The sequence below is a fragment of the Curtobacterium sp. MCSS17_011 genome (genome assembly GCF_003224275.1).
GTDB lineage: Bacteria > Actinomycetota > Actinomycetes > Actinomycetales > Microbacteriaceae > Curtobacterium.
The window spans coordinates 57,672-115,342 of the sequence record NZ_QKLE01000007.1 but is presented as its reverse complement, the minus strand read 5'-3'; the positions used below and the strand labels follow the sequence as shown (position 1 = coordinate 115,342).

The following is a 57,671-nucleotide window of genomic DNA, read 5'->3' as shown; positions in this document are numbered from 1 at the left end:
CGGCAGCGTCGGGTGCCGGGTTCACGTCCGGGTGGAGCTCACGCGCCAGGCGGCGGTAGGCCTTCTTGATGTCGGCATCGGAGGCGTCTCGCTGGACGCCGAGGACGTCGTAGTGGTCTGCCACGTATCCCTCAGTCGGTTGGGTTCGGTCGGTTGGTCAATGTTCGCCCAGGAGCTTGGACAGGTACCGGGCGACGGCCCGGACGGCTGCCATGTTCGTGCCGTAGTCCATGCGGGTCGGTCCGAGGACGCCCAGACGGGCCACCTCGCCTCCGGCCAGGTAGCCGCCGGCGACGATGCTCGTGGCGTCGAGTCCGTACTCGGCGTTCTCGACGCCGATGCTGGCCGCCACCGCGATGTCGTCCACCTGCATCTCCCCGAACAACCGGAGCAGGGTGACTTGTTCCTCGATCGCTTCGAGCACGGGGAAGAGACCGCCGGAGAAGTCCTGCTCGCTCTTCGCCAGGTTCGCCGCGCCGGCCATCAGCAGCCGGTCCTGCCGGTTCGCCGCGACCTGCTCGATGAGCGTGGCGACGACGACCCCACCGAGCGTCTGGGCGTCGGGGCGGAGCTGCTGCGGCACGGCTCGCAGCGCGGTCGGGACGTCCTGCAGCAGGAGCCCCACGGTCGCTCCGTTCACCACGGTGCGGAGTTCGCCCAACGAGCCTTCGTCGAGCGGGACGTCGGTCTCGACCACGCGCTGCTCGACCCGGGCGGTGTCGGTGATGAGCACCACCATCAGCCGGGCATCTCCGAGCCGGACGAGCTCGACGTGCTGCACCCGGGCGCGCACCATCGACGGGTACTGCACCAGGGCGACCTGGTTGGTGAGCTGACTGAGCAGCCGGACGGTGCGCCCCAGCACTTCGTCGAGGTCGTTCGGGGCGCCGAGGAAGGTCTCGATGGCGTGCCGCTGCGCACTGGACAGCGGACGCGCACCGGCGAGGTGGTCCACGAAGACGCGGTACCCCTTGTCGGTCGGGACGCGGCCGGACGAGGTGTGCGGCGCGACGATCAGCTGCTCGTCCTCGAGCAGGGCCATGTCGTTGCGGATCGTCGCGGCGCTGACCCCGAAGGCGTGCCGCTCGACGATGGTCTTCGACCCGACGGGTTCACGCGACGCCACGTAGTCGCGCACGATGGCCTTGAGGACCTCGAGGCTGCGTTCACTGACCACGAGCGCCTCCTTTCCCGATCGACCTGGCACTCGGACGTGTCGACTGCTGATCCTACGCCCGACCGCTGACGGCCCGGGACTTCCGGACGGTCGGCCGATACGCTTCCGCCATGACCTACGGACAGCAGCCCGACGGCCACGGACCCCAGCAGCCCGGCGGCCCCTACGGCCACGGCCCCGGCGGCCCCCAGCAGCCCGGCGGACCGCAGTACCCCGGCGGACCGCAGTACCCCTCCGGGTACACCCCGCCGCAGCCGATGCGTCCCGAGGACCAGCGGCTCTGGGCCACGCTGACGCACATCGGCGGCATCTTCTTCAACTTCATCGCGCCGTTGGTCGCCTACCTGGTCCTCAGGGACCGCGGCGGCTTCGTCCGGGAGCACACCCGGGTCGCGCTGAACTTCCACATCACGATGGGGATCGCCTACGTCGTCGGTTCGCTCACGTCGGTGTTCGGCATCGGGTTCTTGATCATCTTCGCCGCGGGCATCGTGTCGCTGGTCTTCAGCATCATGGCGGCCGTCGCCGCGAACCAGGGCCAGTTCTACCGCTACCCGCTCTCGATCGAGTTCATCAAGCAGTAAGCGGCGAGCACTCCGCAGCAAGCAGGCCCCTCAGCCGAGCAACTCCCGCACCACCGCGTCGGCGAGCAGGCGACCCTGCAGGGTCAGGTCGATCCGTCCCCGCACCGCGGCCGACCCGTCCACGAGTCCGCGTGCGATGAGGCCGGCGACCCGGCCACGGGCCTCCTGGCGGATCTCGCTCGTCGCGAGCTCCCCGCGGACCCGCGCCGCGAGCAGGAGTCGCTCGACGTAGCGCGTCTCGTCGTCGATGGTCTCGCGGCCGGCGGCCGGGGACTCCCCCGACAGCACCCGGTTCGCGTACGCGGCCGGGTGCTTGACGTTCCACCAGCGCGTGCCGGCGACGGCGGAGTGCGCGCCGGGTCCGACGCCCCACCAGTCGTGGCCCTTCCAGTAGGACAGGTTGTGGCGACTCGCGTGCGCGTCGCCGCGCGCCCAGTTCGACACCTCGTACCAGGAGTAGCCGGCGTCACCGAGCACCTGGTCTGCGAGCTCGTACATGTCGGCGGCCAGGTCATCGTCGGGAGCGGGGAGCTCGCCGCGGGCGACCATGCGGCCCATCGCTGTGCCGTCCTCGACGATGAGCGAGTACGCCGACACGTGGTCGGGCTCGCAGGCGATCGCGGCGTCGAGCGAGGTCCGCCAGTCGGCGAGGGACTCCCCCGGGGTCGAGTAGATGAGGTCGAGCGAGACGTCGAGTCCCTGCTGCTTCGCGAGGTCGACGACCACGGGGACCCGGAGCGGATCGTGCGTGCGGTCGAGCGTGGCGAGCACGTGCGGCACGGCGGACTGCATGCCGTAACTGATCCGGTTGAAGCCGCCGGCCCGCAAGGTCTCGAGCGACGCCGCGTCGACGGAGTCCGGGTTCGCCTCGGTGGTGACCTCGGCCCCGGGCAGGATGCCCCAGGTGTCGTCGATCGCACGGAGGATCATCGCCAGGTCGGACGCCGGCAGCATGGTCGGGGTGCCGCCGCCGAAGAAGACGGTCGACACCGGCCGCCGCGGCACACCGGAACGGTCGAGCACGGTCGCGGCCCACTCGATCTCGCGCACGGCGTGCCCGGCGTAGTCGTCGCGACGCACGCCGCGGAGCTCGGACGCCGTGTAGGTGTTGAAGTCGCAGTAGCCGCAGCGCACCCGGCAGAACGGGACGTGCACGTACACGCCGAAGGGCACGTCACCGGCGGCGGGACCAGCCCCCGGCCCGGCAGCGGAGCCCGCTGCCGCCCACGGCGTGATCAGGCCGTCCGCTGGTGCTGGATCGGCGATCGGGAGAGCACTCGGCATGGACTCCATTCTCCGTCATGATGGAGCCATGGAGCACCATCCCGTCCCCACCACGGTCCTGTGGGACATCGACGGCACCCTCGTGATGAACGCGTCGTCCCCGGGCAACCTCTACCACCTCGCCCTCGAGCGGGCGGTGGGCCGCGACCTCACCCTGCGGGTCGGGCACCAGCACGGCCGGACCGACGCCGGGCTCATCGCCGAACACGTGCGGGCCCATGCGTTCGAGGACACCCTGATCCCCACGGTCAGCCGGCACCTGCACGATCTGACGGCCGAACGGCACGCCTCCGGCGACCACCGCAGTCCCGTCCCCGGCGCGAAGGCGCTCCTGACCCGCTTCGCCGACCTCGGGTGGCGCAACGGCCTGCTCACCGGCAACTCCGAGTACCGCGCCCGGGTGAAGCTCACCGGCGCCGGCTTCGACCCCGACGGCTTCGACTGGGAGCACTCGTACTTCGGCGACACCGAGGTCGAGCGGGCCGGGGTCACCCTGCGCGCCGCCGCCGAACTGGTCGGCACCCGGGCGGTCATCGTCGGCGACACCCCGCGCGACGGCGAGGCCGCGGACGCCGCGGGCATCCCCTTCCTGGCCGTGGCGACGGGTGTCTACGACGTCGACGCGCTGCGCCACACGAACGCCGTGACCGTCGCCCGCGACTGCCAGCAGGACGCCGCACTCATCGAAGACGCGATCGCCGCCCTCCCGCCGCTCCGCTGAGGAGCGGGAGCGGGAGCGACGACTAGTCGCCCCGCAGCGCCGCCAGGTACTTCTCCGCCATCACCTTCTGCTGCCGACGCACGAACGGCGCGACGAAGCGCCACTTCGCGCTCGCCGGCTGCGAGAACTGCCGGACCTGCAGCCACACCGAGCCGTCCGGGGTGCGCTCGACGACGAACGACTCCTCGCCGGAGAGCGGGTGCCCCTCGAGCGTGCCGTAGGCGAACCCCTTGCGGTCGTGCTCGTCGATGATCGACACGACGCGCACCGGTGCCAGCACGGTCTGCCCGAACGCATGGATCGTCAGCGTCGCGCTGGTGCCCGCCGTCAGCAGCGGGGTGCCGTCCGGTGCGAACTTCTCGACCCGGGGCGTGCCGATGGACGCCGGGGCGATCGGCACGCCGTCGTCGTCGAAGGTCACCGGGTTGTACCGGACCTCGTCGTCGTCGGGCTGCTCCTCCACGCGCACGCGGACGCCGCTGCGCTCCTGGATCTGCCACGTCAGCGCCTGCACGACGGCGGTCTCGAACCGCTGGTCACCGTGCCCGATCCGCGCCCGCGACTCGGTGGGCGTGAAGCCGTCCGGCGGGTAGGTCATGAGGTCCGACGCCTGGGTCGCCCCCACCGCGCCGTACGTCAGGGCGGTCCGGTAGCTCCCGCGGATGCTCATGCCGACATGCTACTTGGGCGGGCCGCCCAGGATCGAACCGATCCGCGCTCACCTCCGGTGGATCGGCTCGCAACGGTGCGCCCCGAACTGGAGGCCCGACAACCGCCCGCCCCGCGGCTATCGTCAGCAGGTGCCCCGCTCCACCCCCGCCCGAGGGCGGTCCGTCGACCGCCGGACCGCCGTGCTCGCCGTGCTCACGCTCGTCGCGTTCGGCGTGGCGGCGACCGCCCGGGTGCTGGTGGACGTGACCACGTCGGCAGCCGCGTCACCCGCCCGGTACGCCACCGTCGTGCTCGCCCCCGAGGCGTGGAACGGCTTCGACACCGCGAACGTCATCGCCGCCGTCGGGGCGAGCTGTGCCGGCGCCGGGGTGCTGCTGTTCGGCGCCGCACTGGTGTCGGCGGTGCGGCAGCAGCGTGGCCGTCGGCTGCCGCTGGTCCTCGCGGTCGTGACGCTCGCGATGGTCGTCGGCGCCGTGGTCGCCGGGGTGGCCTCCGGCGAGCAGACCGACTTCGACGCAGCCGCGCACTGGGCCATCCTGCGGACCGCGCTGGCGGGACTGGCCGCAGCGAGCCTCCCGGCCCTCTGTCTGGCCGCGCTGCGGGCACGCGCCCGCCGCACCGGCTGACCCGGCGCTACTTCTTCTTCTCTTCGACGTCGCCGGAGAGCGCCGCGATGAAGGCTTCCTGCGGGACCTCGACCCGACCGATGGTCTTCATGCGCTTCTTGCCCTCCTTCTGCTTCTCGAGGAGCTTGCGCTTGCGGGTGATGTCACCGCCGTAGCACTTCGCCAGGACGTCCTTGCGCATCGCGCGGATGCTCTCGCGGGCGATGATGCGGGCGCCGATGGCAGCCTGGATCGGCACCTCGAACTGCTGGCGCGGGATGAGCTTGCGCAGCCGCTCGGTCATGAGCGTGCCGTAGGCGTACGCCTTGTCGCGGTGCACGATGGCGCTGAACGCGTCGACCTGGTCGCCCTGCAGCAGGATGTCGACCTTGACGAGGTCGGCGGCCTGGTCGCCGGTGGGCTCGTAGTCGAGCGACGCGTAGCCCTGGGTCTTGCTCTTCAGCTGGTCGAAGAAGTCGAAGACGATCTCGCCGAGGGGCATCTCGTAGCGGATCTCGACGCGGTCCTCGCCGAGGTACTCCATGCCGAGCAGGGAGCCGCGGCGCTGCTGGCAGAGCTCCATGATCGCGCCGACGTAGTCCTTCGGCGCCAGGATCGCGGCGCGGACCATCGGCTCGCGGACCTCGACGATGCGCCCGGTCGGGAACTCCGAGGGGTTCGTGACCTCGGTCACGGAGTTGTCCTCGGTCGTGACCTCGTAGATGACGCTCGGGGCGGTGGTGATCAGGTCGAGGCCGAACTCGCGGGACAGCCGCTCGGTGATGATCTCGAGGTGCAGCAGCCCGAGGAACCCGCAGCGGAACCCGAAGCCGAGCGCGACCGAGGTCTCCGGCTCGTAGACCAGTGCGGCGTCGGAGAGCTTGAGCTTGTCGAGCGCTTCACGGAGCACCGGGTAGTCGCTGCCGTCGATCGGGTACAGGCCCGAGAACACCATCGGCTTCGGGTCGGTGTAGCCGGGCAGCGCCTGGGTCGCGGGCTTCTGCGCGCTCGTGACGGTGTCGCCGACCTTGGACTGGCGGACGTCCTTCACGCCGGTGATCAGGTAGCCGACCTCGCCGACGGACAACCCCTTCGTGGGCTTCGGCTCCGGGCTCGAGACCCCGATCTCCAGGATCTCGTGCGTCGACTTGGTCGACATCATCTGGACCTTCTCGCGGGGCGAGATGGTGCCGTCGATCATGCGGACGTAGGTGACGACGCCGCGGTAGCTGTCGTAGACCGAGTCGAAGATCATCGCGCGGGGCGCCGCTTCGGCGTCGCCGACGGGGGCCGGCACGCGACGGACGACGAGGTCGAGGAGCTCGGGCACCCCGACGCCGGTCTTGCCGGAGACCCGCAGGACGTCCTCCGGCTTGCCGCCGATGAGCTGCGCGAGCTCGGCGGCGTACTTGTCCGGCTCAGCTGCGGGCAGGTCGATCTTGTTGAGGACCGGGATGATCTCGAGGTCGTTCTCGAGCGCCAGGTACAGGTTCGCGAGCGTCTGCGCCTCGATGCCCTGGGCGGCGTCGACGAGCAGGATCGCGCCCTCGCACGCGGCCAGGGAGCGCGAGACCTCGTACGAGAAGTCGACGTGCCCGGGGGTGTCGATCATGTTCAGCGCGAAGGTCTCACCGTCGAGTTCCCACGGCATGCGCACGGCCTGCGACTTGATCGTGATGCCGCGCTCGCGCTCGATGTCCATGCGGTCGAGGTACTGCGCACGCATTGCGCGGTCCTCGACGATGCCGGTGATCGACAGCATGCGGTCGGCCAGCGTCGACTTGCCGTGGTCGATGTGCGCGATGATGCAGAAGTTGCGGATCGCGTCGGCCGGGGTCGCTGCGGGCTCCAGCGGAGCGGATGCTTGTGGGCTCACGGTTCCTCAGGTGGGTCGGACGGTCGCAACAGTCTCCCACGCTTCACCCGCCCTGGAGGCACGGCGCGCGTCCGCCACGCACGAGACGGACGCGGGGCGTGGGCCCAGGGCCGTGGTCCGGTCGACGAGGCGGGCGACGGCCGCCGGTCAGACGGTCGCGTGCGCCGGAGCCGGCAGGGCGCCGAGACCGCGCCGGAGGTCGTCCGGGCTGGCTGCGAGGCACACGCGGATCCACCCCTCGCCGGTGCGGCCGAAGGCGCTGCCCGGTGCGACGGCGACCCGCTCGCGCTGCAGGAACCCGAGCGCCCACTCCGCGATGTCCCCGTCGGAGGCGTGCGTCATGTCGATCCACAGGTAGAACGCCCCGCGCGGGTCGAGGTACGGGATGCCGGCGTCGTCGAGCGTCTGCTTCGCGACCTCGAGGTTCGCGCGGTAGTGCTCCCGGGCGTCGCGCACCGCGGAGTGGTCCCCGACGATCGCCGCGAGGGCCGCGTACTGGTCGGGCTCGGCGACGCAGCTGATCATGGCCTCCTGCGTGGTCCGCATCGTCGCGCCGAGCCCCTTCGGCGTGACGAGGTACCCGACGCGGACGCCGGTCATCGCGTACGTCTTGCTCAGCGAGAACGCCGAGAACACGCGGTCGTCCTCGTCGAGCGCGGCCAGGCTCACGTGGCGGGTGCCGTAGGTGAAGTACTCGTAGACCTCGTCGCTGATCACCCAGAGGTCGTGCCGCTTCGCGAAGGCGAGGAGCGCACGGAGGGTCGCCTCGCCGAACACCGAGCCGAGCGGGTTCGACGGCGAGTTGACGATCAGTACCCGGGTGCGTTCGGTGACGCTCGCCTCGAGGGCCTGCAGATCGGGCTCGAACCCGTGCTGCGGCTCCAGCCGGTACGGCACCGGTGTCGCCCCGATGATGTGGGCGTTCATCGTGAAGGTCGTGTAGCCGGGGTCCGGCACGAGGACCTCGTCACCCGGGCTGAGGGTCAGGGTCATCGCCTGGAACAGCGCCTGCGTCGCACCGATCGTCATCCAGATCTGCTCGAGGTCGGCCTCGATCCGGTTCTCACGTCGGAGCTTGTCGCGGACGGCCTCACGCAGGGGTGCGATCCCGCCGTTCGGGGTGTACCCGGTGCGGTCCTCGGACCAGGCACGACGGGCCGCCTCGCCGATGTGCGGTGCCACCGGGACGTCCGGCTCGCCGATCACGAGCATCGTGACGTCGGTGCCGCTCGACTGCAGCAGGGCAGCCTGCTCGAAGACCCTCCGGATGCCGGAGGCGGGCACGGTGTCGATCCGAGGTGCGAGGGAGGGCATGTCCGTCACGGTATCCGGTGCGTGTTGCCGTGGGGTTTCGCCGCGGTCGACCGCGGGGATCCGCCGATCCGGCGGTGTTTCGCGCTTTGGTGGCAGCCCGCTTGCCTGGTAGTGTTGGTGGCTGGCTTCCGCGTTCCCCGCCCACGGGTGGAACGCGATGCGACCAAGGGCCCCTCTACCCTGCGGTCGCGCCCACCCGTACGAGACGAGCAGGAGCAATTCATGGCGAACATCAAGTCGCAGATCAAGCGCATCAAGACCAACCTCAAGGCCACCGAGCGCAACAAGGCGTACAAGTCGGAGCTCAAGACGCACATCCGTCGTGCCAACGACGCCGTCGCCGCCGGCGACAAGGACAAGGCCGTCGCTGCCCTGGCCCTCGCGTCGAAGAAGCTCGACAAGGCCGTGAGCAAGGGTGTCATCCACAAGAACCAGGCCGCGAACCGCAAGTCGGCCATCGCGAAGAAGGTCTCGTCGCTCTGACGTCCTGACCCTTCTGGTCCGAAGGCCCCGCACCGTTGGTGCGGGGCCTTCGTCGTGTGTGGGGCGCGAGTGCGCTGCGTTGCGCTGCGTTCGTTTCGTGAGCAGAAACGGTCGGGTCGCGATGGTGCACCCGACCGTTCCTGCTCACGAAGTGCCGGCCGACAGGCGCGGGACGGCCGGGAGGCCCGTCTCGCCTCAGCGGGGCTCGCCGCGTCGGGCGATGGTGCGGACCATGACCTCGAGCGCGTAGTGCGCGTCGCGCGAGCCACCCTTCACCGCGGTGTCCGCCTCGGCGATGCTGATGATCGCGTTCGCCAACCCGGACTCACTCCAGCCGGCGACGTCACGCTGCGCGCGCTGCACCTGCCACGGCGCCATGCCCAGCGCCGAGGCCGCCTGCCCGCTCGGGCCCCGGAAAGCGCTGACCTTCGCCATCGTGCGGATCTTGCTCGCGAACGCGGCGACGATCGGCACGGGTGCCTCGCCCGTGGCCAGGGCATGCCGCAGCTCGACGATCGCCGGTGCCGACCGACCCGCGAGGGCGATGTCGGCGACCTTGAACGCGTTCGTCTCGACCCGACCGCCGTAGTACTTGTCGACGACCTTGTCGGTGATCTCCTCGGCCTCGTCCGCCAGGAGCTGTCGGCACGCGGCGGCGAGTTCGGCGAGGTCGTCGGCGAACGCGGTCACGAGCGTGCGGACGGCGGAGGGCGCGATGCGGCGTCGTGCGGCGCGGAACTCGGCGTTCACGAAGTCGATGCGGTCGGTCTCGCGCTTGAGCTCGTCGCACAGCACCTCGACCCCGCCGCCGACACCGCTGCGGATGGTGTCGAGGAGCTTCTTGCCGCGCACGCCGCCCCCGTGCCGGAGTACCAGGGTGACGTCGTCGGCGGGGGCCTGCAGGTACGAGATCGTCTCGGTGATGAAGGCGTCGGTGCACTTCTCGACGTTCGTGACCTGCACGAGCCGCGGCTCGCCGAACAGCGACGGGCTGGCGAGGGTGGCGAGGAGCCCGGGGGCGTACTGGTCGGCTTCGAGGTCGTGCACCTCGAGCGCGGGGTCCTCGCCCTGCAGCAGGTCCTTCAGCACACCGCGGGCACGGTCGGCGAGGAATGCTTCGGGCCCGGTGATGAGCACGACGGGTGCCGGACGGATCCCCGACCAGGGCACTTGGTCGATCTTCGCTGCGGCGCGCGCGGGCTTCTTGGCGGCCATGTGGTCCTTCCGGTGGTGCCGACCCGGACGGCGCCGGGTCGAGTGGTGCACCGACGATCCTACGGGCGGCCGCCGACGACGAGCGCTCCGTCCACACCCGCACCTCGTCGGTACCGGAGCGGGCGAGCACCACGGTGCCGCGCTCGTCGGTGCGGAGCGGCAGCGTGCCCGCGGCCTCGAGCATGCCGAGCGCGGACGGCGTCGGATGCCCGTAGGTGTTGTCAGCGCCGACCCCGATGAGCCCGACCCGCGCGGCGAGCCCCCGGTAGAGCTGCGGGTCCTGGTCCGCGGAGCCGTGGTGCGCCACCTTCACGACGTCGATCGGCCCCGTCGGCAGACCACCGGCGTTGCGCAGCCGACGTTGCGACGACTCCCCGAGGTCGCCGAGGAAGACCCCGGTCAGGCACGCCGCACATGAGTCTCCGTCCGCCGGCCCCGTGACCAGCACGATGCTCGCGTCGTTGCCGGCGGCACGGTCCTCGCCCGGCGGCCACAGCACGCGCCAGGCGAGCGGCCCGAGGGTGCCGGAGACGCGGTCGTCCGCCGTCCGGACGTCGACACCGGCACGCCGGAGGTCGTCGACCACCCGCTCGTCCGACTCGCGGCCGACGGGTCCGACCAGGGCGGTCGCGACCCTGTCCGCCACCGCTCCGACCGCGCCGACGTGGTCGCGGTCGAAGTGCGTGAGCACCAGCAGCTCGATCCGGGTGATCCCGAGGAGGTCCAGGCAGGCCCGGAGCCGCTCCTCGTCGTCACCGGTGTCCACGAGGGCGACGGCGTCGTCGCCGCGGAGCAGCACGGCGTCCCCTTGCCCGACGTCGCACGCGGCGACCGACCAGTCCCCCGGCACCGATCCCCGGACGACGAGCACCGGGACGGTGACCGCTGCGACACCGACCACGACCAAGACCCCCGCGGCGAGCAGCAACCGGGAGCCGAGCCGCCCCCGGACCAGCACGGCGACCGCGATGCAGCCGCACACCAGCACGGCGGCGGCCACGCCGAGCGCCCCGGCCGGCCAGGGTGCCGAGGCGTAGGGCAGGGCCGCCGCCGCGTGCGCGATGCCCCCGACGGCGGCGGCCGGGACCCACGCGACGGCCGCGAGCCCCTGCGCACCCACCGGCCACACCGGAGCGAGGCTGCACGCGGCGAGCCCGATCACCGTGACGACCGGCGCGAACGGCTCCGCCAGCAGGTTCGCCGGCACCGCGTAGGTCGGGAGCGCCGCCGACAGCGGGATCGTCACCGGCCAGCAGGCCACCTGCGCGGCGACCGGGATCGCGAGTGCGGCGGCGACCGGCGGCCACACACGACGTGCCAGGAGCTCGGTGAGCGGCGGGCCGAGCACCACGATCCCGCTCGTGGCGAGCACGGACAGGGCGAACGCGAACGACCGCGCGAACCACGGGTCGACCACGAGCATGCCGACCGCGGCGAGGGCGATGAGCGGGACGCCCCGCACCGGTCGACCGGCCAGGTGCACGACGAGCACCACGATCGCCATCACCGTGGCCCGGACGATCGAGGGGTCGGGCCGCACGAGCACGACGAACACCAGGAGCACGCCGACGGCCGCCGCGGCCCGGGGCCCTCGCGGGAGACCACAGGCACGGCCGAGGACCACGACGAGCCCGACCACCACCGCGCAGTTCGCCCCGGACACCGCCGTCAGGTGCGTCAGCGCAGAGGTCTCCATCGCCGCCTCGGTCGCCGGGTCGAGTCCGGAGCGGTCCCCGATCGCGAGTCCGCGCAGCAGCGCCGCTCCGGGCTGCGGCAGGCCGGACGTCGCCCGCACGAAGGCCTGTCGCGCAGAGTCGGTGGCCCCGAGCAGCCCGTCGGGCCGCACCGATGACGGCGTCCCGCGCAGGAACGCCACGAAGGCGGTCGCTGATCCGGGGTCGTCCGGCTGCACTGCCGCGGTCCCGGTGACCCGTGCCCCGGCCGCAAGCACGGCGTCGGGGGCACCAGCGTGCAGGTCGGGGACGAGCCGGACCGGCACCCGGAGCCCGTCGAGATCCTCCGCGCGCACCAGCGTCGCGGTGACGGAGCGGTCCCCCGGCACGAGGTCGCGGGTCAGCACCGCCTCGACGTCGACGTGCCCCGCCCCCGGACCGGCGACGAGCGCACGCAGCGGTTCCGGGGCCCGCCGGGACTCCCCCACGAGGACCGACACCGCGAGCAGCGTCGTCAGGGACCCCGCGACGAGCAGCAGTCCGGCGACGACCGGCACGACCCCGGCGCCCCGACGCCACCGGAGCACGCTGCCGCTGACGCCGGTCAGGAGCGCCGCGGCCCCACCGACCACGGGTGCCACGTCGGGCACGCCGACGAGCAGGGCGGTCGCGATCCAGGCGACCGCCACCGGCACCGCGACCCGCAGGTCGATCGCACTCGGTGTGAGCTGCACCGTCGCCCCTCAGACCCGCACGCGATCGCGGAGCTCGGCGAACCGCACGTCGCCGATGCCGCTGACGTCGAGCAGGTCCTCGACCGCGGTGAACCGGCCGTGCTCGTCACGCCAGGCGATGATCCGCCCGGCCAGCCCGGGTCCGATCCCGGGCAGGGTCTCGAGCGCGGATTGGTCGGCGGTGTTCAGGTCGACGACGGTGGACCCCTCGCCCCCGGCGCCCGCAGTGCCACCGCCGCCCCCGGCCCCGGCAGCGGCAGTCGGCCCGGCGGCAGCACCGTCTGCCATCGGCCCGAGCGCCTCGGGCACCTCCTGTTGCCCGAGGCGCGGCACGTACAACCGCTCGCCGTCCGTCAGCACCCGGGCCAGGTTCAGGCGGTCGAGGTCGGCGTCGTCCGTGGCGCCACCGGCACGTTCGAGCGCGTCCCCGACCCGGCTCGATGCCGGCAGCTCGACCACACCGCTCCGCCGCACCGCCCCGAGCACGTGCACCACGACGCGCCCGACAGCAGGAGCGGACGGAACAGCACCGGCAGACGCTGACGCTGCACCCGCTGCACCCGCTGCACCCGCTGCCCCGCTTGCACCGGCCGTCGGCGCGCCACGCACGACGACACCGCCAGTCCCCCCGGCGCCCCCGCCGCCACGCGACGCCAGCGCCCCGACGAGCACCACGACGACGGCGACCGCCACCACGACCGCCGCCAGCACCACGGCGGCCCGCGGTGACAACGCGAGACGGGACCACCAGGGTCCGGGAGACGAAGGGGACGACATGCCCCGAACGCTACGGAGCCCCGCCGATCGGCCGGGCTCCGGAGGTCACACCTGTGGACGGGTGCCGCGATCGCCCCTGCTGTGGAGGGACGATCGCGCGAGCTTGCGCTCCACCTACCCCTTGATGGCGATGTTCACGAGCTTCGGGGCCCGGACGATCACCTTCACGATCTCGCGGTCACCGATGTACCGCTGCACGTTCGCCGACGACCGTGCCAGCTGCTCGAGCTCGTCCGCCTCGATCGACTTCGACACCTCGAACGAGTCACGCACCTTGCCGTTGACCTGCACGACGGCCGTCAGGGTCTCCTGCACGAGCAGCGTCGGGTCGGCCTTCCGCCAGCCGTACGTGGCGACGGTGGCCTCGTAGCCCAGCTTCTCCCACATCTCCTCGCCGGTGTACGGCGCGAAGACGCTCAGGCCGAGCGCGATCGTCTCGACGGCCTCGCGCACGGCGGGATCGTCGGCGCCGGGGCCGCTGTCGATCGCCTTGCGGGTGACGTTGACCAGGTCCATCAGTCGCGCGATGACGACGTTGAACTTGAACGACTCCATCATCCCGGGGGCGTCGGCGAGGAACCGGTGGGTGACCTGGCGGAGTGCCCGGTCGCCGTCGGCCCACACGGCGTCACGTGCGGACGTGACGTCGAGCGCCAGGCGGTACGCCCGCGCCAGGAACCGAGCCGAGGCGGACGGTGAGACGTCCTCCCAGTTGATGTCGTCCTCCGGCGGGCCGGCGAAGCCCATGACCAGGCGGATGGCGTCGACGCCGTTCGCGTCGAGCTCGTCGCCGAGCGAGACGCCGCCCTTCGACTTCGACATCTTCGAGCCGCCGGACAGCACCATGCCCTGGTTGAGCAGCGCCGAGAACGGCTCGGTGAAGTCGAGGTACCCGAGGTCGAACAGCACCTTGGTGACGAAGCGGGCGTAGAGCAGGTGCAGGATCGCGTGCTCGATGCCACCGATGTACTGGTCGACGGGGGCCCAGCGGCGTGCGGCAGCCGGGTCGAACGCCTGGGTGTCGTCCTGTGCCGACAGGAACCGCAGGAAGTACCACGACGAGTCGACGAAGGTGTCCATCGTGTCGGTGTCACGGAGCGCCGGAGTGCCGTCGACGGGGTTCGGGACGTTGACCCAGTCGGTGGCTCCGCCGAGCGGCGAGGTGCCCTTCGGCTTGAGGTCGAGGCCCTCGGTGTCCGGCAGCCGGACCGGCAGCTGGTCGAGCGGCACCGGGTGCTCGCTGCCGTCGGCGCCGTGGATGATCGGGATGGGGGTGCCCCAGAACCGCTGGCGGGAGATGAGCCAGTCGCGCAGACGGTAGGTCTTGGCGGCACGGCCGGTGCCGCGTTCCTCGAGCAGTGCGATGGCCGCGGTGATGGCGTGCTGCTTCGACATGCCGTCGAGTGGCCCGGAGTTGATCATCCGGCCCTGGCCAGTCAGTGCTTCGCCGGTGGCGACCGGGTCGAGCGTCGGCACGTCGAAGTCGTCGAGCGTCGCGCCCTCCGGGATCACCGGGATCGCCCCGGTGACGGCGGCGTTCGTGTCGACGACGACCTTCACCGGCAGGTCGAACGCCCGCGCGAAGTCGAGGTCGCGCTGGTCGTGCGCGGGCACCGCCATCACGGCGCCGTGGCCGTAGTCGGCGAGGACGTAGTCGGCGGCCCAGATCGGCAGGCGTTCCCCCGTGAGCGGGTGGATCGCGAACCGGCCGAGCGGCACGCCGGTCTTCGGGCGGTCGGCGTTCTGCCGGTCGATCTCGGACGTCTTCTGCGTCGCCGTCAGGTACTCAGCAAACGCGGTACGCACGGACTCGTCGGCCGACTCCACGAGCGACGCCGCCAGGTCGGAGTCCGGCGCGACGACCAGGAACGTCGCCCCGTGGATCGTGTCCGGACGCGTGGTGAAGACCGTGACGGGCTCGTCGCGACCCTCGATCACGAAGTCGACGTCGGCGCCGACCGAGCGGCCGATCCAGTTGCGCTGCTGCGCGATGACCTTCGCCGGCCAGCGCCCCTCGAGCTGGTTCAGGTCGTCGAGCAGGCGGTCGGCGTACTCGGTGATCTTGAAGTACCACTGCGTGAGCTTCTTCTTCACGACGACGGCGCCGGAGCGGTCCGAGGTGCCGTCGGGCAGGACCTGCTCGTTCGCGAGCACGGTCTGGTCCACTGGGTCCCAGTTCACCCAGCTGTCCTTGCGGTACGCCAGGCCCTTCTCGTACATCTTCAGGAACAGCCACTGGTTCCACTTGTAGTACTCGGGGTCCGAGGTGTGGATCTCGGTGGTCCAGTCGAACGACGGCGCGTAGCGCTTGAAGGACGCCTTCTGCTGCTCGATGTTCGCGTAGGTCCAGTCCTTCGGGTCGACCCCGCGCTTGATCGCCGCGTTCTCGGCGGGCAGACCGAAGGAGTCCCACCCGATCGGGTGCAGCACGTTGAAGCCCTGCTGGCGCCAGTAGCGCGCGACGAAGTCCCCGAGGGCCCAGTTCTCGGCGTGCCCCATGTGCAGGTCGCCGGACGGGTACGGGAACATCTCGAGGATGTACTTGCGCGGACGGGTGTCGTCGAGGTCGGTGGTGAAGAGCCCGAGCTCTTCCCAGCGGGGCTGCCACTTCTCCTGGATACGACGGAAGTCGTAGGCGTTCGGGTCCTCGGCGTGCTGCTCGGTGGTCACGGTCGTCAACGATACAAGCCGGGAGGCCCGTCCCGCGTCCGTCTGTCGGCTCACCCGGCGAGCAGGCGTCCGTCCCGCATCCACAGGGTGCGGTCGACCAGGTCCGGCGCCACCGGGACGTGCGACACGATGACGACCGTCCGACCCGCTGCGCGGGCCGTGGTGACGAGGTCGCGCAGCACGGTGTCACCGAGGTCCGGATCGACGTCGGCCGTCGGCTCGTCGAGCACCAGCACCGGGAACGCGTGCAGCAGCGCGCGGGCCAGCGCGAGCCGGTGCGCCTGACCGCCGGAAACGAGCACGCCGCGTTCCCCGACCGAGGCGTCCAGCCCGCCCCGCCGCTCGACCCAGTCCCCCAGGCCGACCCGGTCGAGCACGGCGAGCAGCTCGTCGTCGGTCGCGGTCTCGCGGGCGAAGAGCAGGTTCTGCCGCACCGACTGGTCGAACACGAACGGGTCCTGTTCGATCAGGCCGACCCGCGCCCGCACCGCGTCCGGGTGCATCGCCTTCGCCTCGACGCCGTCGAGCGTGTAGGAGCCCTCGTGCTCCACGAACCGGACGAGCGCGTCGACCAGGGTCGACTTGCCGGCGCCGCTCGGCCCCTGGAGCACGACGACCTCGCCGGGCGTGAGCGTGAACGAGACCCCGTCGACCGCGGGCTCGGCAGCCCCCGGCCAACGGACCGTGAGGTCGTGCACGGCGAGCGTGACCGGCCCCTCGACCACGAGCGACGCCGGGTCGGCGTCCTCGTCTGGCTCGGGGACGACGCCGACGGGCACCTCTGCGGGCACGACCTGCTCGACCCGTTCGGCCGCAGCCCGCACCCGGCGGAGCGTCAGGACGGCGAGCGGGACGGTCCCGACGACCTCGAAGAGCGCCAGCGGCACGAAGACCGCCAGTGCCCAGAGCGGACCGTCGAGCGCACCGGACACCACGGCGGGGGCACCGACGGCGAGGATCCCGATCACCGCGCCGCCACCGACCAGACCGACGAGGGCGCCGACGAGCGACTCGACCGTACCGCGACGTCGGACGGCCCGGGTGACACCGGCGTCGAGGCGGGCGATGTGTGCGAGCCGCTCGTCGAAGGTGCCGTAGGCGGCGAAGACGTCGAGCGTCCGGACGGTGTCGAGCACGAGGTCCGCGACGCGACCCCGGTCGGCGGCGGTCTCGCGGTCCGTGCGCTCGGCGATCGACCGGGTGACGATCGTGCCGACCAGGGCCGCCACCACCAGCGCGAGGAGGAGCACGAGCGCCGCCGGCACCGACACGAGCGCCACGGCGACGACCGACAGCAGCGCGGCCACCCCGGCGGAGACGAGCGGACCGACGACTCGGATCGGAAGGTCCTGCAGCCGGTCGGTGTCGGTCACCAGGCGCGTCATGAGGTCACCGCGTCCGGTCCGACCGAGTCCCGCGGGCGCGATCGACGCGAGCCGCCGGTACATCTCCGTCCGCACCACGGCCAGTTGCCGGAAGGACGCGTCGTGCCCGGCGAGCCGGTCGACGTAGCGCAGCACGGCACGCCCCAGCGCGAAGGCGCGCACGCCGACCATCACGAGCGTCAGGTACAGGATCGGCGGGTGCTCGGCTGCACGGGTGATCAGGTAGCCGCTCGCGGCGAGGAGCGCGACGGCGCAGACCGCGCTGAGCGATCCGGCGGCGACCGCCTTCGCCCAACCCGACCCGCGCGGCATCGCGAGCCGCAGGACGGAGCCGCCACGGGCCTCCCGGCTCATGCGCGCACCTCCCTGCGGACCGTCACGGATCCGCCAGCGCGGACGTCCACGCGGACGTCCGCCGCGGCGACGACCGCCGGTCGGTGGCTGGCGACCACGACGACGGCGCCGTCGGCCGCCAGACCACGGGCGGCCGCGATGACCCGTGCCTCGGCCTCCGCGTCCAGCGCGGACGTCGGCTCGTCGAGCAGCACGAGGGGCGTGGCGGCGCGGCGCGCGCGGTACAGCGCGCGGGCGACGGCGACGCGCTGTGCCTGGCCGCCGGACAGTCCGCTGCCACCGGCGCCGACCGGGAGGCCCGGGTCGAGTCCCAGCCCCGCGTCGCCCAGGGCGGTGCGCACGTCGGCTTCGTCGGGGGTCGCGCTGAGCGCGACGTTCTCGGCGATCGTCCCGCGGACGAGGCGCGGCCGCTGGTCGGCCCACGTGGTGCGCTCGGCGACGGAGGCACCGGCCGGGCCGGGCACGGTGACGACACCGAAGTGCGGCAGGACGCCGCGGAGTGCGGCGATGATGCTCGACTTGCCGGAACCGCTCGGGCCGGCGAGCACGACCACGGTGCCGGGCTCGGCGTGCAGGTCGAACGGCCCGATCACGACGTCGGGCCGGCGGATGGTGACCCCTCGGACATCCAGGGCGGTGGCGGGTGCGGCGGGGCCGGTGCCGGTCCGGCTGTGGGTCGTTCTGCCGCTCCTGCCGGTCGCGGACGCGGATGCGGTCTCGTCGTCGGACAGCACGTCGAGCACCGCTGCCGAGGCCTCGACGCCGTCCTGGGCGGCGTGGAAGTCGGCGCCGACCTGGCGGATGGGGGCGAAGGCCTCCGGTGCCAGCACGAGCACGAACATCGCGGCGCCGAGGCCGAGCGAGCCGTCGACCAGGCGGATGCCGATCGAGACGGCGACCAGTGCGACGGACAGGCTCGCCGCGAGTTCGAGCGCGAAGCCGCTCACGAACGACAGCCGGAGCACACCGATCGTGCCGCGGCGGTACTCGTCGGTGACCGTCCCGATGCGACCGACCTGGCGGCGGGCACGGCCGAAGACCTTGAGCGTGGCGAGCCCCTCGACCGCCTCGGTGAAGGCGCCGCCGAGCTTCGCGAGGGCGTCCGACTGCTTCCGCTGCAGCGACTGCGTCGCCAGGCCGATCAGGATCATGAAGACCGGGATCACCGGCAGGGCGAACAGGATGACCAGCCCGCTCGTCAGGTCGGCCAGGCCGATCGCGACCAGGAGCACCGGCGTCGCGATCGCGGTGAGCGCGAGCTGCGGCAGGTACCGGCCGAAGTAGGCGTCGAGTGCGTCGAGTCCGGGGCCGAGGGTGGTGGCGAAGCCGGCGCTCGACCGGCCGGCGAGCCACGACGGACCGCGCTCGGCGGCGCGGGCGAGCACCGTCGTGCGCATCTCGCTCTTCACCTTCACAGCAGCGCGGGCCGCCAGGTCGTCGGTGGCCCACGCGGCCACCGCACGCAGGACGAACGCCCCGCCGAGCAGCGCGAGCGCCTGCCCGAACGCCGCCGGCACCCTGCCGTCGCCCACGGCGTCGACCCCGAGGGTGACGGCCGCGGCGATCCCCCACGCGATCGCGATGGTCGCGAGCGTGCGGAGGACACCGGTGCCGGAGGCGGCGACGATGAAGCCGCGCGCCGTCCGGGACAACCGCAGGAGTCGGGGGTCGAGGGGCTTCATCGTCGTCCGCCTAGTGCGCGGCCGCGGTGACCTGAGCGCGGGAGACGCGCTTGCGGAACACCCAGTAGGTCCACGCCTGGTACGCGAAGACCAGGGGCACGAAGATCAGCGCGACCCAGCTCATCACGGTCAGCGTGTACGACCCGGACGAGGCGTTGTACACGTTCAGGCTGTTCGCGACGTCGTTCGAGGCCGGCATGACGTCGGGGAAGATCGCCGTGAACATCGCGAGCACGATCGCGGCGATGGTGACCGCCATCAGCGTGAAGGCGCGCCCCTCCTTGCCCCAGGCGTTGCAGAGCACGGCGAGCACCAGGGCCAGGGCGGCGACCACGGAGAGCACCAGCGAGGCCGGGGTGGCCCGGACGAAGGCCATCGACACCAGGAACGCGGCGCCGACGACGATCGTGACGATTCCGGCCCGGGTCGCCAGGCGCTTGGCGCGGACGCGGACGTCGCCCTCGGTCTTGAGCGCGACGAAGACGACCCCGTGGGTGAAGAACACCAGCAGCGTCGCGGCACCGGTCAGCAGCGCGAACGGGTTGAGCAGGTCGAAGATCGTGCCGGTGTAGTTGTGCCCGGCGTCCATCGGGATGCCACGGACGACGTTGCCGAACGCGGCGCCCCACAGGAACGACGGCACCGCGCTGCCGACGATGATCATCAGGTCGAAGCGGCGCTTCCACTCGAGGTGCTTGTTCTGGTGCCGGTACTCGAACGACACCCCTCGGGCGATGAGTGCAGCGAGGATGAGCAGCAGCGCCAGGTAGAACCCGGAGAACATCGTGGCGTACCACTCCGGGAACGCCGCGAACAAGCAGGCCCCGGCGACGATGACCCAGGTCTCGTTGAGGTCCCAGACCGGGCCGATGGTGTTGATCAGGACCCGACGGTCGGTGTCGTCCTTGCCGAGGAACGGCAGGGACATACCGACACCGAAGTCGAATCCGTCGAGGACGAAGTAGCCGACGAAGAAGACGCCGACGATCGCGAACCAGAGAACGGGGAGATCCATCAGGCAGCGTCCATTTCTAGTAGACCGTCACTTCGTGCTTGACCTCGCCGGTCTCCTCGTCGACCTCGGCCGGGTCGGCGGGCCCCTCTTGCGCGACCTTCTTGATGAGCTTGAACTCGACGACGGCCAGCGAGCCGTAGATCAGGGTGAAGACCAGCAGCGAGATGAGGACTTCGAGTCCGGTCACGTTCGGCGACACACCGTCCTTCGTCTGGAGCAGCCCGAACACGAGCCACGGCTGGCGACCCATCTCGGTGAAGACCCAACCGACGATCATCGCGGCCATCGGCAGCGGCACCGTCCAGGTGGCGATGCGCCACACCCAGCGCTGCGTCGGGAACCGGCCCTTGCGGGTCAGCCACAGCCCGACCAGCGAGACCATGACCGCGCCGACGCCGAGGGCGATCATCCAGCGGAACGACCAGTAGGTGACCCAGATGATCGGCTTGTAGTCGCCGGGGCCGTACACCTGCGTGTACTGCGCCTGCAGGTCGTTGATGCCCTCGACCGTGCCGTTGAACGTGTGCGTCGACAGGAACGACAGCAGGTACGGCACCCGGATCGAGAACAGCTCGTGCACGCCGTCCGGGGTGCCGAGCGTGAAGATCGAGAACGAGGCGTCCTTGCCGGTCGCGGTGTTGTACAGCGCCTCGGCAGCCGCCATCTTCATCGGCTGCGTGTCGACCATCGTCAGTCCGAGCTGGTCGCCGGTCAGGACGGTCAGCGCGCCGGCCGCGAGCATGGTCCACATGCCGAACTTGAGCGCCGGCATCATCGTCTCGAGGTTCTGGTTGCGGGCCAGGTGGTAGGCCGCGACCGAGATGATGACCGCCGCGGCGACCATGAAGCAGGCGAAGAGCGTGTGCGGGAACGCGGCCAGGGCGACCTTGTTGCCGAGCACCGCCCAGATGTCGGTGAGCTCCGCGCGGCCCTTGGCCTCGTTCATCGCGAAGCCGACCGGGTGCTGCATGAACGCGTTCGCGGCGATGATGAAGTACGCCGACATGATCGTGCCGGCGCTGACGCACCAGATGCTCGCCAGGTGCAGGCCCTTGGGCAGGCGGTCCCAGCCGAAGATCCAGATGCCGATGAACGCAGCCTCGAAGAAGAACGCCAGGATCCCCTCGAGCGCGAGCGGTGCGCCGAAGACGTCACCGACGAAGCGCGAGTAGTTCGACCAGTTCATGCCGAACTGGAACTCCTGCACGATGCCCGTCACGACACCCATCGCGAAGTTGATCAGGAAGATCCGTCCGAAGAACCGCGTCAGCTGCAGGTAGTGCGCGCGGCCGGTCCGGTACCAGGCGGTCTGGAACACGGCCACCACGGCTGCCATGCCGATCGTCAGCGGGACGAAGAGGAAGTGGTACATGGTCGTCAGACCGAACTGCCACCGCGACAGGAGGAGCGGATCGAGGAGGTCGTTCATGCGGCGATTCCGAGACGGGTGGCCGCGCGCTGTTCGTGCACGTCAGTTGCTTCCTGTGGAACGGATACATCAGGTGTCACAGCCCTTGGGACACCTCAACGCTATCGCGGGGCGCACCACTTCGACAACTTGTAGAACCTCCCGTTGCACAAACGTGCACAGCCTCTGCACGGCACAACCGTGCGGCACGGATGTTCGCGCTGTCCCTGGCGCGAACGACGACAGGCGCCGGGTAGATACCCGACGCCTGTCGTTCAACTGCGAGGTGCAGCGGTGGTGCTGTGGCTACAGCAGACCCTCGGCCTTGAGCCAGTCCTCGGCGATGGTGGACGCCTTCTCCTTGTCGGCCGTGCTCTTGGTGTTGAGCTCGATCAGGGCCTCGGTCGTGAGCTTCTCGTTGACCGAGTCGATCGCGTCCGCAGCCTTCTCGTCGACCTTCTTCGAGACGACCGGCACGACGTTCTGCGGCAGGATCAGGTTCTCCGGGTCCTCCAGCGTGACGAAGCCGTTCGCCTTGATGCTCGGGTCGGCCGTGTAGATGTCGGCCAGCTGGACGGTGCCGTCCTTGAGCGCCTTGACGGTCAGGGCACCGCCGCCGTCCTCGATCGCCTTGAAGTCGACGTCGACGCCGTAGACCGACTTGAGCCCCTTCGGGCCGTACGGCCGCGTCTGGTTCTCGGAGTTGGCTCCCACGGTGAGCTTCTCGTCGACGTTCTTCAGGTCGGCCAGGCTCGTGACGTCGTTGTCCTCGGAGAACTTCTTCGTGACGGTGTAGCTGTCCTGGTCGGTCGCGTCGGCCTCGTCGAGGACCCGGAGGCCCTTCGGCAGGGCCGTGTCGAGCCCGTCGTCGATCTGGTCGGCGGTCTTCGCGTCCGAGTCCTTGTCGAAGTACTGCAGCAGGTTGCCGCTGTACTCGGGCATGACGTCGATGGCGCCCTTCTCGAGCTGCGGGATGTAGACCTCACGCTGCCCGATGTTGAAGTTGCGCTTGACGTCGAAGCCGTCCTTCTCGAGGACCTGGGCGTAGAGCTCGGCGATGATCTCGTTCGAGTAGTACTGCTGCGAGCCGACGACGATGGTCTTCGAGTCGGACGATTCGCTGGAGCCGCTGTCGAGCGGGTCGCTCGACGCGCAGCCGGCGAGGGCGGCGACGACGCCCACCGCCATCGCGGCGGCGACGCCGGCGCGGATCTTGGGTGCTGTGATCACGAGGGATTTCCTTCCGGGAGTGGATTGCGGGCTCGCTCACGCGACCCCTGACGCTGTCGGGCCGACGGGTCGGCGGTGCCCTTCGGCACCGCCGCCCGCTGCAGCACGGCGAACACGATCTCGAACGCGATCGCGAGGGCGATCACGAGGATGGAGGCGCCGAGCATCTCGGCGTAGTCCTGGGTCTTCAGTCCGAGGAAGAAGTACCCGCCGAGGCCACCGGCCCCGACGTACGCGGCGAGCGTGGCCGTCGCGACGACCTGCAGCACCGCGGCGCGGATGCCACCGATCAGGAGCGGGAGCCCGAGCGGGATCTCGACCTTCCACAGGATCTGCCAGCCGGTCATGCCCTGGGCCTTCGCGGCGTCGACGACCACCGGGTCGACGGACTCGATGCCGGAGTACGCACCGGCGAGCACCGACGGGATCGCAAGGATGACGAGGGCGAGCAGGGGAGCCTGCAGCCCGATGCCGAGCATCAGCCCGAACAGCGAGAGCACACCGAGTGTCGGGAGTGCCCGCACCCCGCCGGACACCGCGATCGAGAAGCCGCGAGCACGGCGGGTGTGGCCGATCGCGTACCCGACCGGCACGGCGATGACCGCGGCGATGAGCACCGCGAGCAGGGTGATCCAGACGTGTTCCCAGAGGCGCTGGGGGATGCCGTTGTAGCCGCCGTAGTTCGTGGGGTCGAACACCCACGCGAAGGCCTGTCCGATGATCACGAGGAGACCTCCGCTGCTTGCAGGACTCGGCGGGCCTGTCGGCGGGACACCGAGTCCGTCCGTGTCCACGGCATGACCAGGCGCCCGAGCAGCACGAGGAGGCCGTCGAGGGCGAAGGCGAGCACGAGCACCATCACGATGCCGGAGAGGATCTCCTCGTAGATCCCGCGCCCCAGGCCGTCGGTGAACAGCAGGCCCAGGCTCGGGATCCCGAGGACCGCGCCGACCGTGGTCAGCGAGATCGTGGAGACCGAGACCACCCGGAGCCCGGCCAGCAGCACCGGACCGGCGAGCGGGAGCTCCACACGGAAGAACCGCTGCGCCGGCGAGTAGCCCATGGCGGTCGAGGCGGACTTGGTCTCGGAGTCGACCGAGGTCAGCCCGTCGACCGTGGACCGGACCATCAGTGCGAGGCCGTACAGCGTCAGACCGATGACGACGTTGATCGGGCTCTGCAGGCCGGTGCCGATGATGCTCGGCAGCGCGACGAACAGGGCGAGCGACGGGATGGCGTAGAGCAGACCGGCGAGGGTCACGATGCTGCTGCCCACACCCGATGCGAAGCGCGACCCACCGGGGCGCTGCAGCCGGACCACCAGCCACCCGATCGGGATCGACAGCAGGAACGCGACGATGATCGGCGGGATCGCGATCGCGAGGTGGGAGACCGTGTTCTCCCAGATCGTGTCGAGGTTCGCCAGCACCCACTTCACCGGGTGCCCCCACCCTGCGCCGGAGCACCCGGGGCGTCGTGCGACGCTCCGGCCTCTGCTGCTCGGGCGTCGGACTGCGGCACGGCCTCGGCGGCGTCGACGACCCCGACGGGACCCGTCAACACGCCAGCTGCGCGGCCTTCACCGTCGACGACGATCGGACCCGTCGGTGTCTGCTCGACACGGAGTGCGCGGCGCCCGCGGCCGGCGCCGATGAACGTGGCGACGAAGTCGTCGGCGGGCGCGGCGAGGATCTCGGCCGGCGTCCCCTGCTGGGCGATCTCGCCGCCCTTCTTGAGGATGACGACCTGGTCGCCGAGCTTGAACGCCTCGTCGATGTCGTGCGTCACGAACACGACAGTCTTGCCGAGTTCACGCTGCAGGCGGATGAGCTCGTCCTGCAGGTCGTTCCGCACCAGGGGGTCCACCGCACCGAACGGCTCGTCCATGAGCAGGATGTTCGGGTCGACGGCCAGCCCGCGGGCCACACCGACGCGCTGCTGCTGGCCGCCGGAGAGCTGTGACGGGTAGCGGTCGGCGAAGGCACGGTCGAGCCCGACCGTGTCCATGAGCTCGAGGGCGCGCTTGCGCGCGTCGGCCTTGGAGACGCCGGTCAGCAGCGGGACGGTCGCGATGTTGTCGACGACCTTGCGGTGCGGGAGCAGTCCGGAGTTCTGCATGACGTAGCCGATGTGGCGACGGAGCTCGACGGGGTTGATCCCGGCGACGTCCGAACCGTCGATCTCGACGGTTCCGGAGGAGGGGTCGACCATGCGGTTGATCATGCGGAGCAGCGTGGTCTTGCCACAGCCGCTGGATCCGACGAAGACGGTGGTGGTCCGGGACGGGATGACCAGATCGAAGTGCTCGACCGCAGTCGTGCCGTCCGGGTAGGTCTTGCGCACCGAGCGGAACTCGATCATGGGGTGCCCTTCTGTTCGGAGGTAGCCCGACTCCGGATGAGAGTACCCGGGGGTGCCGACATCGGTTCGGTCGCGACGCCGCGTGACGGGTCCGGGCGAACGGATGGTCCGGGACCCACCACCCGTACGGCGCGATCCGACGGGGGACGACGACGCCCGCGCCTCGGTGTTCGGAGGCGCGGGCGGATCGGATCGGTCACCGGCGTGTCGCGCCGGCTGAGTGGGTGGTCAGGACGCGGCGATCACCGATTCCAGGTGCGCACGGTTCATCCGGCGGTACTCCTCGATCAACTCCGTGTCGGGGTGCTCGCGGTCGCGGTGCGCACGCGCCAGCACCGCGTGACCGGACTCGGCGAGGACGACCCAGGCCCGGGCGATGCGCTCGTCGTCCGGCAGGCCGAAGCGGTCCCGCATGATCTGGCCGACGGTCGCCCCGAGCGCGCCCATCCGGTCCTCTGCATCGCCGGTGCCGGTGTCCGCCGGGTCGCCGAACCGGATGGCCCGGAAGCCGGGCTCGGTGCGGTACATCTCGGCGGTCATGTCGATGAGCGCGTCGTTGGCGTCCTGCCAGGTCTCGGCGCCGCTGGCGTCGAGCGCCTCGACGAAGCGGGAGGCGAGCCGCTGTGTGCAGCGGATCGCGAGTGCCTCGACGACGGCGATGCGGTCCGGGAAGTAGCGGTAGACGGTGCCGATGGACGCCCCCGCCCGCTCGGCGACCATGGCGGTCGTCAGCCGCTCGAACCCGATCTCGTCGATCACCGCGGCAGCGGCGTCGAGGAGGCCGGCGAGGCGCGCCGAACTGCGGGCTTGGACCGGCTCGTTCCTGAGCAGTGATGATCCCCCCGGCAGAGCGTTCGTTACCTCGGTGACGAGCACGTGTTCTCCTCTTGCGCTCCAGCGCGGTTCGTTGGTGTGACGGGGACAACTTTCGCAGACGGCGCCTGGAACGTGGCTGCGACTCACCAGTTCCGCTCGGCGCGCGGGTTTCGTCAGGTGCACATGGGATGATGACGACATGCCCGACCCGACGCCCCACGAGCCGTCGTTGGCCGAGCCGCTCCTGCACCGCGCGGCCCGCATCGAGGACGCCGTCCAGGAGTTCCGCGAGCACCGTGCACGCCGGCGCGGCCTGGTGCCCACGGTGGTCCCGTACACCGGCTACGGCGCGCCCGGCTGGGTGCGCATCCTCTGCCGTGTGCTGCTGACGCGCCGTGGCCTCGCCTCCGACGTCTCCTACGCGGGCGTCCGCGGCTGGAAGAGCTTCACGAGCGTCGCGGTCGACCACGCCGAGGTCACCGTCACCGCCGGCGGGGTCTCCCACGTGGTCCAGACCGACCGTGGCGGCGTCGTCGACACCATCGTCCCGATCGACCTCGAGCCCGGCTGGCGCACCGTGCGGCTGTCGGCGGGCGGCGGGCGCGACGTCGAGGCCGACGTGTTCGTCGTGCACCCCGACGCCCGGTTCGGGCTGCTGTCCGACATCGACGACACCGTGATGGTGACCTCGCTCCCCCGCCCGATGCTCGCCGCCTGGAACTCGTTCGTGCTGACGGAGCACGCTCGACGCCCCGTGCCCGGCATGTCCGTGCTGTACGAGCGGATCCTCGCGCAGCACCCCGGATCTCCGACGGTCTACCTGTCGACCGGAGCGTGGAACGTCGCACCGACGCTGCAGCGCTTCCTGACGCGCAACATGTACCCGTCCGGCACGCTGCTGCTCACCGACTGGGGTCCCACCCACGACCGGTTCTTCCGCAGCGGCCAGTTGCACAAGCAGGACAACCTGCGGAGACTCGCGAAGGACTTCCCGGACATCCGCTGGCTCCTGGTCGGCGACGACGGGCAGCACGACGAGAGCCTCTACGGCGACTTCTCGCGGGAGCACCCGGACAACGTCGCGGGCGTCGCCATCCGGCAGCTGTCCACGAGCGAAGCGGTCCTCGCCGGTGGTCGCTCGCGGGCCCAGGAACGTTCCCGTGACTCGTCGGCGCCCTGGGTGTACGCCCCCGACGGCGCCGGGCTGTGGAGCGAGCTCGCGCGGGTCGGGATCATCGAGTCCGACGCCTCCGATCCGGCCTGAGCGACCCTTCATCACGATCTCGGCCCGGAGTCCCTTCGTCCGACCGCAGTGCTCGGGCGTCGGGTGTTCGATCGGTCCATGAGCACCGAGCCGGCCGCACCACCCCCAGCCGCACCACACACACCGCCGAACCGCATCGAGGACCACGCCTTGATCGGCGACACCGGCACCGCTGCCCTGGTGGGCCGCGACGGGACCATCGACTGGGCGTGCCTGCCGCGCTTCGACAGCTCGTCCACCTTCGCCTCGCTGCTCGGCACCGAGGACCACGGGCACTGGACCCTGCGCCCCACCGACGGAGCGGCCACTGCGCGGTGGCGGTACCACGGCGACACCCTGGTGCTCTCGACCGTCTGGACCACCCGTGACGGCGTGGTCGAGGTCACGGAGTTCATGCCCGTCGGGGCGCACCGCCCGTCGATCGTGCGGCGGGTGCGTGGCCTCCGCGGCACCGTCGAGCTCCGGCAGACGCTCCGGATCCGGTTCGACTACTCGCGTGCCCTGCCGTGGATCCGGCAGATCGGGGACGACGACGAACCGGCGCTGCTCGCGACGGCCGGTCCGGGCTCGGTGATCGTCCGGGGTCCGCGGTTCCGCGCCGACGACCACCGGCACACCGCCGTCACGACGATCCACGACGGCGACGTGCTCGACACGGTGCTCACGTGGTACCCGTCGCACCGCGAACCGCCGGAGCCGCTCGACGTCGACGCCGCCCTCGCCCACACCCTGTCGTGGTGGACGGCATGGACCGCTCCCGCGCAGACGAGCGGACGGTACGCCGACGCGGCACGACGGTCGCTGGTGTTCCTCCGTGCGATGACCCACGGCGACACCGGCGGCGTCGTCGCCGCTGCGACCACGGGCTTGCCGGAAGACCCCGGCGGCGAACGCAACTGGGACTACCGCTACGTGTGGCTCCGCGATGCCTCCCTCGCGCTCGCCTCGCTCATCGCCCACGGCTACCGCGACGAGGCCACGCACTGGCGGGGCTGGCTGCTGCGCGCGATCGCGGGTGACCCGGCCGACGTGCAGATCATGTACGGCATCGCCGGCGAACGCGAGCTGCCCGAACGGGAGCTGCCCGAGTTGCCCGGGTACCTCGGGTCGACGCCCGTGCGCGTCGGCAACGGCGCCTCGACCCAGTACCAGGGAGACGTCTTCGGCGAGGTGCTCGCGGCGCTGCACGACGCCCGCGAGCTCGGCGTCGAGGAGAACGCCGATTCCTGGGCCCTGCAGCGGGCACTGCTCGGCTACGTCGAGGAGCACTGGCAGGAGCCGGACAACGGCATCTGGGAGATGCGCGGGCCCCGACGCCGCTTCACGCATTCACGGGCGATGATCTGGGCCGCGTTCGACCGCGGGGTCGCCGCCGTCGAGGAGTTCGGCCTCGAGGGCCCGGTGGACCGCTGGCGCACCCTGCGCGACACCGTCCGCACCGAGATCGAGGAGCACGGCTGGAACGCCGCGCGCGGGTCCTTCCGCCAGCACTACGACACCGACGAGGTCGACGCGAGCTTGCTCGTCCTGCCGCAGGTCGGGTTCTGCCGCGCCGACGACCCCCGGATGACGGGCACCGTGCGCGCCATCGAGGAGGACCTGCGCGTCGGGGACGACGGGCTCGTGCTCCGCTACCGCACGACGGCCGGCTTCGACGGGCTGTCCGGCGCCGAGCACCCGTTCCTGGCGTGCTCGTTCTGGTTGGTGGAGCAGTACGCCGCCTCGGGCCGGGTCGAGGACGCGGAACGCCTGATGGACGTGCTCGTCGGGTACGCCAACGACGTCGGCATGCTCTCCGAGGAGATCGACGTCGCCACCGGGCACCACATCGGCAACACCCCGCAGGTGCTGTCGCACCTGACGCTCGTGTCGGCAGCGGACGCCATCGAGCGCGCACGTGGCGCGACCGTCGGGCACCGCACGCGGTTGCCCGTCCACGACGGCGGCACGCGGTCGTGGACCGGCGAGGGTGAGCGCGCCGGCTCCCCCGCCTGACGTCCCGCTCGACGCCCTGAAGACGCCGTCGTCTTCGCGCGACGCCTCGAAGCCGCCGAGACGCCGCAGGATCCGGCGGCGTCACGATGACACGACGGCGTCTTGCGATGCCCTGATGACGACTCCACGACGGACGGGAGGCCCGGTGCCACCTGGCACCGGGCCTCCCGTCCGTCCGCGCGTCCGTTCAGGACGTCGGAAGCGCGTCCGTCAGGACGACGACTCCCAGTCCGCCGGGCCGCGCGAACCGGCGCGGTACTCCTCGAGCGGGACCTCGTCGGCCTTCCAGGCGGCGACGACCGGCTCCACGATCTCCCAGCAGCGCTCGGCCACGTCACCGCGGATGGAGAGCAGCGGGTCGTCGTGGAAGATGCCGTTCAGGACCTCGCCGTACGGGGTGAGCTCGCCGTCGCTGAACGACGACGACAGGGTGACCTGCCCCATCTCGAACGGGTTGCCACCGCCGTTGGCCGACACCGACAGCTCGATCTCGTCCGGGTTCAGGACGATGCGCAGCGTGTCGGTCTTCGGGCGACCGCTCAGGCCGGAGGGCAGGCGCGTCACGGGCTTGAAGGTGATCAGGACCTCTTTCCGGCTGGCGCCGAGGGCCTTGCCGGACCGCAGGGTGAAGGGGACGCCGGCCCAGCGGGCGGTGTCGACCTCGACCGAGATCTCGGCCAGGGTCTCCGTCTTGCGCGACGGGTCGACACCGTCCTCGTCCTGGTACGACGGCAGTTCCTTGCCGTCGATCGTGCCGGCCGTGTAGACCGCCCGACGCGAGGCGATGGTCGCGTCGTCGCCCTTGAGGCGGGTGGAGCGCAGGACCCGTGCGAGCGACGAGCGGAACTCGACCGCGTCGATCGCCGACGGGGCGTCCATCGTGACCAGGCCGAGGATCTGCAGCAGGTGCGACTGGATCATGTCGACCATCGCGCCGGCCTCGTCGTAGTACTGAGCGCGGTTCTCGAGACCGAGGGTCTCGTCGTAGAAGATGTCGACCTTCTCGATGTTCTCGGCGTTCCAGATGGGTTCGAACAGGCGGTTCGCGAAGCGCAGACCGATGATGTTCAGCACCGTGGTGCGGCCGAGGAAGTGGTCGGTGCGGTGCACGCGGTCCTCGGGGACGAGCTTGAGCACCGTCTCGTTGAGGGCCTGGGCGCTGGCGACGTCGGTGCCGAACGGCTTCTCGAACGCCAGGGTGGTGCCCTCGGGCAGCTCGACCTGCTGGAGCGCCTCGCAGATGTCGGAGGCGATCTGCGGCGGCAGCGCGAAGTACAGGATCGGCTCGGAGTCGGCCGCGGACAGCAGCGCCTCGAGGTGCTTCGGGTCGGTGGGGTCGCCCTGGATGAACTGCGTCGACTCGATGGTCGCGTCGACCTCCGGCCCCTTGACGTCCTGCGACGCGAAGGACTGCGTGACGATGTCCTTCCACTTCTCGGGGCTGCGCTCGCTGCGGCCCGTGCCGATCAGCTGCACGGGGACGGCACGGCCGCTCTGCAGGAACGTGCCGAGGCCCGGCAGGAGCAGGCGGGAGGCGAGGTCGCCCGTTGCGCCGAAGATGATGAGGGTGCGCTTGTCGGTCACCTGAGGTGACTCCTTTCGCTGTGGTGGGAGGTCCGCTCCAGTCAAGTCGCGGGCGGGCCCGTTTGTTCCGGATCGGGACCGGAGTTCGTCTCCTGGACGCACTTCGGGCGGCACCGTTCTGGTGCCGCCCGAACTGTCAGGTGCGCTGCAGCGCCGGGTCAGTGCCCGAAGTTGCCGCGGTAGTACTCGTAGACCCAACCGACCAGGGTGATCGCCACGAGGACGAGCCCGATCGGGACGATCCACAGGCCGGCGGCCACGCCGAGGAAGCACACGGCGACCGCGGCGGCCAGCAGGATGGGCCACCAGGACCACGGGCTGAAGTGCCCGAGCTCGGCGTCGCCGTCCTCGATGTTGGCATCCGGGCGGTCCTCGGGCAGGACGCCGCCCTGGGACGACATGACCTTGCCGAGGTAGAAGGCGATGAACGCGGACATCAGGCCGGTCAGGCCGATGGCGACGGTCCCCACCCACTCGGGCTCGCCGTAGTAGATCAGCGCCCAGATGGTGTACGCGGCGTCCGCCAGGACGAAGAATCCGAAGAGGATCCAGAACAGGTTGGTGTTGGCGCGCATGGCCTTACTTCACCTCGCCCTTCGCGGCGTCGTAGGTCGGAGCATCGGGAGCGTCCTTCGCGGGACCGACACCGATCGGCACACCGGCCTCGGGGTGGTTCAGGTCGAAGGCCGGGGACTCCGAGCGGATGCGCGGGATCGACGTGAAGTTGTGGCGCGGCGGCGGGCAGGAGGTCGCCCACTCGAGCGAGCGGCCGTAGCCCCACGGGTCGTTCACGGCGACCTTCGGTGCGTTCCGGGCGGTCACGTAGACGTTGAAGATGAACGGCAGGAACGAGATCGCGAGGATCATCGAGCCGATCGTCGACAGCTGGTTCATCCAGGTGAAACCGTCGTTCGGCAGGTAGGTCGCGTACCGACGCGGCATGCCGATGACGCCCAGCCAGTGCTGGATGAGGAAGGTGGTGTGGAACCCGATGAACAGGAGCCAGAAGTGGATCTTGCCCAGACGCTCGTTGAGCATCTTGCCGGTCCACTTCGGCCACCAGAAGTAGAAGCCGGAGAACATCGCGAACACGACGGTGCCGAACACCACGTAGTGGAAGTGCGCCACGACGAAGTAGGAGTCGGACACGTGGAAGTCGAGCGGCGGCGACGCCAGGATCACGCCGGTGAGACCACCGAAGGTGAACGTGATGAGGAAGCCGAGGGCCCAGAGCAGCGGGGTTTCGAACGTGACCGAACCGCGCCACATCGTGCCGACCCAGTTGAAGATCTTCACGCCCGTCGGGACCGCGATGAGCATCGTCATCAGCGAGAACCACGGGAGCAGGACGCCACCGGTGACGTACATGTGGTGCGCCCACACCGTGATCGACAGGGCCGCGATGGAGATCGTCGCGTAGACCAGGGTCTTGTACCCGAAGATCGGCTTGCGGCTGAACACCGGGAAGACCTCGGAGACGATGCCGAAGAACGGCAGCGCGATGATGTAGACCTCGGGGTGCCCGAAGAACCAGAACAGGTGCTGCCAGAGCAGGGCTCCGCCGTTGGCCGGGTTGAAGATCTGCGCGTCGAACACGCGGTCGAGCCCGAGGCCGAAGAGCGCCGTCGCGAGGACCGGGAAGGCCATCAGGACGAGGAGCGCCGTCACGAGGGTGTTCCACGTGAAGATCGACATGCGGAACATGGTCAGACCCGGGGCACGCATCGTGATGATCGTGGTGATGAAGTTCACTGCGCCGAGGATCGTCGAGAAGCCGGTCATGCCCAGGCCGAACACCCAGAGCGTCCCGCCGAGCCCTGGTGTGAACGTCGTGTCACTGAGTGGCGCGTAGGCGAACCAGCCGAACGAGGCCGCACCCTGCGGGGTGAGGAAACCGCCGACCGCGATGAGCGAACCGAACAGGTAGAGCCAGAAGGCGAAGCCGTTGAGTCGCGGGAAGGCGACGTCGGGGGCACCGATCTGGAGCGGCATGATCGCGTTGGCGAAGCCGGAGAACAGCGGCGTCGCGAACATCAGCAGCATGATCGTGCCGTGCATCGTGAACAGCTGGTTGTACTGCTCCTTCGTCGCGACCACGTGCAGGCCGGGTTCGAAGAGCTGGGCACGGATCACGAGCGCCATCACACCTGCGAGCAGGAAGAAGATGAACGACGCGATCAGGTACATGTACCCGATGGTCTTGTGGTCGGTGGAGGTGATCCACCGGACGACGATGTTGCCCTTCCGACCCACCTTCGACGCCTGGAAGTCCGGCGACGAGGTCTGGGTCGGTTGGCCGACGAGTGACGTTGTCATCTGACGAGCCCCTACTTGTTCTCGCTGGACGCCTCGACCGGCGCCTTGTTGTTCGGTTCGTTGGAGTTGGTGTTGTACTCGTCACCGAGCAGGCCGACCTTGCCCTGGTCCTTCAGGGTGTCGAGGTAGTCCTGGTACTGAGCAGGCGTGACGACCTTCACCTGGAAGAGCATCAGCGAGTGGTACTCGCCGCAGAGCTCCGCGCACTTGCCCTGGTACGTGCCGAGCTTCTCCGGGATGAAGTACTCCCAGTTGGTCTTGCCCGGGAGCATGTCCTTCTTGTAGAGGAAGTCGATGACCCAGAAGGAGTGGTCGACGTCGCGCGAGGAGAGTTCGATCGCGACCTTCTTGCCCTGCGGCAGGTAGAGGGTCGGCAGCTGCGACTCGTCGATCGCCCCGTTGGCGTTCTCTTCTTCCTGGGCCTGGATGCCCTGGTAGTAGACGCTCTCTTCGGGGTTGTCCTTGTTGATGTAGTTGAAGTCCCACGCCCAACGCTTGCCGTACACGTGCACGGTGGCGTCAGGGTCGGCGAAGGGCTTCTCGATCGCGGCCTGGTCCTTCGCGGTGAAGGCGAAGAAGCCGAGCACCAGGATCAGCGGCACGATCGTGTAGAAGATCTCGAGCGGCATGTTGTACCGCATCTGCACGGGCAGGCCGGTCTGGCCCTTCCGGCGCCGGTAGACGATCGCTGCCCAGATGACCAGGCCCCAGACGATGAGACCGACGGCGAGGAGCACGACCCAGCTGGTGGTCCACAGGCCGACGATGCGGCTCGTGTGGTTCGTGACGTCCTTCGTCTCCTCCGTGCCGGGGAGCCATCCGTTCATCTGCTGCTGCGTGCAGCCAGCCAGTGCGATGACCAGACCGACGGCCACCGGGACGGCCGCCCAACGTATACGGCGATTCGAACGCACTGTTACCTCTCGCAAAAGACGTGAGCTTCAGAAGGTCAGCCCGTCGAGTCCGACGGCGAGCCGCACGAAGGCGGCGCATGGCTGGCTCCCAGCTTGATTGGAACACTCCTAGCTTACTCGCAGCTCACCACCGCTCGCGCACACACGACACGGTTCTGGCCTCGATCCGCACGTCGCCGGGACCGATTCCGCCCGATCACTCCGCGCTCCTGCGGGCCACCTCCGGCACCACGAACGCGAGCGGGGAGCGACCGTTCCGGTCGCTCCCCGCTCGCGTGTCGGATCGCCGGCGATCAGTGGAAGCTGTCGCCACAGGCGCAGCTGCCCTCGGCGTTCGGGTTGTCGATCGTGAAGCCCTGCTTCTGGATCGTGTCCTCGAAGTCGATCGTGGCACCGTCGAGGTACGGGACGCTCATCTTGTCGACGACGACCTCGACCCCGTCGAACTCGGCGGTGACGTCACCGTCGAGCAGGCGCTCGTCGAAGTAGAGCTGGTAGATCAGGCCCGAGCAGCCACCGGGTTGGACGGCGAGGCGCAGGCGCAGGTCGTCGCGGCCTTCCTGCTCGAGCAGGCTCGCCACCTTGCCGGCAGCGGCGTCGCTCAGGAGGACGCCGTGCGACGGGGTCCCCGTCGCCGGTGCTTCGGTGATGGTGTCGCTCATCGCGCGTCTCCCTCCGGGCGGTGCTGGTCACCGCGCCTGGCGTCGATTGTAAGCACCCTCAGCTGCGCGTCGCGAGCCTGGCGAGCAGGATCGTCTCCGACGCGATGGCACGGTGCAGGACACCGAGGTGCTGCGACTCGTTCGGGCTGTGCGCGCGGGTGTCCGGGTCCTCGACGCCGGTGACCAGGATCTGCGCGTCCGGGAACTCCGCGGCGAGGTCCGACACGAACGGGATCGACCCGCCGATGCCCTGCTCGACTGCCTCGGCACCCCAGCCCTCGCGCATCGCCGTGCGGGCCTCCTGCACGGCCCACCCGGCGGTGTCGACGAGGAACCCGTCGCCGCTGTCCGGCTCCGTGATCTCCATCCGTGCACCGAACGGGACGTGCTCGCGCAGGTGCCGCTCGACGGCGTCGTAGGCCTCGCGCGCGTCCTGCCCCGGGGCGATGCGGACCGAGACACGTGCCGAGACCGTGGGCAGCAAGGTGTTCGAGGCGTTCGCGACACTCGGCACGTCCATGCCGGTCACCGTGATCGACGGCTGGAACCACATGCGGGACAGCACCGCTCCGGTGCCGATCGGGCGCACACCGGGGACGAGGGCGGCGTCGACGGCGAGTTCGTCCTCGGTGCGCTCCGGCACGTCGGCCTCGTACGAGGTCAGCCCGTCGACGGCGACGGAACCGTCGGCGTCGTGCAGCGAGGCGAGCAGCTGCACCATGGGGATCATCGCGTCCGGGGCCGCTCCCCCGAACATGCCGCTGTGGCTGGCGTGCTCGAGCGTGGTCAGGGTGAGCTTGAAGGTGACGTTGCCGCGCAGCGAGACCGTGATCGACGGCACCTCGGTCGACCAGTTGTCACTGTCCGCCACGACGATGACGTCGGCGGCGAGGTGCTCCTTCTGTTCGCGCAGGAACGTGCGGAACGAGCGGGAGCCGAACTCCTCCTCGCCCTCGACGAACAGCACGATCCCGAGATCGAGGTCGTCGCCGAACTGGGCGTGCACCGCGCGGAGCGACGCGATGTGCGTCATCACACCGGCCTTGTCGTCCGAGGCCCCGCGGCCGTACAGGCGGTCACCGCGCAGGGTCGGCTCGAACGGCGGCGTCTCCCACTGGGCCTCGTCGCCCTGCGGCTGCACATCGTGGTGGGCGTAGAGCATCACCGTCGGCTTGCCGTTCCGCGCCGGGCGCACCGCGAGCACCGCGGGCTGGCCCAGTTCGGTCTCGGCGTCGGCGTCGGCCTCGGCGACGTCGGCCGTGGAGCCGGACACCGCGGACCGCACGATCCGGACGTCGTCCGCGCCGAACACCCCGGTGGAGCGCGCCAGGTCCGCGACGGCCTCGGCACTCGCGCGCACGTTCGCCGGGTCGAAGGCCGACCAGGACACCGACGGCAGGCGCACGAGCGAGGACAGGTCGGCGATCGTCGTGGGCAGGGCCCCCTGGACGTGTTCGCGCAGGGCGTCGAGGAGCGCGGGGTCGGTCGCGGGGCTGTGCTGTTCGCTGTCGGTCATGCCCGGTAATCTAGAGGAGATCCCGCACGCACACCGCCGTTAGGAACGCACCGTGGCGAAGGCAGCCCCCAAGACCAACACGACCGTCAACCCGACCGAGGCCGAGCTCCTCGAGCAGGGCAAGGGTCGCCCGACGCCGTCCCGCCGCGAGCGAGAGGCGGCGAACCGCCGCCCCCTCGTGGGCAACACGCCGGTGGACAAGAAGGCTGCCCGCGCACGCCTCAACTCGGAGCGCGAGCGCGCCCGGGTCGGCATGGCCAACGGCGAGGAGCGCTACCTTCCGGCGAAGGACCGCGGTGAGCAGCGACGCTTCGTCCGCAACTGGATAGATGCCCGATGGAACGTCGGCGAGGTCATGATGCCCGTCCTCGTGCTGTTCCTGATCGTCGGGTTCGCGGCAGCGCAGACCGTGATCGCGTCCTACTCGCTCCTGCTGGTGTGGGCGTTCGTGGCCCTGTTCGTCATCGACTGCGTGGTGCTCTGGCTGTCGCTCCGCCGCAAGCTCACCACCAAGTTCGGCGAGTTCCAGCGCGGCACCTTCCTCTACATCCTCACGCGGGCGTGGCAGCTGCGTTTCCTGCGGCTCCCCAAGCCCCAGGTCCGGCGTGGCGAGTACCCCACCCTGTAGTCACACGTCCTCGACGAAGCGCCGCCCGGCTTGCCGGGCGGCGCTTCGTCGTCCCTGCGCTCTCCGCGCGCGTGCGGCTTCGTGAGCAGAAATGGTCGAGCGGGCACGGCGCACCCGACCATTCCTGCTCACCAGACGGCCGTGGGCGCGTCCACACGGCCGGACGGGAGGCCCGTGGCGGCGCCGCCACGGGCCTCCAGGCAGTCAGTGGTCGCGTCTAGTGCGCGGCACGACGCAGGCGCCGACGGCGCAGGCGGTTGATGCGGGCGGCCCACGTCGGTCCCTCGTAGAGGAACGCCGTGTAGCCCTGCACCAGGGTCGCCCCGGCGTCGATGCGGTCCTGCACGTCCTGCTCGGTGGTGACGCCACCGACGGCGACGACGCAGAAGTCGGAGGGCACGGCGGCGCGGACGCGGCGCAGGACCTCGAGCGAGCGAGCCGCCACCGGCGCGCCGGACAGCCCCCCGGCGCCCATCGCCTCGACGTCGGACGGATCGGCGGTCAGTCCGTCGCGCGAGATCGTCGTGTTGTTCGCGATCACGCCGGACAGACCGAGCTCGACCGCGAGGCCCGCGATCGCGTCGATCTGCTCGTCGGTCAGGTCCGGCGCGATCTTGACGAGCACCGGCGTGCGTCCCGCGGCGTCACGCACCGCGGACAGCAGCGGCCGGAGCTGGTCGAGTTCCTGCAGTCCGCGCAGGCCGGGCGTGTTCGGCGAGCTGACGTTGACCGCCAGGTAGTCCGCGAACGTGGCGAGCCGGCGGGTGGACTCGAGGTAGTCGTCGATCGCGTCCTCGACCGAGACGACCCGGCTCTTGCCGATGTTCACGCCGATGACGGGTCGGCCGGGGTTGCGGCGGGCGCGCTCGAGACGTCGGGCGGCCGCTGCTGCGCCGTGGTTGTTGAAGCCCATGCGGTTGATCAGGGCGCGGTCGCCGATCAGCCGGAACAGGCGCGGGCGCTCGTTGCCGGGCTGCGGCTTGGCGGTGATGGTGCCGACCTCGACGTGGCCGAAGCCGAGCAGGCCGAGACCGGCGATGCCGCGGGCGTCCTTGTCGAACCCGGCCGCCAGACCGAAGCGCGACGGGAAGTGGATGCCCATCGTGGTGATGCCGTCGGCCGCCGCGGGACGGCAGTAGCGCTCGACGACGCCGCTCAGGAACGGCACGCGGGGCAGCCCCGCGATGACGGCGAAGGCCAGGTGGTGGGCACGTTCCGGGTCCATGTTCGCGAACACGGAACGGAACACGGCGCGGTAGCCGCCGCGCACGACGCGTTCGGCGATGCCGCTCACGCGCGCGTGCCGGACGGTGCGGACGACCCGGCGGCCGTGTCGGCCGCCCCGTGGTGGTCGCGGCGGAGCTGGCCGATGGCGTCCTCGAAGTCCTCGAGCGAGTCGAACGCCTGGTAGACGCTCGCGAACCGCAGGTACGCGACCTCGTCGAGCTCGCGCAACGGCGCGAGGATCGCGAGGCCGATGTCGTTCGCGTCGATCTGGCTGGAGCCGGAGGACCGCACGGTCTCCTCGACGCGCTGCGCGAGCACGGCCAGGTCGCCATCCGTGACCGGGCGCCCCTGGCACGCCTTGCGCACACCGGAGACGATCTTGTCGCGGCTGAACGGCTCGGTGACGCCGTTGCGCTTCACGACGTTGAGCGATGCGGTCTCTGTGGTCGAGAACCGTCGACCGCAGTTGGGGCACTGACGACGGCGGCGGATGGAGGTTCCGTCGTCGCTCGTCCGTGAGTCGACGACGCGGGAGTCCGGGTGGCGGCAGAAGGGGCAGAACATGTCGTTCCCCAGGCTATCGGTTCGTGCGCTCCGTCACGGCGGCCCCGTGCGCGGGGAGCTGCTCCTCGGTGGACAGGGCGACGATGTGCGGCGCGACCTCGGCCAGGGCCTCGGGCGTGTACCGGACGATCTGCTGGGGTCGCAGGAACGTGGACGCGGACAGCCCGGACCCGAAGCGGGCCTGGCCGCCGGTCGGCAGCACGTGGTTCGACCCGGCCAGGTAGTCCCCCAGGCTCACCGGCGTGCTCGGCCCGACGAACACCGCGCCGGCGGCGTCGATGTCGGCCAGCACCGCGTCGTCGTCGACCGTCTGGATCTCGAGGTGCTCCGGCCCGTACGCGTTGCTCACGGTCGCCGCGTCGCTCAGCGAGTCCACCAGGACGATCGCGGACTGCGGTCCGGCCAGGGCGGCCTGGAGGCGCGCAGCCGTCCCGAGCACCGCCGTGCGTTCCGGGATGGCGGCTTCCACCGCGTCGGCGAACGCCGCGGACGTCGTCACCAGCACGCTGCCGGCCTGCTCGTCGTGCTCGGCCTGGCTGATGAGGTCGGCGGCCACGAACCCGGCGTCGGCGGTGTCGTCCGCGATCACGAGGATCTCGGTCGCCCCGGCCTCGGAGTCAATGCCCACCACACCGCGTACCAGGCGCTTCGCGGCGGCGACGTAGTTGTTCCCAGGCCCCGTGACCAGGTCGACCGGCTCGAGGTCGATCTCGGCGACGCCGTACGCCAGCGCGCCGACGGCTCCGGCGCCGCCCATCGCGTAGACCTCGTCGACGCCGAGCAGCCCCGCGGCGGCGAGGATCGTCGGGTGCACCGCTCCGCCGTGGTCGCGCTGCGGCGGCGACACGAGGGCGATCGAGGGCACGCCCGCGACCTGGGCTGCGACGACGTTCATCACGACGCTGGACGGGTAGACGGCCTTGCCACCGGGCACGTAGAGCCCCACGCGGCGCATCGGCTGCCAGCGCTGGTGGACCTCGGCGCCGTCGGCCAGGGTGGTCACGGACGGGGCGGGGATCTGCGCCGCACTCGCGGCCCGGACGCGGCGGATGGCCTCGTCGAGGGCGGCCCGGACCTCGGGGGTGAGCCCGGCCACGGCGTCGGTGATCTCGGCGGCGGGCACGCGCACGTTCGCGGGGGCTCCACCGTCGAAACGCTCGGCCTGGTCGTGCAGGGCCGCGGCCCCACGGTGTCGGACGTCCTCGATCAACTCGCGCGCGGCATCGACGGCGTGCGACACGTCACCCGCGGCGCGGGGCATGAGTCGGAGGAGTTCGGCACGGGCGGGGAGGCCGCCGCGGAGGTCGATTCGCTGCATCATGAGGGGTCCGATCCTACCGAGCCGGACGCCGACGCCCAGTAACGTGAGGGCTGATGAACTTCGAGAAGGCACGGCGCCTCGTCAGCGACCTCGTCCGGGTGAACGAGCGGTACGCGCGCGACGGCCACTACCGCAACGACGTCCGGGAGCGACTCGGCCGGACGGTGTCCCGGGTCGACGTCGGGGTGACCCGGCGTGAGCGCGACCGGGCGCCGCTCGCGGCCCGTCCGTTCGAGGGCTTGGTGGAGACGAGCCTCGCCCTCGCCGGGATCCGCACGGTCGACCGCGAGCCCGAGGTCGTCCTGGTCGTCGACGAGCTGCGCGAGGGTGCGGCCTTCGCTGGGGTGCAGACGGCCCTCGCCGTGGCGCTCGCCCTCGGGGAGCGGCTCGGCCGACGTGTCCGGGTCGTCATGGTCCGGTGGACGACACCTGGCAACAGTGCCGCGGCCGCGGAGGCGCTGGTCGCCGACCGGTTCCCGGAGTCGCGCATCGACGGCCGTCCCGGTGTCCGGGTGGTCCGGCGTGAGGACGTCCTCGGCACCGAGTTCGGTCGTGACGACGTGTGGATCGCCACGCACTGGAAGACCGCGCACCCCATCGACGTCGCCGTCACCGCGGGCGTGGTCCCCCGCGGCCGGGTCGTGTACCTCGTGCAGGACTACGAACCCGGTTTCAGCCCCTGGTCGACCGAGTACGCGGTCGCAGCGTCGACCTACCGCGCTGGCTTCCGGATGCTGGTGAACTCCGAGCCGCTGCGCAGGTACCTGGCCGACGTCGAGGGCCTGGACGTCCCCACCGAGCGCACCTTCGCACCGCACCTCGACCTCGAGCTGCTCGGACGCGTGGCCGCTGCCCGAGGGCACGAGGACGGGGTCCGGGTCCTGTTCTACGGCCGGCCGAGCAAGCACCGGAACCTGTTCCGGCTCGGTGTGGCCGCGTTGCGTGTCGCCGTCCAGGAACTCGAGGCCGACGGCATCCGGGTCGAGTTCCACTCGGCCGGCGAACAGCACGGCGACGTCGAGCTCGACGGCGGCCGAGGCGACGTGAAGCTCGTCTCCCACGGCACCATGCCCTGGGACGACTACTTCCGGTTCATCGCGTCGACGAACGTCGTGCTGTCGCTGCAGCACAGCCCGCACCCGAGCCACCCGCCGTTCGACGGTGCGGTCTCCGGCGCTCGCGTCGTCACGAACGAGTTCCGTGGCACCCGGGCGCACCTGCACCCGAACCTCGAGGCGGTCCCCGCCGATGCCCGTTCCCTCGGCCTAGCCGTCGCCGACGCCGTCCGGCGGGCCGCCGCGGAGGGCCCGACCGGGTACGTGCCGGTGACTGCGGGTGCGCTCGGCGGCCCGCTCGAGACCGCCGTCGACGCGATCGCCCGTGCACTCGAAGCAGAGGAACCCACCCGATGATCCGCTCCACCCTCGTCGTCGTGCCCGTGTACGGCGACCTCGACTCGTTGCTGCGGTGCGTCGACGGGCTCGTCGAGCACCTCGACACCGACCGGCACCGTGCCCTGTTCGTCAACGACTGCGGTCCGGACGCCGACACGATCGAGGGAGCACTCCTCGATCGCATCGGTGACCGAGCGGGCTTCCGGTACGAACGGAACGACCGCAACCTCGGGTTCGTCGGCACGTGCAACCGCGCGGTGACGGAGCTCGACCGGGGCGCCGACGAGCCAGGAGCCGAGGCCGTCCTGCTCCTCAACAGCGACGCCGTGCCGACCGCTGGGTTCCTCGACGCGATGCTCGAGGTCCTCGACGAGGACCGCACCGGCGTCGTGACCGCGCGCAGTGACAACGCGACGATCGCGAGCATCCCCTACCGCCTGACGAACCGGGGTGCCGCCCGCACCGAGGACCGCACGCGGGCCGTCTGGGGCGCGGTCGCCCCGCTCCTGCCGGTCTCGCAGGTACTGCCCGTCGCGATGGGCTTCTGCTTCCTCACCCGCCGCGAGTTGATCACCGAGCACGGGCTGTTCGACGACGCCTTCGCCCCCGGGTACGGCGAGGAGAACGACTACTGCCTGCGCCTCGCCGAGCACGGCTGGACGTCGCGGATCGCCAACCGCGCGCTGGTCCTGCACGCCGGCGGCAAGAGCTTCTCCGGCAACCGCAACGCCCTCCGCGCTGCGCACCAGCGCGAACTCGAGCGCCGCTACCCGTTCCTGCCGGACGCCGTCGCCGCCTACCAGCGGCACGGCTCGACGGCGACGGAGCGCTTCGCCGACGCCCTGGTCCCCGCTGGTCCCCCACCCCGCCTCGCCGTCGACCTGCGGCACGTCGAGGACGCCGGTGGCCTGGTCCGTGAGATCGACGCGGCCTTCGCGGACGGCTTCGACCTGGAGGCCCGGCTCACCCCCGGCACGTCGGCCCCCGGTGGGTGGACGGCCACCTCCGAAGCCCCGAACCCGGACGACCTCGTCACCGTCACCGTCCTCGTGGACCCCACGCCCGCCGAGGTCGTCGCCGCCAACCGACGGTCGCTCGAGCTCGTGGTCGTGCGGTCCGCGCCGACCGCCCTGCCGTGGTCATCACCCGCGCACCGAGCCGGAGCCGACCAGGTCGCCGTGCTGCTGGACCCGCACGTCGTCGCGACGACCCGCGGCGGACTCGTCGCGGCGCGCGAGCAGCTCGACCGTCGCCTGACCGCGCCGCTCGCGTCGCGCTCCGAGGCCATCGAGGGCCGCTGGGCAGCGCTCCTCCCCCTCGACCTCACCGCCGCCGAGGTCGCGGCGGGGAACGCCTCCGACGAGGTCACCCGGCTCCGCCGCGAGCTCGACGACCTGCGCGCGAGCCGCTCGTTCCGCACCGGCCAGGCGATCGCCAAGGTCGCCGCACGGCTGCCGGGTCGCCGCTGATGGCCGAGGCGAAGGGCTTCGGCCGCGTCGCGCGGCGCCTGGCGCGTCCGTTCCGAGGTCCCGACAAGCCGTTGACCGTCACGGACCGGCTCGACCGCTGGGCCCGGCGGATCGCCGAGTTCGGTGTGCTCGACCGTGCGTACTTCGAGGCCCAGACCGGACGGACGTTCGACACCGACGCCGACGCCATCGCGTTCTACGTGCACAACGACGGCCAGCGGGGACTCTCACTGCACCCGCTCATCGAGCACGAGTGGATGCGCGAACACCAGCCCGTGCCGGCGATGTCCTGGTACGACGCCCTGCACCAGGAGGGCCCGGAGCTCTTCCAGACCGGACCCCTCTTCGACGCCAGCGTGTACGCCGCGTCGGTGCCTGAAGCCACCCGTCCGGCGTCCACACTCGATGCGCTCCGGCACTTCCTGCGGAACGCGACCGACGCGACCACGCTCCCCGTGCCTCCCGGCCGCCGAGGCCAGGCACCCACGTGGGGTGCCGCACGCGACGCAGCCGTCTCTGCTGCCCGCGCCTTCGCCGATGCGCAGCACCGGACCCGCCGCCGCTACCGGCAGACCTGGGACGGCCCCGAGGTCGCCGAGGCACTCGCCCGGTACCCGCGCGGCGTCGCGAGGCGCGACGCGGAGCAGCCGCTCGTGTCGATCGTGATGCCGGTGTACCGGCGCGCCGACGTGGTCGGTGCGGCGATCGCCTCGGTGCGCGCGCAGCAGCACGCGAACTGGGAGCTCCTCGTCGTGGACGACGGTTCCGGTGACGAGACCGCCGAGGTCGTGCGCCGGATCGCCGCTGACGAGCCGCGCATCCGACTGCTCGAGCGCGAGAACGGTGGTGCCGGTGCCGCCCGGAACACCGGACTCGCGGCGGTCCGCGGCGACTTCGTCGCGTTCCTCGACGCCGACAACACCTGGCGTCCGGAGCACCTGTCCGCCGCCCTCGCCGCCCTGCTCGAGACGGACGGTCCCGGCGTGCACACCGGCGTGCGGATGATCGGCGCGAACAACGCCGACGACTCCACTGCGCCGGTCGAGACTTACCGCGGTGAGGACGGCTCACTCGAGGATCTGCTCGCCGGCAACTTCATCGACCTCAACGCGCTCGTCGTCCGTCGTGACGTCGCCGCTGCCGTGGGGCTGTTCGACGAGAGCCTGCGACGCTGGATCGACTGGGAGTGGCTGCTGCGCATCGGGAAGCGCTCCGGCGTTCCCGCGTACGTGCCCGTGATCGGTGTCGACTACGACAACGTGCGCGACCCGCGTCGCGTCTCGTCCGCCCAGCCGGCGTCGTGGCAGGAGGTCGCGCTCGCCCGCCACCGCATCGACTGGGACGCCCTGGCATCCGCAGCACCGACGCGCGACGCCGGCCTCGTCTCGGTCGTCATCCCGGTGTTCCGCGACTGGACGATGACCCGACGGGCCGTCGACGCCGTGCTGGCCGCGGCGGACCACGACGGTGACCGCATCGAGGTCGTGCTCATCGACAACGGTTCTCCGCGATCCGTCTCGGTGATCCTCGGCGCCTGGTTCAGCGACGAGTCCCGCGTGGTCCTGCAGCGGGAGGACCGGAACCGGAACTTCGCGCTCGGGAGCAACCTCGGGCTCTCCCGGTCCCGCGGTGGCACCGTCGTCATGCTCAACAACGACACCGAGGTCACGACCGGGTGGCTGCGGCCGCTGGTGTCGGCGCTCGACGACCCGACGGTGCTCGGCGCGCAACCGCTGCTCCTGTACCCGGACGGTGTCGTGCAGGCCGCGGGCACGGTGTTCGGCGGGGACAAGGTGCTGCCGTGGCACTTCCTCGGCGACCACCCGCGGCACGATGCCGACCGGGCGTTCGGGCCGGGCTCCGCCGGATCGCTCCGGTTCTCGGCGATCACCGCAGCCGCTGCGGCGTTCCGTGCGGTCGACCTGATCCGCTGGCGCGGGTTCGACCCCGTGTACGCGAACGGACTCGAAGACGTCGACCTGTGCCTCCGCGCGCTGTCGTCGTCAGCGGCGGGCTCGGCCTTCGTCGTCGTCCCGTCGTCGGAAGTCGTGCACCACGAGAGCCGTACCCCCGGTCGCGACGACGCCCGGGTCGACAACCGGCGCATCTTCGACGAGCGGTGGCGCGGGCGGTACCCGGAGGCGGACGCGGTCGACCGGTACGACGCGGCCGGGCTGCGGTACCTCGGAGTGACCCCCGGGCTCCCCAAGGGGCACGCCGTCATGGTGCGGTCGTCGCAACCGGTCATCGCGCGCGAAGGGGGGCCTCTCGGGTTCCGTGTCGCGGTGAAGCACGACGGCTCGCGAGGTGCGGACGTGTCCGCGCTGGTGGTCGCGCTCGAGGCCGCCGGACACGTGGTGCAGGTCGACATGCCGACGTCCTGGTACCGGGGGTCGAGCGGGTTGGACGAGGTGACCGTGCTGGTCGTGGGGGCGCCGTCGTCCGCGCCTGGCGGACGGTCGTTCGTGCCGCAGCCGGGTGCGCGGAACGTCGTGTGGCTGGCGGACGGGCAGGTCGTCGCGGACGGGGACTTCGCCGTCGTGGTCGGGACTGCAGCTGACCCGGAGCACGTCGTCCGATCGTTGTGAGGACCTCTCGCAGCGGTGGCGAGGGGTCCTCCGTGCAGGCCACGCTCGTTCCGACCTGAGTTTACGTCGTGTCTGAGGCGGATTCTTCGGGCACGTTCACCATGTTCTGAGACGAACGCGGTCTGCTGTTCACCTTGCCGGAGCAGGCTGCAGGCATGTCGCTCCTCTCAGATGCAATGCGGTCGACCTTCACGACCAAGTGCGCAGTGTGCAGCGCGGTCATCCGGAAGCGCGATGCGCTCGACCACGAAGGGCTGGCGTTCTGCTCGGTCCTGCACGAGGCCGAGTACATCGTCGCGACGTTGAACTGAGCACCAGCCGGCCCTCACCTCACTGGTTGAGTCCGACCGTCGCCGCCGCCTGCCGGATGAACAGGCGCATGCGGACCGCAGCCTCTGCTGAGACGTGCGGAAGCGGGTGCTCGCCGTCATCCGACATGCCGCCGCCCCATGAGTTGTTGGAGGCACGGGCGAAGGCGAACGGGTCCGCGACAACCCATCCGCGCCGTGCTCCGAGGTCGAAGAGGTGCCGGTTCGCCACGACACCGTTCGCACGCTGGTTGACCTCCCCGTTGGTGCGGTTGTTCGGCGGGACCAAGCAGATCAGGGGTGTCTGGCACTCTGCGAACCGCACGATCTTCTCGATGTTCGCGGTCATCTCCTCGAAGGGCACGCCCTCCCGGACATCGTTCATGCCGATCATGACCACGAGCACGTCAGCCAGCGATCGACGAACCTGACCGAACGCACGCTCGGACGTCGCCCCGTCCTCAGCGAAGCCACCGACAAGTCGCAGACGTCGATCGCCGAGCTGGTCGCGCCAGGACTCGGGGCGGGCAGTGACCGAGTCACCCGACACGGCGAAGGTCAACGATGTGTCGGTGGTGATCCTGGGGCGAGCTCTGAACATCCCTCGATGCTATCGACCAGAGCACCGACGAGCCCTCGTAGGATCGCCCTGTGCCTCCAACAGCGCGCTCGCATCCTCGCGATGGCCGGCCATCGCGGCTCGCGGTCTTCCCCGTCTACCGCGACAACCCGTACCTGAACCTCATGCTCCTGGCTCCGCGAGCCTCGGGCTGGGACGTCCTCGAGTCCGCGAGGCTCGAGCGCTTCGAACACGACCTGGCGTCCCTCGGCACCGGAGACGTCGCGCACGTGCACTGGACAGCACCGATCGTCCAGCGTGCAGGCGACACCGACGAGGCAGTGGACCGATCCGCTCGGTTCCGGACCGCGGTCGACGGAGCGCGCGCACGTGGCGCCCGGGTGCTCTGGACGGTCCACAACGCGCTCGCACACGACGTTCGGTACGAGGAGCACGAGATCGCGCTGAACCGCTACCTTGCCGCGACCGCGGACGCGGTCCACGTCATGAACTCACGCACGGGCGACGTGGTCGCACCGTTCTACGACCTCTCCGGGCGAAGGGTCCACCACATCCCCCACCCGAGCTACCGAGGCATCTACGACGGCAACGGATCCCGGGCGGAGGCTCGAGCACGTTTCGGCCTCGGTGACGACGACCTCGCCGTGCTCTTCTTCGGGCAGATCCGGCCGTACAAGGGAGTCGACGTCCTGGTCGAGGCCCTGGAACAGGCACCGACCGCCGGCCGTTTCGTCCTCCTGCTCGCCGGGAGGACGTCGACCGAGGACGAGGCGACCATCGATCGACTCCTGCCCGACGGGCTCCGCACCGTGCGTCACCACGACTACGTCGACGACGCGGAGGTCAAACTCTGGTTCGACGCGGCGGACGTTGCAGTGTTGCCGTACCGCCGCGTCCTGAACTCCGGCAGCCTCCACCTCGCCGCGACGTTCGGCGTGCCGGTCGTGCTGCCCAACGAAGCACACCTGCGGAGCGACTTCGGCGGTGAACCCTGGGTCCGGTGGTTCGAACCCGGCGACGCCGGCGCGCTCGCGCGGGTGCTGTCGGAGCCGTTGCCGGAGCGTGGTGCCGCACGCGAGTTCACGGCCCGGCTCGCGCCGTTCGCGGTCTCGCGCCGGTACGACGCGCTCCTCCGGGACATGACGATCGGCCGGTGACACGGGCCGCCGCGCGCCCTGAGGCATAATCAAACCTTGTTGCTGGCTCATGCTCGATCGAACGGAGAACTCGGTGTCACGGATCAAGGTGGCCATCATCGGCTCGTGCGTCACGCGCGAAGCGTTCATCACGCGGAACAACCCGCAGTACAAGGACGTCTACGACCTCGGACCCCTGGCATGGCAGGCCGGACTCGTGAGCTTCCTGTCGGCCCCCGTCGACCCAGACGTCGCAGAACGCATCGAACCGGGTGACAAGGTCAACGAGCACGGGGCGCGCACGATGGCTCGCGACATCGCGAAATCGGACCGAGCGGAACTCGAGGCATTCGCCCCCGACTACCTGTTGTTCGACCTGTACTCCGACGTCCGGTACGGTCTCGCACGGATCGGCGATGCGACCATCACGAACAACCCGAACAGCTTCCGGAAGACGGATTACTTCGCCGCGGGTGACGGCTTCACGACCCTCCACATGGCGAACGCCAGCGCCGAGTACGTGCCGCTCCTCGAGCAGGCCGTCGACGAGCTCGTCGCATGGCAGCGACAGGTGCTCCCGAACACGACCCTCGTCCTGAACTGCTTCCGGTACAGCTCGTACTACCGGACGAGCACCGGCGACCTCGAGTTCGTGAAGTACCGCGGAGACCAGAAACGGGACGACCTGTACAAGCGGCTGCTGCGTGAGAACGACCGGTACGACTCGCTCTACCGTTCGATCACGGCCCGACACGACATCCGCACGGTCGACAACCGGGACCGTTCTTACCACTCCGATGGAGCGCACCCCTACGGCATCTCGCCGTGGCACTTCGGCCGTCCGTTCTTCCAGGACTTCATGGCGGACCTCGACCGCATGGTCCTCGGCGACACCCTGACTGCCGCGCGCTCCGCCGACGAACTCGCCGGCGTCAGTTCCTGAGTCTGGCGCGCGCTGCCCGCAGGAGCCGTCGGGCGAGGGGCGCGCTGCCCGCCCGATGATCGACGAGGAACCTCCAGCCGTCAGCACGGTCGGCCAGCGGTTGCAGTTGCACTCCGTCCGGGACGGGTGGGAGCGGCATCCTCGCGGTCACGACGGGGAAGTCGAGCCGGAGACCACGGAACGCGATCCGCACGGCGACACGGTGCCTGCCCGTGGCGACGTCTTCGTTCCCGATGCGCAGCGACCAGCGGGACCGGTCGTGGTCGAGCCGAAGAACGACCTCGGCCCCCGCGGCTCCGGGTCCGGTCGCGGTCGCGGTCGCGGTGAGGACCATCTCGAGGGACACGCTGTCCGGTACCGTCCCGACCACGGGTCCACCGAGGGTCACGCCGCCGGTGTCAGGGCGCGCCTCGTCGACGACGAGCGGTGCGAGGTGCCGCACAGCCGAGACCAGCCGCAGTGCGAGCGGGTCCTGCACGTGGACGGCGCCTGCGACCGCGCGCAGGAGCTCGGAGTGTCCGTCGATCCCCGCCGTCACCCGACCGAGCTCCGTGACCGCCGACCCCAGTACCGGCGATTCGGTGTGCTCTGCGCGATTGGCCAGGAGGACGAACGGCCCGTCGTTCACGAGGGACGCGCGATCGAGCGTGAAGACTGCTGATCCTCCGAGCACCCCGACCAAGCGGATCACGTCCGCCCAGGCACTGAGCAGCGCAGGCGGTACCTCTCGGTCTTCGCGCGCGTCGTGCAGCGCGGACGCGAGGCGCACGGCGAGATCCGCCGCGCCGTTGGCCACCGCGAACCAGAGGGCTCGTCGCTCGGCGCGGAGTGCCGCACGACCGGTGGTCGGCACGATCGCCAACAGATCGTGCACCGCCCCGATGACCCGGTCCAGGTCGTGCGCATCCGGCTGTCCGCGGAGGAACCGTTCGAGGTGGACGTAGCCATCGGCATCGAGAACGACCTCGGCGTGCGTTTGGCGGACCTCCGGTGCGGCGTCGGCGAGCAGCGACGCCACCTCGATCTCCTGATCGAGGTAACTCATCACGCCGTCGACGCCCGACGCCCTCGCGGTCATGGACGAGGCCCCCGGGCGCTCCCGGTAGAGGTAGACGACCTCCGGCACCATCGCGATACGGTCCGCCGCGAGGAAGGCACTGACCATCGGCACGATGTCGTTGGACCGCGGGACGTCCGGGAACCGGACGCCCGACGCGCGCAGGAAGTCGGTGCGGAAGACCCGGTTCCAGCACGCACGGTTCGCCAGGAGCCTCGGCATGGCCTGGAGGTCCGTCACCGACTCGACCAGGACGTCGTACCAAGTCGACATGGGCTCCCAGGTCGACCCGGAGCTGAACTTGAGGTGTCGCCCGAGCGCGATCACGGCGTCGTTGCGCTCGGCCGCGTCGACGAGCGCTCGGTACGACCCGTCCGGTACCAGGTCGTCACCGTCGGCGAACACCACGTACTCGCCCCGCGCGAGGTCGATCCCCTGGTTGCGGGCGGCGCCTCCCCCTGCTGCTCGGGACCGGTGCAGTCGCACTCGGGGATCGCCGGACGCGATCCGCTCCGCGATCGCGAACGTCTCGTCACTCGACCGGTCATCGATGACGATCACCTCGAGGTCGACATCCTGCCGCAGGACGCAGTCGAGCTGCTCTTCGATCCACGGAGCGACGTCGTGCACCGGCATGACGACGGAGAGCTGTGCACTCATCTCCGGCTCCTCGTCCTGACCGCAGCGGCGACGCGTCGCACTGCCGACGGTGCGACGGCCACCTCGACGCGGTGGCTCCGCCCACCGCGCAGCGTGAACTCGACGCTCCACCGGTCACCGGGCCGAGGCCTCGCCGACGAGACGACCGTGTCCGATGACAGCACGCCCCGGTGCACTGCCGTCCGGGTTCCGTCGCGCTCGAGCACGACGCTCCCCGGTGCAGGGTGCTCGAGACCCGTCATGCTGATCCGGAGACCACCACGGCGTCGGTCGGCGGTCGCACGGACGCGACGGTTGCGTCGGAGGAACACGACATCGTCCACCTCTCCGTCCCGCAACGCGGACAGCACGACCTGTTCGTGCTCGTCCAGCCCACGGCCGACGAACTCGTCCCAGAACGCCGCGACGAGCTCTGGACGGACAGGGAGCGGATCGCCGCGCTGTGCGGCATCGACGACCGGCCGGAACAGGCGTTCGCGCCACAGGTCAGCGCCGCGCTCCGTGTCGGGACCGAGCGCCCGCTCGCACTCGGCGGCGAGGCTGCGCCATCGCAGGACGACGTCCTCTGCCGGGCGGTCGAACGTCTCGACGAGCTCGGCCGCGAGACCCGGCTCCCGCGCCCGGAGCAGGGCGTAGGCGGTCCCGGGGTAGGCGCTGAGGTCGTCGAACTCGGTCTCGTCGAGCCAGGTGTCGATCCACCGCACGAAGTCGGCGAGCAGGCGGGCGCCGACCGGGTCCAGCACGCCGATCCCGCGCAGCCGCGTCCACGCCTCTCGGCGGATCAGCCGCCGTCCGAAGGCCGCAAGCGCCCCCTCCGCCCCGTGTGCCGCGTACGTCTCGACTGCTGCACGGGTCTGTTCGACCCAGTCGTCGAGGTCGTCGCCTCGGCCGATGCCCGACGTCACCGACCCGTCGTGTCGCCGGTGGCGGTACACCACCTCGGGCAGCACGTCGACCGTCGCCCCCACCGCGAGACGCGCCCACCAGGAGACGTCCTCACACGTGGTGCCGGTCGGGAACTCGACACCGGATTCGAGCAACCACGGGCGCTTGAACACCTTGTTCCAGGGAGTGTGGTCGAACGCCAGCTGCGGCGTGTCCGAGAGTCGGAGGCCGGTCCCCCCGACCGTCCAGAGTGCGTCGTCCGTCGTCCAGTAGGTCACCTCGCGCCCGTCCCCGGTGAACTGCTCAGCCCTCCCGCTGACGATCTCCGGACCGGACTCGGCGAACACGGCGAGAAGCCGTTCGTAGGCAGCGGGCGGCACGAGGTCGTCGGCGTCCGCGAACGCGACGAAGTCGCCGGTCGCGACGCGCAGCCCGGTGTTCCTGGCGTTGCCGGCTCCGCCACGTTCCACGCTCTCGAGCACGACGACGCGCGGATCTTCGGTCGCGAGGGACCGGACGGACTCCGTCGCCCCGGAGCTGAGCCCGTCGAGCACGAGGATGATCTCGAGCCGACGGTGGCTCTGCGACCGGAGCGCCTCCAGCGCGACGTCGAACCACGGGCCGACGCTGCCGACCGGCACGACGACCGACAGCAGGGGAAGGGGTCCGCCCACAGCACTTCTCCTGGAGTTCATCACGTTCGGGTTGCGCAGTGCGCGACGAGCCAACCTCGACTTCAGCCCTAAACTATCGCAGCACGTGCATCACGACGACAGGGAGCCGATCGACCGATGGACTCAGCGATCCGGACCACACCACTCATCTCCGTCGTCGTGGCGGCGCTCGACGTGGAACGGTACCTCCCGACGCTCCTGCGGTCGTTCGAACGGCAGACGTTCGACCACGACCGTGTGCAGTTCGTGTTCGTCGATGACGGGTCGACCGACTCGACCGGGTTGCTCCTCGACGACTGGGCCAGGTCCGCCGGAGCCGACGTGGCCGTGATCCACCAGGACAACGCCTGGATCGCCGACGCACGGAACACCGGATTAGCCCGTGCGACCGGGCAGTGGGTCACCTTCGTCGACGCCGACGACGAGCTGGAGGAACGGTACTTCGAAGAGGTCGCGAAGTTCATCGAGTTGCATGCGTCGGACGACGTGGCGCTCCTCGCGGCCCATCAGCTCCTCCTGGACGACGACGGCGGCGTGACGGACGGGCACCCGTCCCGCAAGCGCTTCGAGAAGGGATCGCGCATCGTCGACATGCGGTTGGACCCCATCGTGCAGACCGGCGTAAACGCGGCGTTCATGCGTCGTGACCTCGTCGAGGCGGCGGGTCTCCGGTTCGACGGTCGTGTCCGACCCACGTTCGAGGACGCCCACTTCGTCGCGCGCTACCTGCTCCGCAACGGACTGCACCGGATCGGTCTGATGGCTTCGGCCAAGTACCGCTACCGTCAGCGCGGCGACGGCAGCTCCACCATGCAGACGAGCCACGAGGACCGACGGAAGTACACCGACGTGCTCCGTCACGGTCACCTCGGGCTCCTCGACGAGGCGTCGGCGATCGGACGCGTCGATCGTTGGGTGGCGAACACCGTCCTCTACGACCTCGTCGGGTACTTCCGGCGCGAGCGTGCGATCCGGTCGCCCTCGGCCCTCGCCCCCGCCGATGCGTTCGACGAGTTCCACGAGCTGGCGGCTGCGGTCCTGCAGCGCGTCGGTCCGGAAGCGGTGCGCTCCTTCGACCTGCTGCCCGTGGAGTTCGCGGTGCGGCGGGCGATGCTCGTCGGGTACCGGGACGAACCGGACCGCCCGAACACCGTCAACCTCGCTCAGGTCGATGAGGCCCACCAACTCGTGCAGCTCCAGTACTGGTTCACCGGCGACATCCCGGCGGAACAGATCGCTGTGGACGGACACGAGGTCGTCCCCGAGTTCGAGACCGTCCAGGACTTCGTCTTCTACGGTCGGCCGCTGGTTCGCCGGCGCGTGATCTGGATCCCCCGCGGCCACGTCACCGAGATGCACGTGGACCGACAGCAGGTCGTCTTCGCCCGGGGTGAAGTGCCGAACCACTACGCCACCCTGACCCGCCGCCAGCTCGAACCGCAGATCCTGGCGCAGCGCCGACGCGTGGTCGATCCCAACGAGGTGGAGCTGACCAACAAGCAGCATGTCTGGCGAGCGGTCCGTGAGCGGGCCATCCGGGCCAAGAAGTCGATGGAGCGGACGGCCATCCGCAACGCCGTCGCACCGTCACTCGCGCGCACGCGACGAGCTCGTGAACGGTTCCAGGGAGCATGGGTGTTCATCGACCGGGACACGGATGCGAACGACAACGCGGAACACGCCTACCGGTACGTGCAACGGCACCGTCCGGACATCAACGCCTTCTTCGTGCTCAACCGCGATTCCAAGGACTGGGACCGCCTGCAGCGTGACGGGTTCCGGATGGTCGCGTTCCGGTCGCTCGAGTGGGTGCAACTGATGCTCCACGCCGAACACGTCGCGTCATCGCACATCGCGGACTTCGTGACGAAGCCCCTGCCTGCGTCGAAGTTCGGGCAGCCGCGCTTCCACTTCACCTTCCTGCAACACGGCGTGATCAACTACGACCTGTCGCGTTGGCTCAATTCGAAGCGGCCCGACCTGTTCGTGGTCTCGACGCCTCAGGAGCGGGACGCCATCGCGGGCCACGGGCAGTGGATCTTCTCCCAGCACGAGGTCGTCCTGACCGGGCTGCCCCGCTTCGACGCGCTCCTCGAGAAGAGCCGGGCGAAGCAGGAAGCCGAGCGCGACCTCATCCTCGTGATGCCCACCTGGCGTCACTACCTCGTCGGGGCGCAGGTGGCCGGATCCGGAGCGTGGGAGCGTGACGACCGGTTCATGGAGAGCCGTTTCGCCAAGGAGTACACGGCGCTCATGTCGTCGCCGCAGCTCCGCGCACTCGCGAAGCGGACCGGGAAGCGCCTCGCGCTCATGCCGCACCCGCTCCTCCGTCCGTACCTGACCGACTTCCACCTGCCCGACGACGTGGAGATCCTCGACTTCGCCGTCGACGGTGTCCAGGACGTCCTCGCGCGGAGTGCCGCGTTCGTGACCGACTTCTCGTCGCTGGCCTTCGACGCCGCCTTCATCGACGTCCCGGTGGTGTACTTCCACTTCGACCTCCGCGAGTTCTTCGGCGGCTCGCACAGTGGTCGTCGCGGGTACTTCGACTACGACGAAGCCGGGTTCGGCGAGGTCACGGAGTCCGTCCGAGAAGTGGAAGGCGCTGTCGAACGGATCGCGGAGGCCGGGTTCCGCCCGTCGGACACGTTCCGGGACCGGGCGCGACGGACCTTCGTCACGCGGGACGGGCGCAATTCGGAACGCGTCATCCAGATGATGGAGTGGTTGACGGGCGGACCGCGACCAGCCGAGCCCGAGCCCGAGGCCGCGCTGCCCGCCGAGGATCAGTCGTCGGCTTCGGTGAGCTCCCAGAACGGCGAACGCTCGACCGTCGACGCGTCCGGCTTGTAGAAGGGCTCCTTCAGCGAGAGGTGCGGCCGCTCCCAGGCGACGTCGCGCCGCACGACCCGTGCCGGTGTCCCGACGGCGATGCAGTTGTTGGGGACCCGGCCCGTCACGATCGACCCGGTCCCGATCACGGAGCCGCGCCCGACGGTGGTACCGCCGAGGACCGTGACGCCGAGTGCGAGCCAGACGTGGTCACCGATGTCGATCGACTTCGACACGTTGACCCGTGCTCCGGTGCGGACGTCGAAGATCGGGTGCGCGTCGTCCGCCCGGATCTGGACGTGCGAAGCGATCATGACGTCGTCGCCGATCCGCACGGTCGTCCCCTCGGTCGCCGAGATCACGCAGTTGGCGGTAGTGGACGCGTTGGCGCCGACGAGCACGGACGAATCCTGCCCGATCCTGATGTTCGCGACGAACGCCGGCGCACCGTGGTTCTCCGCGATGTCGAGCAGACCGTTGTCGCAGTCCATGCTCACCACGATCCGTCCGAGGCGCGCACGTTGGTGGACCCGCACGACGTTGTTGGACCCGCGGAACGTGATCTTGACGTTCCCCCGTTTCGGGCCGACGTACTCGATACGGTTTCCCCGGTCGTCCGAGTAGGCCGACAGCTCCTCAACATCCGTTTGCACGGCTCCAGCCTAGGTGCAGCGCGGGAGCACGCTCAGACGGTCGCCTCGTACGCCGACACGACCTTCTTGGTCGGGCCGATCATCTTCAGCTCACCCTCGTTGAGCCATGCGACCTGGTCGCACATGTCCTTGACGGTCCCCATCGAGTGCGAGACGAGGATGACGGTGCGCCCCTCGTCCTTCATCTCCTTGAACTTGGTCTGGCAGCGCTTGCGGAACGTCGCGTCGCCGACGGCCAGCACCTCGTCCACGACCAGGATGTCCGGCGTGACCGCGACGGCGACGGAGAACCCGAGTCGGACGTACATGCCCGACGAGTAGTTCTTCACGGGCTGGTCGATGAAGTTGCCCACGCCCGAGAACGACACGATGTCGTCGAACTTCCGCGCCACTTCCTTGCGGCTCATCCCGAGGATCGAGCCGTTCAGGAACACGTTCTCGCGACCGGAGAGCTCGGGGTGGAACCCAGAGCCGACCTCGAGCAGCGACGCCTGCTTGCCACGCGCGGTGATCGAGCCCTCTTCCGGCCAGAGGATCTTGGCGAGGCACTTCAACAGCGTCGACTTGCCGGACCCGTTCTTGCCGATGAGGCCGAACGTCGATCCGTGCGGGACCTCGAACGACACGTCCTTCAGCGCCCAGAAGTCCTCGTGCACGGACTTCTTCCCGCGCATGACCATGCTCTTCAGCGAGTCGTTGCGCTCGTGGTACATGCGGAAGCGCTTGGAGATGTGTTCGACGGAGACGGCGGAGTCGTTCACAGGAGTTCAGCCAGCTTCTTCTCGTTGCGGGAGAACACGAAGTAGCCGAGTGCAAGCGAGGCGCATCCAGCGATGGCGCACGCGACCAGGTCGGTCCAGTTGGGGAAACGGTTGTCGTACATGAGGTTCCGGAAGACCTCGGAGAACCGCTCGATCGGGTTGAGCTTGTAGACGTGGATGATCCACGGGTGTCCGGCCTTGTTCGCGGCGTCCTCGACGAGCGACAGCGGGTAGATGATCGGCGACAGGTACATCCACATCTGCAGGCCGATGCCGACGAGGTGCTGCATGTCGCGGAAGTGCACGTTGATGATCGACAGGATCAGGCCGAGGCCGGCGGCGAACATGGCGAGGAACACCATCGTCAGCGCGATCACCGGCAGGTAGATCCAGAAGTTCGAGCCCGCGATCGCGAGGGCGATCAGCAGCACACCCATCTCGACGAGCCAGGTGAAACCGAACGACCCGACGGCTGCGAGCGGCAGCGTCATGCGCGGGAAGTAGACCTTCTTGATCAGCGACCCGTTGGCCACGATCGAGGTCATCCCAGAGTTGATGACGTTGCGCGCGAATATCCACGGCAGCAGGCCGCACATCAGCCACAGCGGGTAGATGTTCAGCCCGCTGGGGTCGCCGACCTCGAGCCTCGCCCGGAAGATGAACGAGTAGACGATCGTGTAGATCAGCATCGTCGCGAGCGGGTTGATCAACGACCACAGCTGCCCGAAGACGGTGCGGCGGTACTTGCCCTTGACCTCTCGCGCGGTGAGGTTCGCCAGGAGCTCCCGTGACGACATGAGCTCGTTCAGGTACGTCATGCTTCGGGTGCAGGCTCCTCCGGGGCGCAGCGGAGCGCTCCTCACAGGGATTCAGGGACGAGACATTCTCGCACAAACGTTGCACAAGCCACGTTCGCCGCGACGAACGCTGTCCACAGCGGGTGCCTGGCGCACGAACACTTGGTGAAACCTCAGTAGAGTCAATGGGTGATCGTCAGTTTCGCCAACCACTCCACCGCGCCGGTGAACCTCGGTGGGGCGGAGCGGTCGCTCCTCCGGTTCGTGGAGGACTGGCAGGCGATCGACCCGACGATGACCCCGACCTTCATCACGAAGGCACCGCGCGGCAAGTTCATCGAGGCCCTCGATGCGCGCGGCTGGTCGTACGAAGCCCTCCGGTTCCGCGGGTGGGCACTGCCGAGCCCGCAGCCGGCTCCCGCGGCGGAACGCGCCGCCTTCGCCACCGTTGACTACGCGGCAGTGAACGCCATCATCCGGCTGTACGAGCGTCAGCGACCCGACCTCGTCGTCACCAACACCCTCGTCGCTCCATGGGCCTCCTTCGCGGCCGCCGTCCTCGGGATCCCGCAGGCCTGGTTCGTCCGCGAGTACGGGGACCTCGACCACGGCCTGCAGTTCCAGACCGGGCGCGGGGGCGTCCTCGGCGACATCGGGCTCCTGTCCGGTGCCGTCATCACGAACTCCGAGGCGATGCGCGAGCACCTGGCGCAGTACATCCCCGCCGACAAGCTCTCCGTCGCGTACCCGACGGTCGACACGAGCCGGCTCCTGGCGACGAAGGACGACACACCTGCCGTCATCCCCTTCCCCCAGCCCGAACCGGGCCTCCGGATCACGGTCCTCGGCCGCGTCGAGGAGTCCAAGGGGCAGCACCGCGTCATCGATGCGCTCGGTGCGCTGCGGC

The 57,671-nt window shown here is 70.3% G+C and carries 48 protein-coding genes and 1 pseudogene (2 of these 49 cut by a window edge); 15 read left to right on the top strand and 34 right to left on the bottom strand.

Going from position 1 to position 57,671, the window contains the following annotated elements:
• Nucleotides 1-124: the 5' portion of a molecular chaperone DnaJ gene (dnaJ, locus tag DEJ17_RS07485; RefSeq protein WP_017886671.1), read on the bottom strand. The gene continues 989 nt to the left of window position 1, outside the view; only the first 124 of its 1,113 coding nucleotides appear in the window; the start codon lies at nucleotides 122-124; its stop codon lies off the left edge, out of view.
• 33 nt (nucleotides 125-157) lie between these two features.
• Nucleotides 158-1,177 carry a heat-inducible transcriptional repressor HrcA gene (gene hrcA / locus DEJ17_RS07480; protein WP_110892790.1) on the bottom strand — a complete coding sequence of 340 codons (1,020 nt, stop codon included), beginning with the start codon at nucleotides 1,175-1,177 and terminating at the stop codon, nucleotides 158-160.
• Between the two features lie 110 nt (nucleotides 1,178-1,287).
• On the opposite strand from hrcA, the gene DEJ17_RS07475 reads away from it, so the two are divergent.
• A complete protein-coding gene (locus DEJ17_RS07475) occupies nucleotides 1,288-1,761 on the top strand; it encodes a DUF4870 domain-containing protein (protein ID WP_309146738.1) in 474 nt (157 codons plus the stop codon).
• Nucleotides 1,762-1,791: 30 nt separating this feature from the next.
• Here DEJ17_RS07475 and hemW read toward each other — a convergent pair whose 3' ends face one another.
• Nucleotides 1,792-3,045 (bottom strand): radical SAM family heme chaperone HemW, encoded by a 1,254-nt coding sequence (hemW, locus tag DEJ17_RS07470; protein ID WP_110892788.1) that lies wholly within the window; start codon nucleotides 3,043-3,045, stop codon nucleotides 1,792-1,794.
• Between the two features lie 28 nt (nucleotides 3,046-3,073).
• Between hemW and DEJ17_RS07465 the strand changes: the two genes are divergently transcribed.
• Nucleotides 3,074-3,766: an HAD family hydrolase gene (locus DEJ17_RS07465; protein ID WP_181421101.1), complete on the top strand. Its 693-nt coding sequence runs from the start codon at nucleotides 3,074-3,076 to the stop codon at nucleotides 3,764-3,766.
• Between the two features lie 22 nt (nucleotides 3,767-3,788).
• Here DEJ17_RS07465 and DEJ17_RS07460 read toward each other — a convergent pair whose 3' ends face one another.
• Nucleotides 3,789-4,436 (bottom strand): DUF1990 family protein, encoded by a 648-nt coding sequence (locus DEJ17_RS07460; protein WP_110892786.1) that lies wholly within the window; start codon nucleotides 4,434-4,436, stop codon nucleotides 3,789-3,791.
• Between the two features lie 130 nt (nucleotides 4,437-4,566).
• Here DEJ17_RS07460 and DEJ17_RS07455 point away from each other — a divergent pair, with 130 nt between their 5' ends.
• A complete protein-coding gene (locus tag DEJ17_RS07455) occupies nucleotides 4,567-5,064 on the top strand; it encodes a hypothetical protein (RefSeq protein ID WP_110892785.1) in 498 nt (165 codons plus the stop codon).
• Nucleotides 5,065-5,071: 7 nt separating this feature from the next.
• On the opposite strand, the gene lepA is transcribed toward DEJ17_RS07455, so the two are convergent.
• Together lepA and DEJ17_RS07445 are read right to left on the bottom strand one after the other, a co-directional pair.
• On the bottom strand, nucleotides 5,072-6,919 hold the full coding sequence (gene lepA / locus DEJ17_RS07450; RefSeq protein ID WP_110860403.1) for a translation elongation factor 4: 1,848 nt from the start codon (nucleotides 6,917-6,919) through the stop codon (nucleotides 5,072-5,074).
• A gap of 147 nt (nucleotides 6,920-7,066) precedes the next feature.
• Complete coding sequence (locus DEJ17_RS07445; protein WP_110892784.1) at nucleotides 7,067-8,233, bottom strand: pyridoxal phosphate-dependent aminotransferase; 1,167 nt, start codon at nucleotides 8,231-8,233, stop codon at nucleotides 7,067-7,069.
• A 222-nt stretch (nucleotides 8,234-8,455) separates the two neighbouring features.
• Between DEJ17_RS07445 and rpsT the strand changes: the two genes are divergently transcribed.
• Nucleotides 8,456-8,716, top strand: a complete 261-nt coding sequence (rpsT, locus tag DEJ17_RS07440; RefSeq protein ID WP_017886662.1) for a 30S ribosomal protein S20 — start codon at nucleotides 8,456-8,458, stop codon at nucleotides 8,714-8,716.
• Nucleotides 8,717-8,911: 195 nt separating this feature from the next.
• Here rpsT and holA read toward each other — a convergent pair whose 3' ends face one another.
• From holA to DEJ17_RS07370, 13 genes and pseudogenes are all read right to left on the bottom strand, one after another.
• Nucleotides 8,912-9,931: a DNA polymerase III subunit delta gene (holA, locus tag DEJ17_RS07435; RefSeq protein WP_027465301.1), complete on the bottom strand. Its 1,020-nt coding sequence runs from the start codon at nucleotides 9,929-9,931 to the stop codon at nucleotides 8,912-8,914.
• 622 nt (nucleotides 9,932-10,553) lie between these two features.
• Nucleotides 10,554-11,627, bottom strand: a pseudogene (locus tag DEJ17_RS18180) (ComEC/Rec2 family competence protein); the annotation flags it as partial.
• A gap of 720 nt (nucleotides 11,628-12,347) precedes the next feature.
• On the bottom strand, nucleotides 12,348-13,115 hold the full coding sequence (locus DEJ17_RS07420) for a ComEA family DNA-binding protein (RefSeq protein ID WP_110892782.1): 768 nt from the start codon (nucleotides 13,113-13,115) through the stop codon (nucleotides 12,348-12,350).
• 114 nt (nucleotides 13,116-13,229) lie between these two features.
• Nucleotides 13,230-15,794: a leucine--tRNA ligase gene (gene leuS / locus DEJ17_RS07415; RefSeq protein WP_375342562.1), complete on the bottom strand. Its 2,565-nt coding sequence runs from the start codon at nucleotides 15,792-15,794 to the stop codon at nucleotides 13,230-13,232.
• A gap of 41 nt (nucleotides 15,795-15,835) precedes the next feature.
• On the bottom strand, nucleotides 15,836-17,524 hold the full coding sequence (gene cydC / locus DEJ17_RS07410; protein WP_110892781.1) for a thiol reductant ABC exporter subunit CydC: 1,689 nt from the start codon (nucleotides 17,522-17,524) through the stop codon (nucleotides 15,836-15,838).
• Nucleotides 17,521-19,206: a thiol reductant ABC exporter subunit CydD gene (cydD, locus tag DEJ17_RS07405; protein ID WP_110892780.1), complete on the bottom strand. Its 1,686-nt coding sequence runs from the start codon at nucleotides 19,204-19,206 to the stop codon at nucleotides 17,521-17,523. The genes cydC and cydD overlap by 4 nt, the downstream gene beginning before the upstream one ends.
• Before the next feature lie 10 nt (nucleotides 19,207-19,216).
• Entirely contained in the window at nucleotides 19,217-20,221 is a 1,005-nt protein-coding gene (gene cydB, locus DEJ17_RS07400) for a cytochrome d ubiquinol oxidase subunit II (protein WP_110892779.1), read from the bottom strand.
• 16 nt (nucleotides 20,222-20,237) lie between these two features.
• Entirely contained in the window at nucleotides 20,238-21,650 is a 1,413-nt protein-coding gene (locus tag DEJ17_RS07395; RefSeq protein WP_110892778.1) for a cytochrome ubiquinol oxidase subunit I, read from the bottom strand.
• A 285-nt stretch (nucleotides 21,651-21,935) separates the two neighbouring features.
• Nucleotides 21,936-22,859: an ABC transporter substrate-binding protein gene (locus DEJ17_RS07390; RefSeq protein ID WP_110892777.1), complete on the bottom strand. Its 924-nt coding sequence runs from the start codon at nucleotides 22,857-22,859 to the stop codon at nucleotides 21,936-21,938.
• Entirely contained in the window at nucleotides 22,856-23,584 is a 729-nt protein-coding gene (locus tag DEJ17_RS07385) for an ABC transporter permease (RefSeq protein WP_110892776.1), read from the bottom strand. The genes DEJ17_RS07390 and DEJ17_RS07385 overlap by 4 nt, the downstream gene beginning before the upstream one ends.
• Nucleotides 23,581-24,297: an ABC transporter permease gene (locus DEJ17_RS07380; RefSeq protein ID WP_110892775.1), complete on the bottom strand. Its 717-nt coding sequence runs from the start codon at nucleotides 24,295-24,297 to the stop codon at nucleotides 23,581-23,583. The genes DEJ17_RS07385 and DEJ17_RS07380 overlap by 4 nt, the downstream gene beginning before the upstream one ends.
• On the bottom strand, nucleotides 24,294-25,220 hold the full coding sequence (locus DEJ17_RS07375) for an ABC transporter ATP-binding protein (protein ID WP_110892774.1): 927 nt from the start codon (nucleotides 25,218-25,220) through the stop codon (nucleotides 24,294-24,296). The genes DEJ17_RS07380 and DEJ17_RS07375 overlap by 4 nt, the downstream gene beginning before the upstream one ends.
• A 228-nt stretch (nucleotides 25,221-25,448) precedes the next feature.
• On the bottom strand, nucleotides 25,449-25,979 hold the full coding sequence (locus DEJ17_RS07370; RefSeq protein ID WP_375342561.1) for a TetR/AcrR family transcriptional regulator: 531 nt from the start codon (nucleotides 25,977-25,979) through the stop codon (nucleotides 25,449-25,451).
• Between the two features lie 256 nt (nucleotides 25,980-26,235).
• Between DEJ17_RS07370 and DEJ17_RS07365 the strand changes: the two genes are divergently transcribed.
• The gene (locus DEJ17_RS07365) at nucleotides 26,236-27,300 is read left to right on the top strand and encodes an App1 family protein (protein WP_110892773.1); all 1,065 of its coding nucleotides are present in this window, start codon (nucleotides 26,236-26,238) and stop codon (nucleotides 27,298-27,300) included.
• 78 nt (nucleotides 27,301-27,378) lie between these two features.
• Complete coding sequence (locus DEJ17_RS07360; protein WP_110892817.1) at nucleotides 27,379-29,295, top strand: glycoside hydrolase family 15 protein; 1,917 nt, start codon at nucleotides 27,379-27,381, stop codon at nucleotides 29,293-29,295.
• A gap of 210 nt (nucleotides 29,296-29,505) precedes the next feature.
• Here the strand turns inward: DEJ17_RS07360 and DEJ17_RS07355 are convergent, their stop codons facing one another.
• The 6 genes from DEJ17_RS07355 to DEJ17_RS07330 form a co-directional block, all read right to left on the bottom strand.
• On the bottom strand, nucleotides 29,506-30,879 hold the full coding sequence (locus DEJ17_RS07355) for a glucose-6-phosphate dehydrogenase (RefSeq protein ID WP_110892772.1): 1,374 nt from the start codon (nucleotides 30,877-30,879) through the stop codon (nucleotides 29,506-29,508).
• 158 nt (nucleotides 30,880-31,037) lie between these two features.
• Nucleotides 31,038-31,454, bottom strand: a complete 417-nt coding sequence (locus tag DEJ17_RS07350) for a cytochrome c oxidase subunit 4 (RefSeq protein WP_110892771.1) — start codon at nucleotides 31,452-31,454, stop codon at nucleotides 31,038-31,040.
• A 4-nt stretch (nucleotides 31,455-31,458) separates the two neighbouring features.
• Entirely contained in the window at nucleotides 31,459-33,195 is a 1,737-nt protein-coding gene (gene ctaD / locus DEJ17_RS07345; RefSeq protein WP_250893043.1) for a cytochrome c oxidase subunit I, read from the bottom strand.
• 11 nt (nucleotides 33,196-33,206) lie between these two features.
• Nucleotides 33,207-34,109, bottom strand: coding sequence for a cytochrome c oxidase subunit II (coxB, locus tag DEJ17_RS07340; protein ID WP_110892770.1), 903 nt, complete (start codon nucleotides 34,107-34,109; stop codon nucleotides 33,207-33,209).
• A 293-nt stretch (nucleotides 34,110-34,402) separates the two neighbouring features.
• Complete coding sequence (locus DEJ17_RS07335; protein WP_110892769.1) at nucleotides 34,403-34,771, bottom strand: iron-sulfur cluster assembly accessory protein; 369 nt, start codon at nucleotides 34,769-34,771, stop codon at nucleotides 34,403-34,405.
• Nucleotides 34,772-34,829: 58 nt separating this feature from the next.
• A complete protein-coding gene (locus DEJ17_RS07330) occupies nucleotides 34,830-36,287 on the bottom strand; it encodes a dipeptidase (protein ID WP_110892768.1) in 1,458 nt (485 codons plus the stop codon).
• Nucleotides 36,288-36,339: 52 nt separating this feature from the next.
• Between DEJ17_RS07330 and DEJ17_RS07325 the strand changes: the two genes are divergently transcribed.
• The gene (locus tag DEJ17_RS07325; protein ID WP_110892767.1) at nucleotides 36,340-36,915 is read left to right on the top strand and encodes a DUF3043 domain-containing protein; all 576 of its coding nucleotides are present in this window, start codon (nucleotides 36,340-36,342) and stop codon (nucleotides 36,913-36,915) included.
• 217 nt (nucleotides 36,916-37,132) lie between these two features.
• On the opposite strand, the gene DEJ17_RS07320 is transcribed toward DEJ17_RS07325, so the two are convergent.
• Genes DEJ17_RS07320 through hisD form a run of 3 tightly spaced genes read right to left on the bottom strand, consistent with a single transcriptional unit; the run spans nucleotide 37,133 to nucleotide 40,027 of the window.
• A complete protein-coding gene (locus DEJ17_RS07320) occupies nucleotides 37,133-38,209 on the bottom strand; it encodes a quinone-dependent dihydroorotate dehydrogenase (RefSeq protein ID WP_110892766.1) in 1,077 nt (358 codons plus the stop codon).
• Entirely contained in the window at nucleotides 38,206-38,706 is a 501-nt protein-coding gene (gene nrdR, locus DEJ17_RS07315; protein ID WP_110892765.1) for a transcriptional regulator NrdR, read from the bottom strand. Before nrdR ends, DEJ17_RS07320 begins: the two co-directional genes overlap by 4 nt.
• Nucleotides 38,707-38,719: 13 nt before the next feature.
• The gene (gene hisD / locus DEJ17_RS07310; RefSeq protein ID WP_110892764.1) at nucleotides 38,720-40,027 is read right to left on the bottom strand and encodes a histidinol dehydrogenase; all 1,308 of its coding nucleotides are present in this window, start codon (nucleotides 40,025-40,027) and stop codon (nucleotides 38,720-38,722) included.
• Nucleotides 40,028-40,080: 53 nt separating this feature from the next.
• On the opposite strand from hisD, the gene DEJ17_RS07305 reads away from it, so the two are divergent.
• From DEJ17_RS07305 to DEJ17_RS17750, 4 genes are all read left to right on the top strand, one after another.
• Nucleotides 40,081-41,439, top strand: a complete 1,359-nt coding sequence (locus tag DEJ17_RS07305; RefSeq protein WP_110892763.1) for a hypothetical protein — start codon at nucleotides 40,081-40,083, stop codon at nucleotides 41,437-41,439.
• The gene (locus DEJ17_RS07300) at nucleotides 41,436-42,890 is read left to right on the top strand and encodes a glycosyltransferase family 2 protein (protein ID WP_110892762.1); all 1,455 of its coding nucleotides are present in this window, start codon (nucleotides 41,436-41,438) and stop codon (nucleotides 42,888-42,890) included. Before DEJ17_RS07305 ends, DEJ17_RS07300 begins: the two co-directional genes overlap by 4 nt.
• A complete protein-coding gene (locus tag DEJ17_RS07295) occupies nucleotides 42,890-45,478 on the top strand; it encodes a glycosyltransferase family 2 protein (RefSeq protein WP_110892761.1) in 2,589 nt (862 codons plus the stop codon). The genes DEJ17_RS07300 and DEJ17_RS07295 overlap by 1 nt, the downstream gene beginning before the upstream one ends.
• Before the next feature lie 155 nt (nucleotides 45,479-45,633).
• Nucleotides 45,634-45,789: a hypothetical protein gene (locus DEJ17_RS17750; protein ID WP_181421100.1), complete on the top strand. Its 156-nt coding sequence runs from the start codon at nucleotides 45,634-45,636 to the stop codon at nucleotides 45,787-45,789.
• 19 nt (nucleotides 45,790-45,808) lie between these two features.
• Here DEJ17_RS17750 and DEJ17_RS07290 read toward each other — a convergent pair whose 3' ends face one another.
• Entirely contained in the window at nucleotides 45,809-46,387 is a 579-nt protein-coding gene (locus DEJ17_RS07290; RefSeq protein ID WP_110892760.1) for an SGNH/GDSL hydrolase family protein, read from the bottom strand.
• A gap of 50 nt (nucleotides 46,388-46,437) precedes the next feature.
• Between DEJ17_RS07290 and DEJ17_RS07285 the strand changes: the two genes are divergently transcribed.
• Nucleotides 46,438-47,523 carry a glycosyltransferase gene (locus DEJ17_RS07285; RefSeq protein WP_146239662.1) on the top strand — a complete coding sequence of 362 codons (1,086 nt, stop codon included), beginning with the start codon at nucleotides 46,438-46,440 and terminating at the stop codon, nucleotides 47,521-47,523.
• A gap of 49 nt (nucleotides 47,524-47,572) precedes the next feature.
• Nucleotides 47,573-48,445, top strand: coding sequence for a DUF6270 domain-containing protein (locus DEJ17_RS07280; protein ID WP_146239661.1), 873 nt, complete (start codon nucleotides 47,573-47,575; stop codon nucleotides 48,443-48,445).
• On the opposite strand, the gene DEJ17_RS07275 is transcribed toward DEJ17_RS07280, so the two are convergent.
• Together DEJ17_RS07275 and DEJ17_RS07270 are read right to left on the bottom strand one after the other, a co-directional pair.
• Nucleotides 48,435-50,162, bottom strand: a complete 1,728-nt coding sequence (locus DEJ17_RS07275; protein WP_110892757.1) for a glycosyltransferase family 2 protein — start codon at nucleotides 50,160-50,162, stop codon at nucleotides 48,435-48,437. The two genes, DEJ17_RS07280 and DEJ17_RS07275, sit on opposite strands and share 11 nt — an antisense overlap.
• Nucleotides 50,159-51,721, bottom strand: coding sequence for a glycosyltransferase (locus tag DEJ17_RS07270; RefSeq protein WP_181421099.1), 1,563 nt, complete (start codon nucleotides 51,719-51,721; stop codon nucleotides 50,159-50,161). The genes DEJ17_RS07275 and DEJ17_RS07270 overlap by 4 nt, the downstream gene beginning before the upstream one ends.
• A gap of 117 nt (nucleotides 51,722-51,838) precedes the next feature.
• Between DEJ17_RS07270 and DEJ17_RS07265 the strand changes: the two genes are divergently transcribed.
• Nucleotides 51,839-54,574, top strand: coding sequence for a CDP-glycerol glycerophosphotransferase family protein (locus DEJ17_RS07265; protein ID WP_110892755.1), 2,736 nt, complete (start codon nucleotides 51,839-51,841; stop codon nucleotides 54,572-54,574).
• Here the strand turns inward: DEJ17_RS07265 and DEJ17_RS07260 are convergent.
• Genes DEJ17_RS07260 through DEJ17_RS07250 form a run of 3 tightly spaced genes read right to left on the bottom strand, consistent with a single transcriptional unit; the run spans nucleotide 54,508 to nucleotide 56,785 of the window.
• The gene (locus DEJ17_RS07260) at nucleotides 54,508-55,206 is read right to left on the bottom strand and encodes an acyltransferase (RefSeq protein WP_258366701.1); all 699 of its coding nucleotides are present in this window, start codon (nucleotides 55,204-55,206) and stop codon (nucleotides 54,508-54,510) included. The two genes, DEJ17_RS07265 and DEJ17_RS07260, sit on opposite strands and share 67 nt — an antisense overlap.
• Before the next feature lie 32 nt (nucleotides 55,207-55,238).
• On the bottom strand, nucleotides 55,239-55,967 hold the full coding sequence (locus tag DEJ17_RS07255) for an ABC transporter ATP-binding protein (RefSeq protein WP_258366700.1): 729 nt from the start codon (nucleotides 55,965-55,967) through the stop codon (nucleotides 55,239-55,241).
• On the bottom strand, nucleotides 55,964-56,785 hold the full coding sequence (locus DEJ17_RS07250; protein WP_110892754.1) for an ABC transporter permease: 822 nt from the start codon (nucleotides 56,783-56,785) through the stop codon (nucleotides 55,964-55,966). Before DEJ17_RS07250 ends, DEJ17_RS07255 begins: the two co-directional genes overlap by 4 nt.
• Nucleotides 56,786-56,953: 168 nt before the next feature.
• On the opposite strand from DEJ17_RS07250, the gene DEJ17_RS07245 reads away from it, so the two are divergent.
• Nucleotides 56,954-57,671, top strand: the 5' portion of a protein-coding gene (locus DEJ17_RS07245) for a glycosyltransferase family 4 protein (protein WP_110892753.1). It continues 653 nt past the right edge of the window; 718 of the gene's 1,371 nt are visible here — the first part of the coding sequence; the start codon lies at nucleotides 56,954-56,956; its stop codon lies off the right edge, out of view.

Bases quoted from the DNA above. Each gene is read 5' to 3' on its own strand.
- DEJ17_RS07475 (WP_309146738.1), top strand. From the start codon at position 1,288: ATGACCTACGGACAGCAGCCCGACGGCCACGGACCCCAGCAGCCCGGC.
- hemW (WP_110892788.1), bottom strand. From the start codon at position 3,045: ATGCCGAGTGCTCTCCCGATCGCCGATCCAGCACCAGCGGACGGCCTG.
- DEJ17_RS07465 (WP_181421101.1), top strand. From the start codon at position 3,074: ATGGAGCACCATCCCGTCCCCACCACGGTCCTGTGGGACATCGACGGC.
- DEJ17_RS07460 (WP_110892786.1), bottom strand. From the start codon at position 4,436: ATGAGCATCCGCGGGAGCTACCGGACCGCCCTGACGTACGGCGCGGTG.
- DEJ17_RS07445 (WP_110892784.1), bottom strand. From the start codon at position 8,233: ATGCCCTCCCTCGCACCTCGGATCGACACCGTGCCCGCCTCCGGCATC.
- rpsT (WP_017886662.1), top strand. From the start codon at position 8,456: ATGGCGAACATCAAGTCGCAGATCAAGCGCATCAAGACCAACCTCAAG.
- holA (WP_027465301.1), bottom strand. From the start codon at position 9,931: ATGGCCGCCAAGAAGCCCGCGCGCGCCGCAGCGAAGATCGACCAAGTG.
- DEJ17_RS07420 (WP_110892782.1), bottom strand. From the start codon at position 13,115: ATGTCGTCCCCTTCGTCTCCCGGACCCTGGTGGTCCCGTCTCGCGTTG.
- cydC (WP_110892781.1), bottom strand. From the start codon at position 17,524: ATGAGCCGGGAGGCCCGTGGCGGCTCCGTCCTGCGGCTCGCGATGCCG.
- cydD (WP_110892780.1), bottom strand. From the start codon at position 19,206: ATGAAGCCCCTCGACCCCCGACTCCTGCGGTTGTCCCGGACGGCGCGC.
- cydB (WP_110892779.1), bottom strand. From the start codon at position 20,221: ATGGATCTCCCCGTTCTCTGGTTCGCGATCGTCGGCGTCTTCTTCGTC.
- DEJ17_RS07395 (WP_110892778.1), bottom strand. From the start codon at position 21,650: ATGAACGACCTCCTCGATCCGCTCCTCCTGTCGCGGTGGCAGTTCGGT.
- DEJ17_RS07375 (WP_110892774.1), bottom strand. From the start codon at position 25,220: ATGATCGAGTTCCGCTCGGTGCGCAAGACCTACCCGGACGGCACGACT.
- DEJ17_RS07365 (WP_110892773.1), top strand. From the start codon at position 26,236: ATGCCCGACCCGACGCCCCACGAGCCGTCGTTGGCCGAGCCGCTCCTG.
- DEJ17_RS07360 (WP_110892817.1), top strand. From the start codon at position 27,379: ATGAGCACCGAGCCGGCCGCACCACCCCCAGCCGCACCACACACACCG.
- DEJ17_RS07350 (WP_110892771.1), bottom strand. From the start codon at position 31,454: ATGCGCGCCAACACCAACCTGTTCTGGATCCTCTTCGGATTCTTCGTC.
- ctaD (WP_250893043.1), bottom strand. From the start codon at position 33,195: ATGACAACGTCACTCGTCGGCCAACCGACCCAGACCTCGTCGCCGGAC.
- DEJ17_RS07335 (WP_110892769.1), bottom strand. From the start codon at position 34,771: ATGAGCGACACCATCACCGAAGCACCGGCGACGGGGACCCCGTCGCAC.
- DEJ17_RS07330 (WP_110892768.1), bottom strand. From the start codon at position 36,287: ATGACCGACAGCGAACAGCACAGCCCCGCGACCGACCCCGCGCTCCTC.
- nrdR (WP_110892765.1), bottom strand. From the start codon at position 38,706: ATGTTCTGCCCCTTCTGCCGCCACCCGGACTCCCGCGTCGTCGACTCA.
- hisD (WP_110892764.1), bottom strand. From the start codon at position 40,027: ATGATGCAGCGAATCGACCTCCGCGGCGGCCTCCCCGCCCGTGCCGAA.
- DEJ17_RS07305 (WP_110892763.1), top strand. From the start codon at position 40,081: ATGAACTTCGAGAAGGCACGGCGCCTCGTCAGCGACCTCGTCCGGGTG.
- DEJ17_RS07300 (WP_110892762.1), top strand. From the start codon at position 41,436: ATGATCCGCTCCACCCTCGTCGTCGTGCCCGTGTACGGCGACCTCGAC.
- DEJ17_RS07295 (WP_110892761.1), top strand. From the start codon at position 42,890: ATGGCCGAGGCGAAGGGCTTCGGCCGCGTCGCGCGGCGCCTGGCGCGT.
- DEJ17_RS17750 (WP_181421100.1), top strand. From the start codon at position 45,634: ATGTCGCTCCTCTCAGATGCAATGCGGTCGACCTTCACGACCAAGTGC.
- DEJ17_RS07290 (WP_110892760.1), bottom strand. From the start codon at position 46,387: ATGTTCAGAGCTCGCCCCAGGATCACCACCGACACATCGTTGACCTTC.
- DEJ17_RS07280 (WP_146239661.1), top strand. From the start codon at position 47,573: ATGCTCGATCGAACGGAGAACTCGGTGTCACGGATCAAGGTGGCCATC.
- DEJ17_RS07275 (WP_110892757.1), bottom strand. From the start codon at position 50,162: ATGAGTGCACAGCTCTCCGTCGTCATGCCGGTGCACGACGTCGCTCCG.
- DEJ17_RS07265 (WP_110892755.1), top strand. From the start codon at position 51,839: ATGGACTCAGCGATCCGGACCACACCACTCATCTCCGTCGTCGTGGCG.
- DEJ17_RS07250 (WP_110892754.1), bottom strand. From the start codon at position 56,785: ATGACGTACCTGAACGAGCTCATGTCGTCACGGGAGCTCCTGGCGAAC.